Below are 57,671 nucleotides of genomic sequence, written 5' to 3'. Positions count from 1 at the left end.
CAACCAAAAGCAATTGATCGAATAAATACTGAAATCAATTTTCCTAACGAAAATAATTACAAACGCTTAAAACTAGTTAATCAAGAAGCTATTTTTATCACTCCAAATGAAACCATTTTTCCTTACGGAATTAGTTTGTCTTTTGTGTTAAATGAAGATTTCGATTCTTTAAAAAAAGATAACGAATATGAAATTTATTCTTTAAAAAATTCTAAACAAATTAATTATTCTGAACAACTTAACAATTTAATAAACGAATATAAGTTACTGAAAAATTTAGGTTTTGAAGAACAAATAAATGCAATAAAATTAAATAAAAATCTATTCTCAAATTTTGCTATTAAAGATGACTATTTCAAAATTTTAGACACACCTTTTTTGTGGAATAACCCAACAAGACAATTTTTTATAAATAATATTTCGAACAACGAATTTATTCTAGATTGTCTTTACGATCATCTTTTTCATTATCAATATTTTAATTATGTTCAGTTTTTAGAAAAGAATTGTCCGAAAGAAATTGAAAAAAATATTTATGCAATGCTGCATGGTCAGGGAGGTTTATTATTTGTTGGTTATCATCCAGAAAATTTAACCGAAAGTATTATGAGCGATGTCGAATTGATTAATTATTACAATTTACTTGATGCAAATTTTTCTCAGGACGAATATTTATATAAAAACATTAATTTACAGATATTTAGTTTCAATGATTTTCCAGTTTTAGCAATTACGGTTTTTCCATTAAATGAAGAATCGAAAAAGAATCATGCCTATAACCCTGACAAAATATTTGTGCTACAAAATAATCGATTCATTAAAATGAAAGATAGTTAAAAAACAATACTATATTTTCAAAAAAACATAATTACACAAAAGACATCTACAGATGTCTTTTTTTATTTCACAAAATATTCTATTTTAGACCTAATTTGTAAAATTTATCACACGAAATTACTTTAATTATGAAATTGATTAACACATTAACCTACTCTACAATTGTATTATCGTCTATTGCGGTACATGCGCAAGCACAAGAAAAATTAGACCCAACTGTACAAAGTTTTGTAACCGAAATTCAAAATAATTCGCAGTTGAAGAAAATTTCGCACGAATTATTAGACGGAATCGGACCTCGTTTAGTAGGAACTCCACAAATGGATCAAGCAGGAGAATGGGCAATTAAAACGTTGAAATCTTGGGGAATTGATGCCCGCCGTGAAGATTATGGAACATGGAAAGCATGGGAGCGCGGAATAACGCATGTTGATATGACGTATCCAAGAGCAAAATCTATCGAAGCTACTCAATTAGCATGGTCACCAGCAACTAAAAAAGCTGTGAATGCAGATGCTATCGCAATGCCTGTTTTCAAAACAAAAGCTGAATTTGACGCATGGTTACCTTCTGTAAAAGGAAAAGTTGTTTTGATGTCACAAAACCAATCATATGGACGTTCTGATTATCAATACAAAGATTTTGGTTTAGAGGATTTGTATAAAAAAGTTACTGAAACAAGAAAAGCTGAAGCCGAAGCTTGGGCAAATTCTATAAAAGTGACAGGTTACAACAACAATACACTTCCAGAAGTTTTTGAGAAAAATGGAGCTGCAGCGGTTGCAATTTCTTATTGGACAGGAATTATGGGAGCAAATAGAATTTTTGGTGCAAAAACGAAAACTATCCCAATGTTAGATATTTCGAATGAAGATTACGGAATGTTATATCGTTTAGCTGAAAATGGAACTGCTCCAAAATTGACTGTTAATGCACAATCTAAACACAATGGAGTTGCGAAAACATTCAATATTATTGGAGAAATTAAAGGAAAAGAAAAACCAAACGAGTACATTATTCTTTCTGCTCACTTCGATTCTTGGGATGGAGCGCAAGGAGCAACAGATAACGGAACTGGAACTATCACAATGATGGAAACAATTCGTACAATCAAAAAATTATACCCAAATAACAAACGTACAATTTTGATTTGTTTATGGGGAAGTGAAGAACAAGGATTGAATGGTTCTCGTGCTTTTGTAGAAGATCATCCAGAAATTATTAAAAACACTCAAGCTGTATTTAACCAAGATAATGGAACAGGACGTGTAGTAAACATCAATGGATCTGGTTTTGAAAAATCATATGAATACATGACGCGCTGGTTACAAGCTGTTCCTAATTTTATTACGAAAGAAATCAAGACAGATTTCCCTGGAATGCCAAGTGGTGGAGGATCGGATCATGCATCTTTTATCGCTGCAGGAGCGCCAGCTTTCGGACTTAGTTCATTAAATTGGGGTTACGGTACGTATACTTGGCACACAAACAAAGATACGTATGATAAAATCGTTTTTGAAGAAGTACAAACGAATGCAATTTTGAGTGCTACTTTAACGATGATGGCAGATCAAGAAAAAGATTTAGTAAGTCGTGAGCGTCGTATTTTACCTAATGGTAGAGACGGAAAACAGCAAGAATGGCCAGAGGTTAAAAGCCCGGCAAGAAATTCTGATACTTATTTAAAATAAGATATTTTCAAATAAAAAGTCCACTTTCAGTGGACTTTTTATTTCATATATTTAACTTTCTCTATAATCAACAAACGTAATTGGTTTTCTACTTTCTGGCTTGAAAACAATTGATTGTAATTCTTCAAAAGTTTCAAATTTTATAGAAGGCGTTACGCGTAATTTTGCTCTGAAATAATCTTTTATTTTTGCTAAAAAATCATCGGTTTCGTCTGTTGAAACTAATCGAATTAAAATTTCATCTGTTCCAAATTCGTTCGAATAAATTTCGATTAAATGTAATTTGATTTCATCAAAATGATTCAAAATATCATGTAAAGCTGGCGGATACAAGGTTGTTCCTTTGTACTTTATCATATGTTGCTTTCTACCTTCAACTGGTCCTAATCGATACGAATTACTCCCGCATTTACATTTATCGGAATGTTTGCGTACTAAATCACCTGTTTTAAAACGCAATAAAGGCATTCCTTCTATTCCTAATGTTGTAATTGTCAATTCACCTAATTCACCATCTTGTACAACTTCATTATTCTCGTCTAAAATTTCTGTGATAATCAAATCTGGCTGATGATGTCCTCCAACCGATTCATTACATTCTGTAAACGCTGTTCCCATCTCAGTTGAAGCATAAGTCGAAAAAAGTTGAATATCCCATTTCGAATTTATTTTTTGCGCCAACAAAGACGAATTCAAATCTTTATCACGCAACGACTCTCCAATACACAAAACCGATTTTACGGATGAATTTTGATAATCGATGTTATTTTTCTCTGCATAATCTAACATTTTCAATAAAAAAGATGGAACAGCAACCAAAAATTTGGGTTGATATTTTAAAATAGAATCCCATTGCAATTGCGGAACTCCAGCACCAACACGAATAACGCCCGCGCCTATTTTTCTCAAACCAAGAAAATACGCCAAACCAGCCATAAAACGACGATCAATCGTTGTCATCAATTGTACAACATCACCTTTTTGAACCCCAATTCGTTGAAAAGAATTCATTTCATTTGCTGCCAGACGATCTAAATCTTTATCCGTCAAACCAAATGTTACAGGATCACCTAAAGTTCCAGAAGTTGTTGAGTAATCAATAATTTCAGTTAATGGAACACATAAAAAATCAAAATTATATTGTTGCAAATCATTCTTCGTTGTAACAGGAATTAATTTTAAATCTTCCGTTGTTTGAATAGATTTCCAATCAATTTGATATTTTTTGAATAAATCTTGATAAAATTTGGAATGCGTCGCAAGATACTTTATCTGTTCTTGAAGTTTCTGATTTTGAAATTCTTTAATCTCTTCTAAAGATTGAAGTTCTAAGGATGTTAACGCGTTTTTCGAGAACATTTGGATAATTTTTTCTGAATTTTATTTCGGTCAGGAACTGTAGTCACCTCCTTTGTCAATGCTAATTTATAATAAAAACTCGCTTGTTGATAATCTTTCTGCTGAAAATAATAATCACCAACTTTGTCATAAACCAACCAAAAATCAGGATTATTTTGAATGTAACTTGTTAAAAAAGTTTCATCAATTTTCTTATTTTCTTTTATCAACTTACTTATTTGGTGTGTTTGTTCACGATATTTTTCATAATTAGAATAATCAGCAGATAAGACAAACTTGTCTTTTTCTATTCTCAAACTATCTACATTTAACATATAATTTGAAATAGAATCATTAAAAATTTTATTCAAATCATAAGCTGTAAACTCACCTAATTGATATGGATTTGACGAAACCCAAACCAATCGTTTATCTGGTTGAAAAACAACTGCGTGATGCGCCAATAGTTGATTCAAAGCCTTTTCATTTCCGTAACCTAATTTAGTGTTTTTCAAACCATTTGTATCACGCAATAATTCAACCATTTTAGTGGGATTTAGCTTATTTTCATTCGAAAGATGTTCTTCAATTTTTTCAAAACGATAAACCGAATGACTTTCCTCTTTTTGAATATTATTTCGCTTATCATCCAAATAAACATCACTCTGAAAATGGTTAGTACATGCTAAATAAGGTTGATTTTGAACTTCATAAACACCAAACTTTTTAGGAGAAATTTCTATCAACACCACACGATGATCTTTTGAACTACCAATCATAATACTCTCAGAAACGAAAACCTTTTTAGTCTTTGCTAATTCAATTGCTTGATCAATCGTTGAGGCATATTGTAAAATTTCTAAAGCAACGAGAGAAATAGGCGTTTTTGCTTTAAGTGGAATAGAAGATTTTCCCGCATTTATCGTTACTGTAAGCCCTTCCAGATTCATTCCAGACGAAACACCAATCATTCCACCCCAAGTCACCGACATATAGGGATAACCAGAATTTGGCTTGACAAACGAAACTATTTTATTCTTCGCAAAATCATCATTTGCATAAAAGTCAAAATTGCGACCAATCAACAAACCTCCATCTTCAGATTTATTATCCAAAACAGCCAAAGATGAACAACCAACCAACATCAAATCATGCATAGCATGTCCTATATCGTGCGCCCCATGTAAAAAAAGGTTACGATTATATTTGTCTATTAACGAATCATAGTGGCTATTTGCAGACTCAGAAAGTCCATAAATTTGTGCTTTATATTCGTTGTTGACATATTTATGTAAATCTCGATTATAATATTTGAGTACTTTGAAAAGAAATTTTCTGCGCTTTTCAGAAGGAATAAAATCAGTTATCAAATTCATGAAAGATTGCTCTTGAAAAGCATATAATTCTTTCGTTAAAACACCTGTTTTTTGACCAATTTCTAACGGATCTCCCGAAACAAAAAGTTCCCAATTTTGTGTTTTATTTTTCTTAAAAAAATTATTTTCAATATAAAAAAGTGAGTCATTGATCTCATTTCTACTATATTGTTTTGATTGAAAAGTAGACAAATCAGGACGATTTTCTAAACTTTTTCTAATGCCACAAGATATAAACGTAAAAAAAATAAACGTAAAAAAGTAAATAGTTTTATTCATTCGCATTTAGTTTTATTTCACGATGAACTTTATTCATTAAATAGTCAGCACCAAGGATTTCGCAACATGTTACAAATGCACCAACCGTTACACCCAAAACTCCATGAACACGGACATTTTGACCAGTAAAAAACACATTTTTTACTTTTGATCTTGGTGAAATAAATGTTTTCATCGGATGATTACTATCTTTCAAATACCCATACATATTTCCTTTTTCAGAACCTATAAAATCGCGATAAGATAGAGGCGTAGAAGTATGAATTGAAGAAATTTTTTCTCTAAAATCAGGAAATTTTCTCTCTAATTTACGAATGATTAATTCCGTTTTCTGACGTTTAAATTCTTCATATTCTTTTCCTCGATTACCATAATTATCATTAATATCAACATTATACGATTCTTCCCATTTTTGTACTTCATCAAACGTCATATACGTCATAACCGTCATACTTTCCGAATATTCTTCATCTTTTTGATCCATACTAAATGTTGCAATGTATGTATTTGGCCAATCATTTGTAGGTTTATCGTAACTATCCCACACATCATTTATTGAGTTAAAATGATAAATATTATGATTAATATAGGAAAAACTTTTTGGCTTAAAAACAATATAAATAGTAAATGCAGACGGCGTTACTTCCAAGCTTTTGACACGTCGAGAAAATGGTTTACCAAACTTACGCTCTCCTAACATGTCTATTGTTTTTTTAATGTCAATATTCGAAATGAATAAATCGCCAAAGAAACGTTTTCCTTTTGTTGTTTCACAACCAATTACTTCTTCATTTTCGTTCTGAACAAATGATTTTATTTCTTGATATTTATAAATTTCTCCGCCATATTTCTTCAATTCTTTGATCAAAAGTTTTGCAATTTGACTTCCTCCATTTACACATCGCCAAGCCGAATGTATATAAGAGTTAACTGAAAGCGCGTGTATGTACAAAGGCTTTCTCTGCTTGTCCTACATAAAGAAAATTATTTCCTACTAAAACCGCTTTCAAACGCTTATTTGTGAAAACCGAATCGATGTATTCTTTCGCATTAATCGACAAAAAATCTTCTTCATCAGCAAAAGTTCCGATATTCAAATTATACATAGGAAAAGCAGAACAAATTTCCTCTAATTTTTTGCTGTATTTGATTAAATTTTCTCGCTCTTCAGGAAAAAAAACAGCTAATTGATCAACAAAATTCTGATACGTTTGCGCAATTGGATATTCCTGAGAATCATCATCAAACGAAATCATATCAAAACCATTTTTATTCAACTTGCGCAATTTCAATTTGTCGGATATATTCAAATAACTGAAATAGTTATACAAATTTTCTCCTTTATCTAAACCTCCAATATAATGAACGCCTGTATCAAAAATTGTTTTATTTCGAACAAAAGTTTGTAAGTTTCCTCCAAACTGATTGTTCTTTTCCAACACCACAACTTTTTTGCCTTCTTTTGCCAAAATAAGTGCAGAAACAAGTCCACCCAAACCGCTACCAATCACTACTACATCGTAATGAGGTTCAGAATTATTTTGTGTAAACTGTGTATTCATTTGTTTCGGTTTGTTGGGCAAAACTTGTAAAAAGTGATTCGTCAATATTTCTATTCTTTAAAACAACAATTTTCTCAAATTGATTTATTGTTTCTTGATAAATATTTTCAATATCAGTAGAAATTAAAAGCGTCTTATAATCATCTATAACATCAAGATCAGAACGATATTCTAACGAACGAATTTTTGTAATGTAATTTGTTGCTGCAATCTCTCGCTTTTCTTCCTCTTTTACAAACGTTATTATTTTTCGGTTTGCTTGTTGCATCAATAATAAAAAATCAATTTGTCCAAAATCATTCGAAAAATGAACTATTTTTTCATCTTTTGTAAATGCATTATTTAATTGATGATAAACAGATTTATTCAAACTAAAATCCTTTTTTACAACTTGAATAATTTCAGATTCTTTGTACAAAAAACTTAAAAATAATTTCTGTTTCCAATAGTTTTTATCTTCATATTTATCTCGAATTTCTTGAAAATTATTTTTAAATTCCTTACTGATTCTTTTAGTTCGTTCTGAATAATTCAAACCATAGTTTTCATCATTCCAAGCAATTCTTTTACCTATTATTGAATAAATATGTCCATCAAAAATTAAAAAATCTCCTTTTGGAATAATCTCTGAATTTCCATGAATATAAATTGGTAAAATATCAAGTTTCAATTTCTCCGCCAAATAAAATGCACCTTTATGAAAACGATTAATATTATTCGTTCGAGAACGTGTTCCTTCAGGGAAAATCATCAACGAAAACTCATTCCCAATTCGAGTTTTAATCTCTTCAATATTATTTTCAACACCGTTTGAAACAGGATAAAAACCTGCCATTTTCACAGCTCGACCAAAAATCGGCGATTTATAAACCCAATCGTTCACTAAGAACACAATTTTAGGCGTACACATTCCAATCGCCAACGTATCCAAGAACGAAGTGTGATTCGCAATTATGATTGACTGTTTCTTGAAGTCTTCTTGATTTGGATTAATAATTTTCTTGACAACAGTTGGCTTTAACATCAACACAGATTTCATAAAAGTTGACATTCCCCATCCAAAAAGTGCATATTTTCTTTCTTTCGAAATTGGTAAAATAAGCATCAAAAATCGAAGAATTAATGAAGTTACCGTACCAAATAATCCAAAATAAATGAAGAAAATTCCACTTTGAATTGCTAACCACAACGTCATTGGACTTTTACCTTTTTTAGGACGATTTGAGATGAAAAATCGAAATAAAATTGGGTAGAAAATAAATGTAATCACTAGCGCTGCCACAACTCCAACTAACGAAACTGATGCGATTGATTTTAACGCTGGATGTTTGGCAAAAATTAACGCTCCAATTGCTAAAATTGTCGTGATAACTGCTAACAAAATCGAAGTTCGATAAGTAGGCATTTCATCTTTTCCAGTCGTATATTCTTTTTGTAAAGCACTCGTCATAAAAATACTAAAATCTACTCCATGACCAAAAACTAATGTACAAACAATACTACTAAAAATATTGAATTTAATATCAAAAAGTCCCATCAATCCAGCTGTAACCAAACCTGATAATGCGATAGGAATCGCGCTAATAATAACCAATTCTATACGTCGAAAGAAATACCACAATATTAATAAAACAGCAATAAACGAATAATTGACAAGGTTATTAAAATCAGTAACTAAATTTCCTAAAAAGTTTTCGTTTAACTGTTTGCGATCAATTACAATTGTTTCTTTATTATGATATTGTTTGATGAAATTTTCTCGGCTTTCTTCCTTTAATTTGACTAAAGTAGAAATCGTATAAAAACCATTTTTTTGCGAAACAAATTCTTCAAAAAGCGATGGATTAAACGCGCGATAATCTTCTAATTTTAAAGGTTGATATGCTTTATCAAAAATTGAGAAAAATTGATTATAAATTTCTTCTTTGAAACCATATTTTTTTCCATCCTTGATAAATTCATTCTTTACAAAATTCACTTTTTCTAAATTCCAGAAATTTTCCCAATCTTTTATTTTTTCTTGTTGAACAGAAGTTGGTAAAACCAATGATTGAATCGAATTATAACTTAAAATCTCATCCTTATTTTCTGCTTGCTCAAGCTTATTTGTTAACGCAATATTTTGATTTAAAACATCTTCTACATTATTTCCATAATTAACTACATACAACGATTTTGAGATAGAATTAGACGAAGTCTCTAACTTTTGTTCCGCTATTTTTTGATCGGTTGGAACGTAATTTAATTTAGATAAATCTTTGTCAAAATTGACATTATTAAACGTAAAACAACTCACTATAATCAAAAGAACACAAGCACCAATCAATATCTTGTTATTATGAAATGAAAAGAACGCTAACTTCTCTATTATTGAAGAATTATTTTCAACAGCATCTTCTTTCGGATGATACAAATGTGGAATAATCAATAAAGAAAAAACACCAGAAACAATAACTGTTATTCCAGCAAAAATTCCTAAATCTTTCAACACATCCGATTTCACAAAAAGTAAACACAAAAATGCAATCGCTGTAGTTGTACAGCTCATGATAAGCGGTTTTGTAATCTCCTTAAACAATGTTTTAGAATCGCTATTGTGCTTATAATGCGTCATGATATGCAACGAATAATCAATCGTTATTCCTAATAAAACTGCTCCAATACTCAAAGAAATTGCAGAAATTGTACCTTGAATAAAATACAAAAGTGCCAAAGCAAAGAAAAAACCAAAAACGGAAGGAATAAAAATAATTATCGGAATGTAAATTTTTCGATAAAATACAATTAAAATGACCATTAATGTAATCATCGAAATCAAAACAGTTGTAATAATATCTTGTTTAATTTGCTCTGCATTTGCTACCGCAATAAAACTTGAACCGAAATAACTTAATGTTGATTTTCCGCTATATTCAGGATTTAAATGCTGTTGAATTTCCTCTAATCGATTGACAAATTCGGTATTATGTTCTGTTTCACTTCCTGAAAATTTAGGATTGATAAAAAGAAATAATTTCGAATGATCTTTCGTCACAATAAATCCATTGTAAACTTCGAAATCATCCGTCAAATTCTTTTCTTTTAAACGATTTAATGCAACAAAAGTCAACCCAAGCGGATCTTTCAACATAAATTCTTTCGAAACAATTCCAGTCGGCGTAATTAAGCTTTTGTAATTACTTTCAACAATAGAAGCTATCGAATCTTTAGACAATTTTTGCTCTAACGTTTTATAATCTTCTTTCTCTAAAAAAAGCGGTAAATTTTGATGAACAAAATCAAAAGTCGAAGCAAAATTATCTAAATCATATTGCCCTTGAATATCATTATAATAGTTATTTAACGGTTGGATACTATCTAAAAAATCAGTTGCCTGTGCCGTCATATCATCAAGCGTTCCTACTTTATCTTTTTCGATAATCACCGCAACTTTATCCGTAAATTTTAATTGAGCAATAACCTTTGCCATTGCATCATTTTTCTCATCTTTCGGAATGATTCGCGTAATATCTTCTTCAAATTTTAGTCGATTTGCAAAAAATGCACAACCAACTAAAAAGAGAACAAAAAAGAATACACTCAACCATTTATTCGCTTTGATTTGTAAAAATATGTTATAGAAAAATTTATGCATTCTTAACCTTCTTTTGACTGAAATAAGTTAATAAAAAATAACTTACAATTCCACTAACAATACTACAAAAAGTTGCTAAAACAAAGCTTCCGACAATATAACGAAGCAGATTTTTTTTGATAATTTCGAAAGAAACCAAACTCAAATCTAAATGAAAATTGTCCTGCAAAATAAATCCACCTGTCAGCAAAGAAAGATAAATAATTATCGGAATCATTGGCGGAATACTAATATTGGAACAAAAGAAACAAATCACTTTATTAAGACGAAACATTGACGCTAAAAAAATAGATAAAAAAGTTTGAAAGCCCCAAAATGGAGCGATTCCAAGGAAAATTCCCAAAGCAATTGAAAGCGCTTTTACTTTATTGCTATCATTACTTCCTAGGATATCTTCTTTAATGAATGTTCGTATATTTTTTTTTTGAAACTGAAGAAAAAATTACGTGGTTTAATGTAAAAAATCGTCAAAAAAACCAGAAAAGTATTCAAAATACTAATTCGCGTAAAATCTTGAAATGGACGAAAATGAGATACGCGTTCGTTTGGATCGTACAAAATATCAATTGGAATATTCGTCACCTCAATTCCTTTCCAAGCTGTTCGCACAATGATTTCAATTTCGAATTCGAATTTATTTGTCCAGAACTTTTTCGGAATGAATTTCAACGGATACAAACGATAACCAGATTGCGTATCATTCAGTTTAATTCCTGTCTCGAACCAAAACCAAAAGTTAGAAAACTTATTTCCAAAACTACTATTCTTCGGAATTCCATCTTGCTCCATTTGACGACTTCCAATAATTAAAACAGGCTTATTTTTTTGCTCTAATTCTGTAATAAAATTTGGAATATCATGTGGAAAATGCTGACCATCCGAATCGATTGTTAAGGCATAATGGTAGCCTTTTTCTCGCGCAGTTTTGAAACCAATACGTAGTGCATTTCCTTTTCCTTTGTTCTCTGGAAGTTCAATTACAATAAGTTGATTCTGATAATCTTTTAAAATTTCAGAAGTAGAATCCGTCGATCCGTCATTTATAACAATAATTTGATTCGTGTATTCCAAAACTCCGTCAATCACACGTTTCAATGTTTTATGATTGTTATAAGTCGGAATAAGTACACAAACTTTTTGTTCGTCTATTTTATGTCGAATAATCGAAAAATCCATTGATTAATTTAGTTTTTTCAGCTGCTGTGCTGTAAAAGTATTGTATTTTTTAGCGTAAGATTTCACCAAAGTTTTTACTTCTTTTGACGCAGAACTATAATTTTCGACAATGAATGTTTTATCTTCTTGTATATTTTGATTGTACTTGATAAATTTTGGAATATTCTCTTGCACAATCAATCGAATTAAACGATTTTCAACATCTTTCGAGTCTTTTTTTATCGAATTATTGATCAAAGTTGCACCATCTGTAAAATATTGTTTCTTCGTTTCCTTATCTTTTATATACCTTGCTTTCAGAATTTTAGACGCACCTTTATATGCAATAATTGTTTGATTATCACCTGAATAATTATCTAATTTATTATACAAAACAGATACATTATTCGATGATTTTGAAGCGTTTTCAAAATCTGTTCTCAATTCGGATAAGGTTAATCCAAAGAAAAATGAAACCGACAAAAAGATAGATAATAGAGTTTTCATTAATCTAAAACTTTATAAATTGCACTAAATTTCAACGCATTTGTCGTTTCAAAAAATGAAGAATTTTTCACTTTCACTTCATTATTTTCACAAACAACATTCAAACTCAAATCCAAAATAGGATTGATAAACGGATTTATTGTCGCCATAAATTTCACATTCGAAACTTTAGACAAAAACAAATCTTTCGAAACAAAACCTTCTGTTATCTCCTTTATTATCTGCATCATGCAAACACCAGGTGTAATTGGGTTATTTGGAAAATGACCTTCGAAAACTTGATGATTTGGATTTAATTCAATTTGAACTTTAAAATTATTTTCATCAATTTTCTCAGTATTTTTAATGATATATAGATTAGGAATAAGCATTTGTAATAGTTTTGAGTTACAAATATAATCTAAAAAAAGATGATTTGTACGTTAGTTTACTCTTCCTCTAATTGTATATTTACTTTTGTAAGTGTGATACTTAAATTGAAGTGATTATGTTTGATTAAAATCTGATCAGGAAAATCTGTTTGATCTCCTGAAAATTGATTAATCGTTTTTATTTTATTCTTCTTTAAATGAACCAATTCTTTAAAATAATTTGATTCATTCTTAGCAAAAATTAAACTCACTTCTTTTGATTTTAAAATCGTTTGATCTGTCGTTTTTATATGCTCATCAACTTGAAAATCATTCTTAAAAATAGCTTGTAAATCTTCTGCAAGAGTTTTTACAACCACTTTTTTTTTCAAATCTGGCATTACATAATTCAATGTATAATCGTGGTCTGTAACTGACAAATCGAATAACGTATTCCCAAAATCAGACGTCATTACCACACGATGCGAGTTGTAACCCAATTTTTTCACAACAAAATTACCTTTCATTTCCTTTTTCATGAACGTAATCTTGAAACGATAACTATACTCTTTATCAGTTGAACTAAAATATGGGTTCAAAAACTCCCTTTCATCCTTTTGTTGTTCTTGTATATCAGCAATTTTGTAAGTCGTTCCACAAGAGGTTAAAATGAAAAAACTAAGGATTAAAAACAGACGCATTTATTGTTTTATTTAAAGATTTGTTGGTAAATAAAATTTTCGTGTAATCATCCGAAGGTTCAATTAATTTGACTTCTGTAACCGTTGATTGACCTGAATAAAACGTCAACTGAATTTCTTTGATGTACTTTTTTACATCCTTTATTTTTGGTTGTAATTTTGCAATTCGAGATTTATCAGTTTTCGCAAAAGTTATGATAAAATCGTTTGTATCAAACAAATTTCCACTTACACTTCCGACAATTAATTGATTTAATTTTTCAAATTTTTTATTTCCTTGTAAATCTACACTCGATTTTTTCCCTTCATCATTAATGTAAATTTTTCCATTGTTAAAAATCACATTATAATCAATTGGTTGTGTATAATTCCAACGCATCGCTTTAGGATTTTGCAAGTACAATTTTCCTTTCGAAACAATTGGTTTATCCAAGAAACTCATCACTTTATATTGTGTAAAATCAGCCGTCAACGTTTGTATTTTCTTAGAATCAGCTATAATATCTTTTTTGAAATTCTCAATTTCAGCATTACTCATTTTACTTTCTTGCGCAAAAATTGTCAAGTGAAAAAAAGCTAATAAAATGAAGATTTTAGTTTTCATATACATCAATTTTCAAGAGTTCATTTAATGGAACTACTTTATAATTTTCCTTTTGTAAAAATACGAATAATTGCTCTAAAACATTCGCCGTTTTGTCCGAAGTATCATGCATCAAAATAATCGAACCAGGCTTTATTTGACCAGTAATTCGGTTCAATAATTTTTTTTCATCATTAATAACTGTATCCAAAGAACGAATATTCCAACCAATTACATCATGTTGTGTTTTATTTAAAGCCTTTGATATATGTGGATTCGTTACACCAAAAGGTGGTCTAAAAATTTTCGTCGTAACGTTTATTTTTTCTTTAATAAGTTGATTGGTAGAAAAGATTTCATCAATGATTTTTTCAGCAGAATAAAAACCATTTTTAGAAGAATGATGAAATGTATGATTCCCTATCAAATGATCTGACTGATGAGTTTTTTGAAGAATTTCAGGATACTTTTCGATTTGTTTTCCAATGCAAAAAAAAGTTGCTTTTGCATTATTTTTTTCTAAAATCTCAAGAATTCTTGGCGTGAATTCAGTTGGTCCATCATCAAAAGTTAGAGAAATTATTTTCTCAGTATGATTATTTCCTCTATGATAAGCTTTCAAAAAATAGTTGAATCGAATTTCAAAAGCGCCAAAAATTGTCAATGTTAACCAAACAAAAAAAGGTATCAATAAATAAAAAAAAGACAAATCTTTTGTAAAACAACCAATTGATAAACAGATTAGTATAATTACAAAAAGGATTGTAGCAAATCTGAATTTCATATCGATTGAAGCAATACTAAACTTAAATCCTTGCCTTTATGCTCATTCACCAAAAGTACATTTTTATAACTTTCAGCTTTTACATCATTCACTTTGAATTGATTTGGTAAAGTTTGATTTTTCAGCAATTCACATCCTAACACAAATCCGAAAGCAGAAGAAGTTCCAAATTCTCCAATAAAATCTTTGTATTCAAATAACTCGATTTTATTTAACTCATTAATATTCAATAAATTTTTACCAGAAATAATCCCATCAATCTCGGTTAAAATCATGTCATTCAATTGAATAAATTTTAAAATTTCAGAATTCAAATCTTCATATTGATTTAAAATAGAAACATCTAAAACTTTCGCGTAAGAGTTTTCGTTTCTATTGTTAGATAAAACACAAAAATGTGCGCCTTCACTATATTTAATTCCTTGATTATCTTTTGATTCAATCTCACCAATTAATTGTAACAATTGATATGTTCTTTCTCCAATTTCATCAATTCCTCCAACCAAAACGCTGTTTAGTTCCTGATTTTCAACTTGTAAAAAACCATCTAAAAGTGCATTTTCAAAGGAATTAAAACCATTTGTATATGTAAAATTGTATGCATTACAACCAAGATGCAGAGCAATTTGAGAGCCAACCGTATTATGTGTAGATTGAATAAAAGCCGTTGGTGTTAAAAACTCTTCTTTATTTTGAATAATATTCGTCAAAAACTTTTCAGAATCAACCAAACAACCTAAAGCAGTTCCTGTAATTATTGCCTCTGGTTGTTCAATTCCTGCTTCATTCATAGCTTTTAGAGAAGAATAAATTCCCATTTTAACTCCCGAAGCCATTCTACGACTCATCGCTGGCGAAATCATATCTTTAAGAGAAGGAGATTTTGCCTTTGTTATTGAAGTTTCTAAAGGAAGAAAATCATTCGTAATTTCATCTATAAATTGTGCATTTACAAAACCTAATCCGTTTACAAATACTTCTTTCATGATTTAGAAAAAATTAAAGTTGAACAATTCCCTCCAAAACCAAACGAATTTGATAACACATATTCAACATTTTTCTTTTCCAATTTTGTGATTGGAAAGATATTCAACTCTTCTATCGGAGATTGAAAATTAAGATTTGGATAAACAAGATTATGTTGAAGACTTAACAAGCTAAAAACCGCTTCAACACTCGCAGCAGCAGCCAACGTATGGCCTGTGAATGGTTTTGTAGAACTAAAATTAGGAACATTTTCTGTAAAAATTCTCTTCAGCGCTCGACCTTCTGTTATATCATTATTGTTTGTTGCTGTTCCGTGGACATTAATATAATCAATTTCGGTTGGTTGAATAGTGGAAGTTTCAAATGCTTTTTTCATTGCCAAATACGCTCCTTCTCCATTATCAGACGAAGCCGTTTGATGAAACGCATCATTCGAATTTCCTGCACCAATCAAATAACCAAGAACTTTTTTATTTGATTTTCGAATAGATTCTTCCGACTCTAAAACCAAATAAGCAGCGGCTTCACCAAGATTCAAACCTTTTCTATTTTCATCAAATGGCTGATTAAACTCATCACTCAGAATCATCAAACTTTTGAATCCATTAATGGTAAATTTTGACAATGCATCCGTTCCACCAACAATCACTCGATCCAATTTTCCTGAATTAATCAAGCGCGCGCCATACATAATCGCATTCGCAGCCGAAGAACAAGCCGTACTAATTGTTGAAACAAAGCCTTTCAAACCGATCTCTTTTGCAATTTGATTGGAAGAAGCGCCAGCATCATGACTCGAAATGTACTTTTGTTTATTAGGCAGATTTTCGTAATCCAAAAAGTAATTTTCTGTCATATCCATTCCTCCCACACTTGTCGAAGAAATCAATCCAGTTCTGACTTCATTTACATTTTCGATTCCTGCATTATGCAGAGCTTCTTTCACAGTAATTAGTCCTAACATCGCTGTTCGAGAGAAATTATTATCCGGAGATAAATTTAAAAAAGTTGCTAATTCATCGTTCGATAATTTAATTTCTCCTACAAAAATTTCGTTTTTATGAATAGATTCAAAATTTTCGAGTCGTGATAAACCATGCTTTTGATGAATTAATGAATCGAAATTCTCTTCGACATTTTTACCAATTGCCGAAATGATTCCCATTCCTGTTATCGCAACTTTTTTAGCCATTATTTTGTTCTATTTTTCTCAATATAATCTGCCATTACTTCAACCGATTGAAAGATCGTTTTTCCTTCTTTTGGATCAGTAATTTTAATTCCATATTCTTTATCCAATAAAACAATCAACTCCAAAGCATCGATCGAATCTAATCCCAAACCATCACCAAATAAAGGATCATCATTTTTGATATCCTCTACTAATACATCTTCAAGATTTAAAATTTCAATGATTTTAACTTTCAAATTGTTAATTAAATTTTCCATAGTATTTTTTATTGTTAACTAATATTGTTTTTAATCTATTAAGTACATTTTCGCTTCGTAATCACCTTGTAAATAATCTATCCAAGCCAAAACAACTTTCTTTGCTTTATTTTTTTGAATTAAATAATTCGCATACTTTTTTAATTGTTCTTCATTGAAATTTTCCGAAATAAAAAAAGCATTTTCTGTCTTCAATCGATGACGAATACTCACTTCACCCAAACAAATATTTGCTAATGTGTAAACAAAAACTGCTGGACTCGGAAAAATTTCATCCGTAGATTGAATACTTTGTTGATGTTTCAAATCAGATTCTAAGCTCGAATTTCGATTTGCAAAAACCAATGCAATATCTTGATTTTCGTTAAATGTATTTTCATCTTTCAATAAAATTTCGGCAGCTAAAAAAGCTAATTTACTCTGATGATCCATTTTATAAAATTTTGGACAATCAATCTGGAAAGATTTGAAGAAATTTTTCGAAAATATACCAAAATCTCCTGAAGAATCTTCAAAATAAAGTTCATCATTCAACCAAATTTGTTCGTTTTTAATCTCAACTTTAGTCATACTGAACTTTTTTTAAAATAATTACAGCATTACTTCCTCCAAAACCTGAAGAAGTTTTCAAAATAATATTGACTTCTTTTTGAAGATTTTCTTTCAAAATATTTAATGGAACTGAAACTCCTAATTCATCAAAATTATGACTTTTCAAAAGCAAATTTTTTTCTGCTTGTTTCATCGAAATAATCAATTCTAACAATCCAGAAGCACCCAATGTATGTCCATAAAAAGCTTTTAAACTATTTGTCGGAATCGATTCCATTTGCAAACGATTAAAAGCGATTGCTTCCATTTCATCGTTATACAATGTTGCCGTTCCATGAGCCGAAATATAATCTATTTCATTTGAATAAATATTCGCTTCTTTCATCGCCGACTCTATACTTAAAACTAAGCCTTCACCCGTTCGAGATGGTCCAGAAATATGATTTGCATCGTTGATTGAAGCTTCACCCAAAATCTGAAAACTATTCTTTTCTTGATTTTTAGAAAGATAAACGCAAGCCGCAGCTTCGCCTAAATTTACACCTTTTCTATCTTTGTCAAATAGTTTACACAACTCAAAATCCATTGCTTGAAATGAATTGAAACCTGTCAAAACAAAATTTGTCAACTCATCCAAAGCCAAAACATATGCATCATCAAACTCATCCATTTCGATGAAACGTTTTGCTATATTAACTGCTAAAACTCCAGAAACGCAAGCATTTGAAATGATAATTGGTTCAGTTTTAAATCTAAAATAGTTTGCAATTTTCTTGGCAAAATTTGTAATTGAAGCTTTTTCTAACGAATCAGAAAGTTGATCAATATTGCCTTTTGTTGTTGAAATTACAAAAGCTGTTCGTTTTGAAATTTTCGATTTATCAATAATAGATTGAAGAGCTAAAATACCAAATAATTCTAATCGAGTATAAATCTGATTATCTTCAACTTGACCTTTTAAATTTAAGAAAATTTCATCATCAATTTTTCCAGCATAAAAATTCTTTAAATGTCCAAAAGAATCAATTTTATAAACAGCAGAATTTCCTTTCACTAATTCATTCCAATTCGCTTGAATAGAATTTCCGAAAGGCGTTAAAATATTCGCACGATTAATGTAAACTTTTTCCATTACAACAATCCTACTTTTTTCTTCCATTCTTCAAAAAATGGTGGTAATGTTAACATTAAATCTCCTTCGTTGTCTAAAAAAACTTGAATCGTTTCACCAATACAAACTAACTTTTCATCTTGATTAAAAATTTTGAATTTGTATATCATTTTAGCCGCCAAAGTATCTTCAAAAGTCGTTTCTATTCTACATATATCACCATATTTCAACGGAAATTTGTGTTCACAAACCGACTTAATAATTGGTGTTACAAATCCACTTTTCTGAATATCCAAATAACTAATCCCAAAATGACGTCCAAAAGCTTCCCTTCCATCTTCAAAATACGTGATGTAATTCCCATGCCACACAATTCCCAACGGATCGGTTTCATTGAATCGTACTGCGAAATTAGAATTATGTACTAATGTTTTAATCTTCTCTTCTGAACTTATCATAATATATAGCGGCAAACAAGGTAATAATATAGAACAAAGTTAACAAAATAATATTCGGAACAATCTGAAGAAAAGATTGATTTCTCAGGATTAAACTATAATAGCCATCGAGTGCCCAATTCATCGGTGATATTTTCGCGAAATGTTGCATAAAATCTGACATCGCAAAAACTGGAATCCAAACACCGCCAATTGCGGCTAAAATCACGACCAAAGTCGCTCCAAAAGGTGCAGATTGTTCTTGGGTTTTCGCAATTGTACCAATTAAAAGTCCTAATCCAATTGCTGCTAAAGAAGCGAATACAGTAAATCCGTAAATCGAAAATAATATACCATCCGTTTTGAAACCTGGTAAATCAATCAATGGAAAAACTAATTTAGCGACACATAAAATCATAGTAAATTGCAGTAAACTTATGATTAAATACGTGATTGTTTTTCCAATAATTTGAACAAAATAAAGCATGGGACTTGTTAATAATCGAATATGTGTACCTAAACTTTTCTCTTTTACAATATTGATTGACAGCGGAACTACGATAAAAAATATCGCAAATAATGTCCATGCAGGCACATTATGTTGTGTTACATTTGGTTTCAAAACTGATTTAGAGTCCTCAGGAACAATTTCTTGAAAATGAATAAACTTCTCATTTTGAAAGCCTAAATCATCAGATCCCATTTCTTGTTGAAATGCTTTGTAAATACTTTTATTCTCGGTATCAGTAATTAATTTATCCAAAACATTCGATACATTTTCTTTGAAAGCCAGCGAAGTAGCAGGATCAAAGTATAATTTAATCGTTTTTGGATTGACCTGTTGATTATATTTCACTTGTGTGCTATCAAAAGCAAATTCGTTCAGAATTTTCTCAACATTTTGATTGATTTTATAATTCAAATCTTTTGACAATCGCGCTGGTATTACAATTCCTACTTGATATTTACCTTTAAAAACTTCGGATTTCAGTTTATCTTCCGTTAATTTTTTTCCATTTAATTCATTTACAATTTTTAAATTTCCAGAATGTGAAATATGTTTTTTTACAATTGCTGAAATACTATCTTGATCATGATCAATAAATAGCAACGGAATAATCGCTTCGGCAAAAGAATCGTAGGTACTTTTCTGAATTTTAGTCACCGTAATAACCAAAATCAAGGGCATAATAAAAAGAATCACCAATCCGCCAATATCACGAATAAGTAATAAAATTTCTTTCTTAATACATGCTAAAAGTTGGCTCAACATATCACGATATTTTAGTTAGATTAACAAAAGCTTCCTCCAAATTATACGCATTCACTTGCTTGATTAATTCTTTCGGTTCGGCTGTTACAATCGATTTTCCTTGATTCATAATTGTAACTTGCGTACAAAAATCTTCGGCTTCTGCCATGTGATGCGACGTGTAAACAATCGACATTCCCTGCTGATGCAATTCTTGTAAATAATCCAATAACGCAATTTTTGATTGTATATCAACGCCCACGGTTGGCTCATCTAAAAAAAGGATTTCTGGCTGATGAAGAATTCCTGCCAATAAATTAATACGACGTTTCATTCCGCCCGAAAATGAATCAATTTTTTTATCCAAAAAATTATTCATTCCTACTTTTTCAGTCAAAAGCTGAATCTTTTCGTGTAATTCTTTTGAAGGAACTTTATAAATTTTTCCAAAAAATTCTAAATTTTCTCTCGCCGTCAAAGTTGGATACAATGCATACTCTTGTGGTACAATTCCAATGATTTTCTGAATCTTTTTTAAATCTGTTTTTTAATTTAAATTTTGAATCACAACATTACCAGAAGTTGGTTTAATCAATCCAGAAAGTATCGACATCAAGGTTGTTTTCCCTGCTCCATTTGGACCAAGTAAACCGTGAATTTCGTTCTGTTTTATCATCAAAGATAAAATTCCCGAATTACTCAAAAATTTCACTTATCCTGATCTAGGTTTAAAATATTTTGAACGTTTGCCTACACTATTTTTTGGAGGAAGTGAAGCTAAAGTTTTGATGCATTATGATGTCGATATGACGGATTTCATTCATTTTCAGTTCCAAGGTGATAAACGAATTTTGTTGTTTGATCCAAAACAATCCAAAGCTTTATATAAAGTTCCACTTTCGGTACATACAATTTACGAAATTGATTATGATCATCCCGATTACGAAAAATTCCCAGCTTTGAAACACGCAAAAGGTTTTGATTTTGTCATGAATCATGGCGATGCTTTATTTATCCCACGCGGTTATTGGCATTATAATCGTTATTTAGAAGCAGGATTTTCAATGTCTTTACGCACCTTTCCTAATGAGTTTTTTCAAGTGATGAATACCATTTATCATGTATTTATTATGCGCTATACCGATAAATTGATGCGCAAGATTTTTCAACTAAAATGGATTCATTTTAAACAAAAATGGGCTATAAAGAAAAGTCATGGATATTATGGAATTAAGAAATAGGTTTTAAATATTACTCAATTTTATAATCCATAGGAACCATGTTTGCTATTTTTTCCCAGCTCCAATATCCTTCAACAACCAAATTAGCAGGATGGTAATATGTACCATTTTCTTCAATTTTTAATAAATCGCTTTTTATAGCGAAAATAGAAAGTTGGTTCGAAATATATTTTGCACCATTCTGTTTTGCATAGTCCAAATCCTCTTTTTCATTTTTGTATTCAACTGAATATAATCCTTTAAAATTAAGATACTGATTATTATTATCAACGATTTTCAAACTATCAGATGGAACTTTTTGATTAACTAAGTAAGTAATTATTTTTGGAGGAACTTTACCTTCAATTCTACCTCCTAACAAAGTTTCTTCTTTAAATTTTATGTATTCAGGATTATCCTTGCGAATCAATCGTTTTATATCATATCCTTCTTCCTCAATTTTATTCTCATAAACTGCTTTCATAAAATGAGTAATACTTCCTAAATAAGATTTACGACGATTTTCTTGCCATTTTTTTTCTTTAGAAGCTGATGATTTTAACTCAGTAAAAAGTGCTGTTCCAAGAGTTAAGACATAATTTGACTTAAAATCAACATTAAAATCAACCAAGTCATACTCGATTTTATAACCTAAGTAATTGTTTGTAATGATTAAAGGATTTCTAGAAGTAGCAGATAATTGTCGTGTATTTTTATCATATTTAAACCTTAAGTCTTTCGAATTTTCTATTTTGCATTTTTTTGCAGCTTCATTACTTCCCAAAAACAATTTCAAAAAAGTCTGATAATAATACAACCAATCTTCTTTAGATATTGCTTGAACAACTGTTTCTTGCAACGCTACCACTTCAGGTTCTAAAACTACTTTATAAAATGTAATTTGATTTGTATTAACATTCAAAATATAATTTTCAAACAAACTTGCACGAACAATTAAGTTATATTGTCCATTAGGAAGACTTAGTTCAAATTCACCTTTTTCGTTCGTTTTTGATTTAATCGTAGAATTATCGACATAGATTTCAGCATTAATAATTGGAAGCGATTTTTCATCAATCACTTTTCCTTTAATTGTATTTTGTGCAAATAGATTACTACTAATTAAGAAAAAACCTAAAATAATAATTTGTTTAAAATTCATTGACTAAATTTTAAAACAAGATAATAAAAAAACCGCTATAAAGCGGTTTTGAATTTATTTGAAGAAATATGTAATTCCTAAAGTTAAAAATGATGAACGATTTGTTCCATTATCCCAACGTTTATAGTCGTAAGTATCTATTAAACCATATTGATAGCGTAAATTAATTTCGTATTTTCTATCAATAGAATATCCACCACCAATATTAAATGCTAAATCAAACGATTTTGGAACATTATTTTCTCTTTCAGGTTCATTTTCATCAAATTTTTCTGATACTTTGAAACCTAATTGAGGACCACCTTCAACGAAGAAATCTTTTCCTTGATCATCAAAATAGTATTTATACATAATTGGAATATTGATATAATTTAAGAAAGCTTTGTATTTCTCTCCACCTTCTTTATATAACGAATATTCACCTTGAGTAGTATATAAAACTTCGGCTTGTAAATAATGATTTTCGTTTCGAGTAGTTAATTGATATTTTGCAACTCCTCCAACTAAAAATCCAACTCTCTCTTTAGAAACTCCATGAACAATAGTTGTGTTACTAAGTCCAACACCTCCTTTAACTCCAAATTCGATTTGAGCAAAAGAAAAAGTAGATAAACTTAAAAGAAATAAACTTAATAGATTGGTTTTTAAATTTTCATAAGTTATTGTATAATTTTAACAAAATTAAAGCTTTTTTTAATACAAACTTCATTTCATAAAAAAAGCTCTCCAAATGAAGAACTTTCTATATTATTTTCGAAAATTTATTTTTTTGGTTGAGGAGGAAATTTAGCAAGAATTTCTTCAATTGCTTTCGGGATTCTTTCCGCTTTAGCACTGATATTACTCAAATTAAGATCAGAACCAACACCTTGCCAAACCAATATATTACGTTTATCATCAATAATGTCTATTACAATTGTTCCTGCTTGATAAGAAGAAACGCTATTTCCGCCGTAATATCCGCCATAGTAACCATAAGGACCGTAGCCCCAATTGTTATTATTTACAGAAACTTGTTCTTTAGAACTTGTCAATAAATTAATGACTAAGTCTGCATCAGAACTTACTTTTGTAAATCCTTTTGTAGCCATTTGTGCATCAATTGCTTTAATTAGTCGATTCTTATCCAAATCGTTAACCTTTAACTTATCTAATCCTTTTTGGTGAAAAGTATAAGTTTTATATGAAGCAAAATTTGTTGATCTGTCGTAATCTGTACTTACTTGAACTGTTCCACAGCTTGTTACAAATAATGACAACAAAATTATAAAAGTAAAGTGTATAATTTTCATGACCTTGATTTTTTATTTAAAACTACAATTATTATTCCTAAATGTAAAGGTAAATCAAAAAAAAAAGAAGCTCAAAATACATGAACTTCTTTTTAACTAATATTTACAATTTTATTTTGCTAATTCTAACTCTTGAATTTTCACTTCAACAATTCCATTGTGATTGATTCTAACCAAATCTACAATTTGCGTTTCGTTGACTAATTCAGGATTAAAATCTGTCTGAACTTTTACATAATTTTCTGTAAAACCAAACATTTTCCCGTCTTTATTATCATGTTCCCAAAGCACTTTTTGAGTAGAATTTAATTGAGACTGATAAAAAGCTTGACGTTTTTTCTCTGATAAAATTCGTAACATTTTATTACGACGTTTACGTTCTCCTTGATCTACAACTCCTTCAAATTCGATCGCTTCTGTATTATCACGCTCCGAATAAGTAAATACATGTAAATAGCTAATTGGTAATTCGTTTAAGAAATTATATGTTTCCATAAACAATTCTTCTGTTTCTCCTGGAAAACCAACAATTACATCTACACCAATACACGCATTTGGCATCACTTCGCGAATTTTTGTTACACGATCTAAATAAAGATTAGATAAATAACGACGTTTCATTTTCTTCAAAATCTCATCGCTACCAGATTGTAATGGAATATGGAAATGCGGAACAAATCGATTACTTTTTGAAACAAAATCAATTGTTTCATTTTTTAATAAATTTGGTTCAATCGAAGAAATTCTGATTCGTTCTATCGCATCAACTTGATCTAATTCTTGTACCAATTCCAAGAAAGTATGTTCGTGTTTTTTATTCCCGAATTCACCTTTACCGTAATCACCAATATTTACACCCGTTAATACAATTTCTTTGATTCCTTTTTGTGCAATTTCATTCGCATTTTTGATAACATTTTCAACTGTATCTGAACGCGAAATTCCACGAGCCAAAGGAATTGTACAATATGTACATTTATAATCGCAACCATCTTGCACTTTCAAAAAAGCACGCGTACGATCGCCAATTGAATAAGAACCAACGTAAAAATCGGCTTCTTCAATCTCACAAGAATGTACAATTGTTTCTTCTTTTTTATTGATATCGTCTAAATATTCAGCAATATTAAATTTTTCTGCAGCTCCTAAAACCAAATCAACACCTTCCATTTCCGCAATTTCTTGCGGTTTCAACTGCGCATAACAACCTACAACGACAACAAAACCTTCTGGATTTGCTTTCATTGCATTTTTCACAATCGTTCTGCACTCTTTGTCTGCATTTGCGGTTACCGAACATGTATTGATTACGTACACATTCGCAGAATCTGTAAACTCAACCTTCTGATATCCATTATCTTTCAAGTTTCTTGCGATCGTCGAAGTTTCAGAAAAATTAAGTTTACATCCCAATGTATGAAATGCAACTGTTTTAGTTTGATTATTCATAGCTGCAAATTTAAGAAATTATCCATAGTTTTGAAACATAAATAAATCAGCTATTCAAAATGACTAAATACTTTATCTACATTATGTTATTCGTTTCAATATTTTCGTGTTCTAAGAAAATTGAAATCGATGAAAACAAAGTATTTAAACTAAATCGTTACGATAATATTTCTTCTTTAGATCCGATTAATGCAAGAACGCAAGCCAATAACTGGGCGTGTAATTTGATGTACAACAGTTTAGTGAAAATTGATAATCAATTAGAAATTCAGCCCGATATTGCAAAATCTTGGTCAATTTCAGAAGATGGAAAAACGTATTCTTTTACTTTGAGAAATGATGTTTTTTTTCATAAACATGAAGCTTTCGGAAAAGATTCGACTCGAATTGTAACGGCTTCAGATTTCGAGTATAGTTTTAATCGTTTAAAAGATCCGAAAGCTGGAGGTTCTGGAGGTTGGATTATGAATAATATTGATTCATATAAAGCGATAAATGATACACTTTTTGAAATTAAATTAAAAGAGGCTTATCCTGCATTTTTGGGATTAATTTCGATGAAATATGCTTCGGTTGTTCCGAAAGAATTATTCAAAAATGGAAACGATGAATTCTTGAAACATCCAATTGGTACAGGCCCTTTTCAATTTAAGATTTGGGAAGATAATGTGAAAATGGTTTTTAGAAAAAATCCAAAGTATTTCGAGTTTGATGAAAAAGGACAACGTTTACCATATTTAGAAGCGGTTAATTTATCATTTTTACCAGAGAAAAATTCAGAATTTTTAGAATTAATCAAAGGTAATTTGGATATGATGGCAGATTTGGATCCTTCTTATAAAGATGAAATTTTAAATCCAATCGGAGATTTGAATCCAAAATATTCAAATATTTTAACGATTCAAAAAGTTCCTTATTTAAGTACCGTTTATTTATGTTTTTATCTTGATGCGCCCAATGCAGTTGATTTGAAATTGCGTCAAGCATTAAATTATGGAGTTGATAAAAACAAAATCATCAAATATATGATGAAAGGTCAAGCTTTTGAAGCAGATGGAGGTTTCATTCCGAAAGGTTTACCAGGTTATTCGCCAGAAAGTGGTTACAAATATTCTCCCGAAAAAGCACGTGAATTAATCAATAGCTATAAAAAAACGAACGAAAAAATTACGCCAATCGAGCTGACAACAGTACAAGAATATGTAGATGTTTGCGAATATATTGCGGCAGAAATGGCAAAATTAGGTTTACCAATAAAAGTGAATGTTGTACCTGGACCAACGATGCGTGATGGAAAAGCAACAGGAAAATTTACATTGTTCCGTGCAAATTGGGGAGCAGATTATCCAGATGCCGAAAACTTTTTATCCTTATATTATTCGAAAAACTTTGCGCCAGAAGGTCCAAATTATTCACATTACAAAAATGGTGAATTTGATAAAATGTATGAACAAGCATTTTTGACCAATAATCCTGAAGAGCGCGCCAAAATTTATCAAAAAATGGATGCATTGATGATGCAAAACGCTCCAATTTTGCCATTATTCTATGATCAAACAACGTTATTTTTGAATAAAAAAGTTAAGAATTTTTCGATGGGACCAATCAAATTATTGGATTTAACGAGAGTTTACAAAGAATAATTCTTTTGACATTTCTCAAAAAGTTTGAACATCTTTTAAAAAAATCTAAATAATATTTCATTTTATTTCACGACATTAGATAATTGTTAACTTATTTGAAATAATCAGTTTTCTCTAACGTTTGAAATCAATATTTTAAAAGAAATAATTTCAGAATTAAAGGCGTTAAACCGAGTTTTTTTAGATATATTTGACACCAAATTTTTAATCAAAATCATTTAAATTTTTACTTATGAAAGTAAGACAACTTTTCGTAGTAGGATCTATCATTACTCTTGTTGCAATTGGAGTAATCTCTTATTTTTGGCCAGGTATCTTATGGTCTTTAATAATTATTCTTCCTTTGATTGCCTTAGGAATTGCTGATATCTCGCAAACAAAGCACGCTATCAGAAGAAACTTTCCTATTGTAGGACATGGTCGTTATTTATTAGAAAGTATTCGTCCAGAAATCATGCAATACTTTGTTGAAACGGATACTGAAGGGAAACCTATTGACCGTTTAATGCGTAGTATGGTGTATCGTCGTGCAAAAAATGTAATTGACACAGTTCCTTTTGGGACACAATTAGATGTTTATGAACCAGGATATGAGTGGTTAAATCATTCGATGTATGCTGGAAAAATCAAACATGCTGATGATCCACGTGTAAAAGTTGGTGGAAGTGAATGTAAACAACCTTATTTAGCAAGTTTATTAAATATTTCTGCAATGTCTTTTGGTTCGTTAAGTGAGAATGCTGTATTAGCGATGAACAAAGGAGCCAAATTAGGAAACTTTGCACACAATACTGGTGAAGGGGGAATTTCTCCATATCACTTACAGCCAGGTGGAGATTTAATTTGGCAAATTGGTACCGGATATTTTGGTTGTCGTGCTACTGATGGTGGTTTCGACCCAGATAAGTATGTAGAACGCGCTACTTTACCAAATGTAAAAATGATTGAGTTAAAAATTTCTCAAGGTGCAAAACCAGGTCACGGAGGAATTTTACCAGCAAATAAAAATACGCCAGAAATCGCTAAGATTCGTGCTGTAGAACCATATACAACTGTTGATTCTCCTCCATCTCATTCAGCTTTCTCTGATGCAGAAGGAATGTTACATTTCATCAAACAATTAAGAGAATTATCAGGTGGAAAACCAGTTGGTTTCAAATTGTGTATAGGGATTAAACGTGAGTTTATCGAAATTTGTGAAGCAATGATTAAAACGGGTATCAAACCAGATTATATAGCAATTGACGGTGGTGAAGGAGGAACAGGAGCTGCTCCTGTAGAGTTCTCAAACTCATTGGGTATGCCTTTATTAGATGGTTTAGCTTTCGCAGTTGATACGTTACGCGGTTATGGTCTTAAAAAAGATATTCGTGTTGTAGCTTCTGGAAAAATTATTTCTTCTTTCCACATTGCTCGTGCAATGGCGATTGGTGCAGATTTAGTTTATTCGGCTCGTGCTATGATGATGGCTGTAGGATGTATCCAAGCTTTACAATGTAATACAAATACATGTCCAGTTGGTGTTGCGACACAAGATCGTGAATTGATGAAAGGTTTAGACGTAGAAGATAAAGCGACTCGTATGTATAATTTCCACAAGAAAACAATGCATATTTTATCTGAATTAATTTCTGCAACAGGTGTTAAATCTCACAGAGATTTCAATCGTTCTCACGTAAATTTACGTATCGACAATACACGTATTATGTCTTATGATCAATTGTATCCAATTGTAGAAGAAGGTGCTTATTTAGGAATGTCTGTAGAAGATGTTTTACAAGAAATTAGAGTTCGTACATTAAGTAAAGTGAATTAATCAATTTCATATAATAATAAAAAAAGCAATCCAATTGGATTGCTTTTTTTATTCAAGAATATTCCGTAAATATTGAGACGGACGAAAACCTGTATGTTCCAAAAAAGCATCTGAAAAAGTCTTTCTCGAATTAAAACCTGTTTCTTCTGCCAACGCATCAATTGTGTATTTTTTGAGATTTGGCTCATTTTCAATTCGTTTCAAAAGATGATTAATTCTCAATTCATTGATATATTGGTTAAAATTTTTCGATCTCGAACGATTAATATAATTTGACACAATTGTTCGATTGGCGTTCAATTCTAGAACCAAATCATTCAACGAAAATTTTGGATTTAGAAATAACTTTTGTTCTTCAAATAATTGCAAACTTTGTTCGAAATCTTCATCAATTTCAACTTCGAATTTTGTTTTTTCTAATTGATTTTCTTCCTTAATATCTAACTCAAGTATTGTTATTTCATCAAGACATTTTTGTAAATAATTCTTCTTTTTTTGATGTTTTTGATTCATTTTATAAAAAACAATTCCACCAAAAATTAGAATTACTACTAAACCAAAAAATGAAGATCTTTTGAAGTTTTGATTCTTTTCTTTCAATAAATTTCGTTCAGTTTTCAGGAATGTATTTTCATATTTCTCGAGATTTGGTTTCAAAACAGTATGATCAGCCACATAAAATAAACTATCAAAAGACAATAAATTATTTACAGATAATAATTTATCTCGACTATTTCCATATTTCTCGTTGTATTCAACTACTCGTTCATAAGAAAGTCGCAGTTCTTCATCAAGAATTTTATATTGTTTTGAGAATTCCACAACATTTTCAAAATATTGGATTGCTTCTCTATTTCGCTTTTGTTGATATAAAATTTCACCTAAAAATTGCTCCGAAATCACATACCATTTGATATCATTTTGCTTCCAGAAAGCTTGTTGTGCTTTTTTCAATGTATTAAATGCCGAATTATAATCTTTTTTGTAGAAATCAATAATTCCTTTATTCTTCAAAGCATATTGATAATTTACCGTATCAACCGTTTCAGATAATTCAATTTTGTTGTAATAATCACTTTTGTTCAGATGATTTGTTTTGCTATATAAATAAGACAATTTCCCAAGAATGGAAAGATAAATGCTGAACGATTTTGGTTGCTGTTTATGCTTTTCGAAATATGATAAAGAAGTTTCGTATAACACTATAGATTCCTTGATTTCATGTAAGTTTTCTTTTGTTTTCGCAATTCCAACAAGCGAAGAATAAAATGTAAAATCATCTTTTATTTCAGTTGATAGTTGTTTCGAAATGGTGAAATTTTTCAATGCATTATTGTAATTACGTTGCTCCAAAAAATAATTTCCTTTTTCGATATAAGCTTCACTCAACACAACTTTATCATTCAATCGATAAGCTGTTGAAATCGTTGAATCAATAATTCGAAGATTTTCTTCAACCAAATCATTATTTTTTTGACGCAAAAATTCAGCTTTATCTTTTTGTGTTTTTCCAAACATATTTACTGAACTGAATATGAATAGAATAACTATAATAAATTTAAGAAACCTATTTCCCGAAATCATAAAACGTAACATATTGTATTTCTTTAATTTAAATAATATTGTAAACAATTATCATTTGACACCAAGTTGATAAAAAACATTTAAAAATATAAATTAAAATTGTTCAAACAAAAATTTTACTTCCTCTAAATGTAAGTAAAACAATAATCAACACAATTTTATTATGAAGTTTCTACAATTAATTCTCATTTTGATTAGCTCTTTTGCTTTTGCACAAGAAAAATATTCGATTACAGGCTATATTTCATCAGAAAAAGAGTCAAAAACAATTCACGCAAAAGTTATTTTATACGATGAATTTCAAAATGTTATTCAAACAATTGAAACTGAAAATTCTAAATTTAACTTTGAAAATTTAGAACCTAAAATCTATTTAATTTCTGTTATTTATGACAATAATATTCAAGATGAAGAACCTTTTTATTTAAACGAAAATAAAACATTTCACTTAAATATTGATGAAACTGTACAAATTGATGAAGTTATAATCAATGGAAAAAAAGAAACTTTCAAAATAGAAAATGGCAATTATAATATTGATGTCGCCAATTCAAATTTTAATAAACTTGCTACAACTAAAGAATTATTTTCAAAATTACCAAGCGTCATGTTAGGCGCAGATCAAGAAACATTGACGATTATTGGAAAAGGAAATCCTTTGTTGTATTTGGACGATCAACAAGTTGATTTTTCTACCATTTCGAGTTTAGCAATTGAGGACATAAAATCGATTGAAATTATCAAAAACCCTTCTGCTAAATATGAAGCAAATGGAAAATCTATCGTAAAAATTAATCTAAAGAAAAGTAAAAAAGAAGGTTTAAAATTGACTTTGCAAGAAACATTATCTTTCAAAAGAAAGTTTAATAATTATTTCAATTCGACTTTTCAAATTCGTAAAAATAAAAGCGAATTTAAACTGAACGCATCTTATAATCAACTAAATCCGTGGGAAGGAAATGGATTCGATTATCGCATAAAAGACAAAAATATTCAGTCCAATTATTTCATAAAATCGCAAACTAAACGTCCACATTTTATTGTAAACACAAGCTTTTTTCAGGAATTAAATGAATCTGGAGATTATTTTTCGTTTGCTATTAATTCAAATTTTAGAAAAGATAAAGGTTTGCTTGATACCAAAACAGAATATACCGAAAACAATGAAAATCAATCTATTTTAACGTTAAATGATAATGAAAATCATCGAAATTTTGTGAATACTTTGGTGAATTACAATAAAAATATTCAATCAATTGACGCAAGTATTTTAACAGGATTACAATACACGATTTATAACACAGGAACAATATATTATTTTTACAATAAGATTAATGAGAATAATATCAAATACAATCAATCGCGCTATCAAAAATATCGTCTTAAGGTTTTTGCAGGAAAATTTGATGTAGAGAAAAAGTTTGAATCTGATCAAAAAATTGAATTTGGAGGACGTTTTACGCATGCAAAATCTGAGACGAATAATGAAACATTTTTTCCTCAACAATCATCAGAAGAATTTCTTTATAATTTCAAAGAACTGAATCTTTCCGCCTATTTGCAATACACTAAAAATTATGAAAAATGGAATTATAAAGCTGGATTAAGAACAGAAACGACTAATTCTAAAGGTTTTGATGAAATAAAACAACTTTCGGATATTGATAAAAAATACATCGATTGGTTTCCGAATGCAGAAATTAATTACACTTTTGATAATAAAAATGCGTTAACAATTTACTATAAACGTACAATTGATAGACCGAATTACAGCAATCTTTCTTCTGGGAATTTGTACGGAAGTCCTTATATCGAATACAGTGGAAATTTTAATATTTTACCTACTTACACCGACACATTTTCAGCGAATTATTCATTAAAAAAATGGAACATGAATGTGACGTATTATCAAAGTAAAAATCCGATGAATTATACATTAATTTATAATGATGTGAGAAATATTTCAACATTTACAACGATTAATTTCGAAAAAGAAAAAAACATTTCTGTTGCTTTGGATGTTCCATTCGAATATAAATTTTGGTCAACACAAATTAGTTTAGCTATAATTTATAGTAAAATAATTGATGAAAAAGCTGTGTTAAAAAAATCGATTCCGTATATCTATTTATACTCTAATCACAATTTCAAATTGGGAAAAGATTTCAACTTTATGGTTGATGGATATTGGTTAAGCAAACGAACTGAAGGAATTTATGATCGAAATTCTCAAGTTATCGTTAATCTTGGATTGACAAAATCATACAAAAACTTTGATTTTTCTATTCGTTTCAATGATTTATTCAAACAAATGAAATTTAGCGAAACACTGAATTATGATAAAATAAGTTCTAAAAATCTATTTTTAGTCGATTATCAAGAACTATCAGTTAGTGTTAAATATAATTTTGGCCGATTGAATAAAACCATCTCGAAAGAGAATAAAGTAAATGAAGAGGAAGGGAGAATTAGGTAATCTCAACTTATAAACCAAAAAAGCCATTCTTTCGAATGGCTTTCAATTTATGGATTGTTAGAATGTTTTATGTATTACAATTCTAAAGCTCTTTTAGCGTCACCTCCCATTAATACGTTTAATGGATCTTCTACCGCTTCTTTAACAGCAACTAAGAATCCTACAGATTCGCGTCCGTCGATGATACGGTGGTCATAAGATAAAGCAACATACATCATTGGAGCGATAACAATTTGTCCGTTTTTAACAACTGGACGCTCAACGATATTGTGCATTCCTAAGATACCTGATTGAGGTGGGTTGATGATTGGTGTAGACATCATAGATCCAAATACACCACCATTAGTGATTGTAAATGTACCTCCTGTCATTTCATCAACAGAAATTTTTCCGTCACGTACTTTGATTGCTAAATCTTTGATAGATTGCTCAACACCACGGAAAGTTAAGTTTTCTGCATTACGTACAACTGGCACCATTAAACCTTTTGGTCCTGATACTGCAACAGAAACGTCAGCAAAGTCAAATTTTACTTGGTAGTCACCGTCAATCATAGAGTTTACGTCTGGGTATAACTCTAATGCGCGTGTAACTGCTTTTGTAAAGAAAGACATGAATCCTAAACCAACACCGTGTTTAGCTTTGAATTCGTCTTTATATTGGTTACGTAAAGCAAAAATTGCAGACATATCAACTTCGTTGAATGTAGTTAACATTGCAGTTTCATTTTTAACAGAAACTAAACGTTGTGCAATTTTACGACGTAATGATGATAATTTTTTCTCTGATTGAGCACGAGTTCCTTGAGTAGAAGTTCCCATTGCTGGTGTAAAACGAGCTGCATCATCTTGAGTGATACGTCCGTCACGTCCTGAACCTTTTACTTGAGAAGCATCGATACCTTTTTCGTCTAAAACTTTTTTAGCCGCTGGAGATGGAGTTCCCGTAGCGTAAGTTGCAGCTGGAGCAGCAGGTGCTGGCGTAGCAACTGGAGCTGGAGCAGCTTTTACTTCTTCTTTAACCTCAGCTTTTGGTGCTTCTGCAGCTGGAGCGCTTCCTCCTTCTGGTTTAGCAGCTGATGTATCAATAAGACAAACAACTTGTCCTACTTCTACAACATCACCTTCTTCCGCTTTCAAAGTGATAATTCCACTTTCTTCTGCTGGTAATTCTAATGTTGCTTTATCTGAGTCAACCTCAGCAATTGCTTGGTCTTTTTCTACGTAATCACCGTCTTTTACTAACCACGTAGCGATCTCTACTTCTGTGATTGATTCCCCTGGTGATGGGACTTTCATTTCTAACATATCTATTAGCTTTATTTTTTAATTGAATACTTTATTAATTACCTCTTCGTAAATTGCAGCCCAACGTTTACTTGAACCTGGTGCTGTTGCAGCACTTTCTGCTGGAGAAACTACGTCGAATGGATATTTTCTTAACTTACGTAAGATATACATCCAAGCTCCCATATTTTCTGGTTCTTCTTGTGCCCAAACCAATTTAGCATTACCAAATTTAGAGATGATAGCATCTACTTTTTCTTCATTTAAAGGATATAATTGCTCTAAACGAATAATTGCAGTTTCTTTATCACCTAATTCTTGGCGTTTTTTGTCTAAATCGTAGTAGATTTTTCCTGAACAGAAAACTACTTTTTTCACTTTTTTCGCATCTACTGTTACATCTTCGATGATTTCTTGGAAACCTCCATTTGCGAAATCTGCTAATGATGATACTGCTGATGGATGACGTAATAATGATTTTGGTGACATTACAACCAATGGTTTGCGGTAATCTGTTACAACCTGTCTTCTTAATGCGTGGAAGAAGTTAGCTGGAGTTGTGATATTTGCAACAAACATATTGTTACCAGCACACATTTGTAAGAAACGCTCTAAACGTGCTGAAGAGTGCTCTGCTCCTTGCCCTTCATATCCATGAGGCAATAACATTACTAAACCATTTTGTAATTTCCATTTATCTTCTGCTGCAGAAATATATTGGTCGATTACGATTTGCGCTCCATTCACGAAATCTCCAAATTGAGCTTCCCAAATAGTTAACGCTTTAGGATTTGCCATTGCATATCCATAATCAAAACCTAAAACTGCATACTCAGATAATAATGAATTATAGATTCTTAATTGACCTTGTTCATTATTGATATGGTTTAATAAGATAATTTCTTCTTCTGTGTCTTCAGTTTTTACAACCGCATGACGGTGAGAGAAAGTTCCACGTTCTACATCTTCCCCAGAAACACGCACGTTACGTCCGTCTGTTAAGATAGAACCGAAAGCTAAAGCTTCTCCTAATCCCCAGTCAATTTTATCTTCCTCAATCATTTTTCCACGTCCTTCAATTAAACGAGAAACTTTTTTGATTAATTTTTTACCTTCAGGAACTGTAGAAACAGCTTTTGCAATTTCTTTTAATTTTGCTTCGTCGTAAGAAGTATTTGCTTGTTCAAAAACTTTTGCATCATCAGCTATTTCAAATCCTTCCCACTCTTCTGGCATGAAAGGGAAAATGTGATTACGCTCAATTTCTTTAGAAGCTTCGAAATTCGTTTCTAATAAAGCTTTAAATTCTGCTTCTTTTTGTTTAACGATTTCTTCTCCTATTACACCTTCTTTTAATAATTTATCCTTGTAAATTTCACGAGGATTTGGGTGTTTAGCGATTAAGTTATATAATTTAGGTTGAGTGAATTTTGGTTCATCACCTTCGTTATGTCCATATTTACGGTATCCTAATAAATCGATGAATACATCAGAACCGAATTCTGCACGATAATCTGCTGCAAAACGGAAAGCGTGAACTACCGCTTCTACATCATCAGAATTTACATGCATTACAGGAGACAATGTTACTTTTGCAACATCTGTACAATATGTAGATGTACGCGCATCTAAATAGTTTGTTGTAAACCCAATTTGGTTATTTACCACAACGTGTACTGTTCCACCTGTTTTGTATCCGTCTAATCCTGCCATTTGAACAACCTCGTAAACGATTCCTTGTCCAGCTACAGCAGCATCACCATGAATTAAGATTGGAATAATTTTAGAATAATCATCTTTATAATCTTCCTCAACTTTTGCACGTGTAATACCTTCTACAACTGCATCTACAGTCTCTAAATGAGATGGATTTGGTGCTAAATTGATTCGGATATCTTTTCCATTCAATGCTTTGATTTGATTTGATGATCCCATGTGATATTTAACATCACCAGCCATTAAATCCGTATCAAAAGCTTTTCCTTCGAATTCTGAAAAGATTTGAGAATATGATTTTCCAAAAATGTTAGCCAAAACATTCAAACGGCCACGGTGAGCCATCCCTACGATAACCTCTTGTACGCCGTGTTCTGCAGAACGATTAATCAATGTATCCAAAGCAGGAATCAAAGATTCATTTCCTTCTACCGAGAAACGTTTTTGTCCAACATATTTCGTGTGCATAAAGTTTTCAAAAGCAGTTGCTTCATTCAACTTTTCTAAAACACGTTCTTTCTCCTCTTTAGATAATTTTGGTTGATTCAAGTTTTGGTTTAACCAATTCTGAATCCAATTAATTCTTTGAGGTTCTCTTACATACATATACTCGATTCCGATAGATTCGCAGTACATGTTTTCTAAGTGTCCAATGATTTCACGTAAAGTGATTGGTCCACCGATACCTAAAATTTCACCAGCGTTGAATGTTAAATCTAAGTCAGCATCAGATAAACCAAAGTTTTTGATGTCTAAAGTAGGTTCAAAAGTTCTACGCGCTCTAACCGGGTTAGTCTTTGTAAATAAGTGTCCACGCGTACGGTAAGCATCAATCAAATTGATTACTTTAAATTCTTTCTGTACGTTGTCTGGAACTTGAGATACTACTGCAGGATTAACTACTGCTTGCGTTGTTTGACTAGCTTTGTTAGGAGCTGTTTGTGTTGCTGGTGCAAATAATGGCTCTCCATCATATGTTGCATTCGCAAAGTCATACCCTTGGAAAAAAGCTTTCCAACTTGGTTCAATACTATCCGGATATTGGACGTATTGATCATATAAGTCGCCTATAAACTCTAAATGAGCGGCATTTAAAAACGAAAAACGATCCATAAATTTTACTCTCTATGAGATTTAGCTACAAAAATAAACTATTTAAGGCTTTAAAAAAAATTACTTTCATCATATTTATCTTATCTCGCCATAAAAATATATTATAATCAAATAATCATTACATTTGATATAAATTTAAGAAAGATTTTACATTTAGATGAGAAATTTTCTAACAAAAAAAATAAACAAACGTTGGATTGGCTTCTTTATAATATTTGTGATTTTCGCTATTACAATATGGTCGAGTAACAAAATTGTACAAGAGCTAAAACGTGAAGAACACAAACGTGTAGAGAATTATGCGCGATCGCTAGAGTTGATAAGCTCATCAGAATTTTTAGACCCGAAAACGCAAGATTTTCTATTCAAATTAATTGAAGACAACAAATCAATCCCTGTTGCACTTGTAGACGAAAAAGGCATTATTGTAGACACCAAAAATATTGATGAATCCATCGTAAAAGATTCGGTTCAATTAAAAAAATATGTCAACAAAATGAAATCGTCGGAACAAACAATTGATGTTGAATTAATCGGAACTAAAAATTATGTTTATTTCAAAAATTCAAAACTTCTCAATCAATTACAATATTATCCACTCATCATTATTTTATTGATTTTACTGTTTTTTGGATTTTCGTACTGGTATTTCAAAACAGTTCGTGACACCGAAAAAAGTTATTTATGGGCTGGAATGGCAAAAGAAACGGCACATCAAATTGGTACACCACTTTCTTCGTTGATGGGTTGGGTCGAATTATTGAAATTGGAAGAAATCGATCAAACTTCAGTCATAGAAATTGAAAAAGATGTGGATCGATTGAAACATATTGCCGAACGTTTCTCGAAAATTGGTTCAACTTCTGAACTCAAACAAACTGATATTATTTCAACTTCCAAACAAACAGTGGATTATATTTCGCAACGCATTTCGAAAGGAATTGAATTAAACTTTACTACCGATGTCGATGAATTTAACATCAATCTTAATTCTTCTTTATATAGTTGGGTTATCGAAAATTTGATGAAAAATGCCGCTGATGCAATGCAAAATAAAGGCGTTTTGGATATCGATATAAAAACGAAAGGTAAATTTGTCGAAATTTCTATTGCTGATACAGGTTCTGGAATTCCGACCAAATTACAGAAAAAAATTTTTCAACCTGGCTTTACAACAAAAAAACGTGGTTGGGGATTGGGATTATCATTAGCCAAACGAATTATCGAAGATTATCACAAAGGAAAAATATTTGTTGCCAAATCATCCAAAGAAATCGGAACTGAGTTTAAGATTTTATTGAAAAAATAATCAGAAATATTACACAAAATCTTGATTATATAATAAGGTATACTTTTTGTAACTTTGTTAGAACGACAACTGTTTTGTAAAATTAATAATTATGAATGCAACGACTATTGAACAAGTGAATTCTAAATTGAAACAACTTCCTGAATCACTTTTGGAAGAAGTTGAGCGTTATATTGATTTTTTAACTTATAAACATAATCAAGAAACTGAATTTGAGTTAACGGAAGAACAAAAGGAAATTTTGGATAATCGACTTAACGAGCCAAAAGAAAATTTTTTGAATGCAAAAGATGTATTGAAAGAATTGCACGGAAAATATGATTTATAAGATTAGAATTTCTTCCGAAGCTGCCCAAGATATTGAACAAGCTATTTCTTATTATTCAAACTTTTCTACATCTGCTGCAAAATCATATTTAGCTGAATTGACAAAAGTTTTGGAAGCTTTGGAAATAAATCCTTTTTATCAAGTAAAATATAGAAATTTGCGTGCAAAACCTTTTAAATCTTTTCCTTATTTGGTTTTATTTGAAACTAATGAAGAAGAAAAAACTGTATTTATTTATGCAGTTTTTAATACACATAGAAATCCTACAAAATATCCAAAATAAAAAATGAGCTGAAAGTAAAACTTCAACTCATTTTTTAAATATCATTTTCTAATATCTAAATTCTAGTATCTCAGTACTAATTACTATTCTTTCACACCAATATAAATCTCAATTTCTGCATCAGCAGGATTTTGAGCTTTTTCGGTGTACAATTCGTAATCATATTTATACGTGCGATTTAGATTTGCATCATCATTCCAAATTTCTGCCCAAGTTTTTCCAACTGCTTCATGTAATTCTCCTTTGGCAATATATTTTTTGAATGTTTGTGGCTCAAATTCTCGCCCAACCATCCCTTCTGGAATTTCATCTAAAGAAGAAACTCCTAAACCAATAATCGTCGTATATTTTCCTGTAAAATCACTTTCGTAATCTGTGTAAACAGAATAAATATTAGAACTAATTGCATTTGGAATTTTAGTCATTATATTCTCACCAAAAAATTGATTCCACAATTTTCCTAAATCTTCAATCGCTTGACTATCATTATTAGACGTTTGAGTTGCTATTCCTATAATTTTTAACTTATTCATTTTTAAAGTTTTTAAAATCCTAAAATCATTTTCGCAATCGAAAAGTAAATCAACAAACCAAAAATATCATTACTTGTTGTGATAAATGGACCTGTTGCAATCGCAGGATCAACACCATATTTATGCAACATAATTGGAATAAATGTCCCAATCAAACTTGCTAAAATCATCACAATAACTAAAGCTAATACAATGGTTGAGGAAATTTCGTAACTCGTACTCATTAAGAAATGTGTCGCCAATAAAAGCACAAAAGCTAATAATGTACTATTTAATAAAGCCAATAACATTTCTTTTCCTAATCTTTTCCAAATAGAACCCGAAATATTACTATTCGCCAAACCTTGCACAATAATAGCAGAAGATTGCACACCAACATTTCCTGCCATGGCAGCAACCAGCGGCGTAAAAAAGAATAATTGCGGATACAAATTCATCGCATCACTAAAACTTTGCGACACATTAACAGCTACAAAACTACCTACCAAAGCCAATAAAAGCCAGGGCAAACGAGCGCGAGTTAATTTTAAGATATTATCATCAGAATCGACATTTTGAGTAATCCCGGCTGCTAATTGATAATTTTCTTCAGCTTCTTCACGAATCACATCAATCACATCATCCACCGTAATTACACCAACCAAACGCATTAATTCGTCTACAACAGGCACTTCGTACAAATCATATTTTTCGATTACTTTCGCAACCTCCATATCTTTTGTATAGGTCTTTACATATTGGATCTTTTCATTGTAAACATCTGCCACTTTTGTATTCGCAGAAGTCGTCAACAAACGCTTCAAACTCAATGTTCCAAGTAATTTTTCATCTTCATCAACCACATAAATTGAGAAAACCTCTTCTAAATCCTCAGCTTGTTTTCGCATTTGTTTTACTGCTGTGATTACCGACCAATCTTTGTTGACTTTTATCAACTCTTTTCCCATCAAACCTCCAGCCGTATCTTCGTCATAACGTAAAAGATCTACAATTTCACGGGCATGTTCTTGGTCTTCTAATTGCGCAATTACCTCATCTTTCTTTTCATCCGAAAGCTCATTAATGACGTCAACCGCATCATCGGTATCCATCTCATTAATGACATCTTCAGCAATTTCTTTTGCAGTAAGCGTTTTCAGAAATTTACGTCGATCATCTTCCTCTAATTCAAGAAGGATATCTGCAGAAATTTCATTATCGAGTAAATCAATTACAAAAGATTGTTCTTTGGTCGAAAGCTCATCAAACAATTCAGCAATATCGGCGGGGTGCAAATCTTGCAACATCTCCTTAACCGCTTTAGCATTTTGCTGATTAATACTTTCGTTTAAATGTTCAATAAAATCTTTTGTAATTTTTACCTCCATAATCTATTTCATTCTTTTCGTTAACTCAATAAAATCTTCGACAGATAATTGTTCTGCGCGCATGTTCAAAAACTCGTGATCGTTTAAATCCTCAGGAATCCCCAAAGCTTTCAACGAATTACGAAGCGTTTTTCTTCTTTGTCCAAAACCAGCTTTTACCACTTGAAAAAATCGTTTTTGTTCGACTCCTTCTATTTCTGTTCGGTAGCGTTTCATAATAATAACGCCCGATTTTACTTTTGGTGGTGGTGTAAAAACGTGCTCCGGAACTGTGAACAAATACTCGCAATGATAATAAGCTTGCGCTAATACAGAAAGTATACCATAATCTTTTGTTCCTTTTTTAGAAGCGATACGTTCGGCTACTTCTTTCTGAAACATTCCACAAACTTCGGGAACGGTGTATCGCTCTTCTAAAGCTTTAAAAATAATTTGCGAAGATATATTATACGGAAAATTTCCTAAAATAGCAATTTGTTCATCAAACTTTGATGAAAAGTCCATTTTCAAGAAATCTTCGGAATGAATTTTAAATCCTGGATAAAATGGTTGATAATATTCTTTTAAATATTCGACTGATTCTGTATCAATCTCCACAACCTCTATATTTTTCTTTGCTTGTAAAATATATTTTGTCAACACGCCCATTCCTGGACCAATTTCTAAGACACGATCATAGCCTTCCCAAGTTAATCCTTCGGCAATGTCTCGTGCAATATTTTCGTCATTCAAAAAATGCTGACCTAAATGTTTTTTAGCTTTTACTTTCAAAAATTCTAAATTTTAAGTTTTCTTTAACCAACTTACCGTAGAATATATACGGAATATCTTTCTTGCGAAATAAGTTTTTTTTATCTTAGCCCCAAAATTAACCCAAATGTCAAAAACGAACGATAAATTTGAGAAAAAAAGACTGCGATCTTCAAACATCACTGTTGTGATTAGTATTTCGCTTGTTTTATTTCTATTAGGTATTTTCGGCTTAATTGTCATTAATGCACAAAGTTACGCAGAACATCTAAAAAGAGAGTTAAAAATCGAGGCATATTTTAAAGATGTCGAAGATCCAAAATTAAAAGATAAGGAGCTTGATTTACAGAAATCTTATATCGATTCGTTGAAAGTGAAGTATCCTTTTGTTGAAGCTACACAGTATATCAGCAAAGAGGATGCAGCTAAAATTGCGAAAAAAGATTTGGGTACGGATGGTAGTGATTTCTTCGAAGAAAGTATTTTCCCTGCATCAGTTCAAATCACATTGAACCCTGCATTAATACAATCAGTTGAACAAATTGATTCTATTAATAAGGTATTGGCAAAAAATCCAATTGTAGACGAAGTAAAAAGTGACAAAGAAGCGATGGTAACGATTTACCACAGCATCAACAAAATTACTTTCTGGATTATGATTTTTGCTGTTATTTTCTTAGTGATTGTAGTCGTTTTAATTAACAACTCTATTCGTCTGAAAATTTATGCAAAACGTTTCAGCATCAAAACAATGCAATTAGTTGGTGCGCGTAGACGTTTTATTGTAAAACCTTTCTTGATAGAAGCCGCAGTTTTAGGTTTCTTAGCAGCATTTATTGCAGCGGTAGGATTAGGTTTCTTATGGTACATTTTAGCAACAAAAGTTGGTTTAGTACTTTGGAATCCAAGCTTTACTCCACTTATCCTTATTTTAATTGGAATTGGAGTTGTTATTGCCGTTTTCAGTACATTGTTTGCTGCATGGCGTTATTTAAGATTAAAAACTGATCAACTTTATTAATGAAATCAAATTCTATCGATACAACAAAAAAATCAGCATCTACAAATGATGCTGGTTTTACTTTTTTATTTGGAAAAAGAAATTACATTTTCATGGCAATTGGTGTTGCGCTAATTGGTCTTGGATTTTTATTAATGACAGGACACGACGCCAACACAAGGCCAGATGGAACGTGGGATGCAAATTATTGGAACGATGAAATCTATTCTTTTCGTAGAATTAGATTAGCGCCATTTTTAGTTGTCGTAGGTTTCATAGTCGAGATTTATGCCATTTTAATCAATCCGAATAAAGAAAAATAATGAATACTTTACAAGCAATTATCATTGCTATTATAGAAGGTCTTACCGAATATTTACCAATTTCTTCTACAGCACACATGGGATTCACAGCAGCTTTGATGGGAATGCCAGAAAGTGAATTCTTAAAAATGTTTCAAGTTTCTATACAATTTGGAGCAATTTTATCAATCGTCGTTTTATATTGGAAAAAATTCTTTGACTTCAAAAATTTCAATTTCAATTTTTACATCAAATTAGCTTGTGCTGTTATTCCTGCCCTTATATTAGGAAAATTATTTGATGATAAAATCGAAGCTGTTTTAGGAAATCAAGTTGCTATTTCTGGAATGTTAGTTTTCGGAGGTATCATTTTATTATTTGTAGACAAATGGTTCAAAAATCCTAAAATTAATGATGAAAAAGATATTACATTAAAACAAGCAATTATTATCGGTTTTTGGCAATGTTTAGCGATGATGCCTGGAACTTCTCGTTCTGCCGCTTCTATTATTGGTGGTATGACGCAAGGTTTATCGCGTAAAGCAGCTGCTGAATTTTCTTTCTTTTTAGCGGTTCCGACAATGTTAGCGGTTACAGTTTATTCTGTTTTTGTGAAAACATGGGGAGAAGATACTGCAACACCAATGAGAGGTTACGAAATGATTTTGCAAGATCAAAACCATATTATATTATTTGTAATTGGAAATGTTGTCGCATTTATTGTGGCGTTAATCGCAGTAAAAACATTTATCGCAGTTTTAACAAAATACGGTTTCAAATTTTGGGGTTGGTACAGAATTATCATCGGTATTATTTTACTGATTTATTTCTCTTACAATTCTCCAACACAAGCAGAAAAAGATAATGCCGCTTCAGTAGAAACTACAATGATTCAGCACAAATAAGATGAATGTAGAAAAAATACAAGAAGGTCACGTTTTTTTGATTGATAAACCACTTGATTGGACATCTTTTGATGTCGTGAACAAGATTCGTTGGAATATTAGAAAAGCATATAATTTAAAGAAAATAAAAGTTGGGCACGCTGGAACTTTAGATCCTAAAGCGACTGGACTTTTATTGGTTTGTACAGGAAAATGGACAAAACGCATTGATGAATTTCAGGCGCAAGAAAAGACCTATACAGGTACAATTAAATTAGGTGTTACAACGCCTACATATGATTTGGAATCGGAAGAAGATCAAACTTTTCCTACGGAACATATTACAGAAGAAATCATTCACGAAGCAACGAAACAATTTATTGGAGAAATTGAACAATTTCCACCAATGCATTCAGCTGTAAAAGTGGATGGAAAACGTTTGTATGAATTGGCTCGTGAAGGTCAAGAAATAGAACGTAAAGCACGTAAAATAACGATTCACGATTTTAAAATTACGAATATCAATTTACCTTTTGTTGATTTTGAAGTAAATTGTAGCAAAGGAACCTACATTCGTTCTTTGGCTTTTGATTTTGGAAAAGCAGTCAATTCTGGAGGATATTTAACAGCACTTCGTCGTACAAAAATTGGCGAATTTGATGTAATTAACGCCGAAAATTTCGCTTTAGAAAAAAGTTATTTCGAAGAAGAAAATACAACAGAAGAAGTATAAAATTAGAAAAGCTTGAACAAATGTTCAAGCTTTTTTAATTATAAAGTGATTAATACTTTATTTATTTCGTCACTCACTAATTTTGGCTTTTGCATCACCATAATATGTGTTCCGCCTTCTATTTGTATTGCATCTTTGATATATTCAATCGGAAAAACAATATCTTTTGTACCATGAATATGTGTAATATTTTCTTCATGATAAGCTGTAGAATGTTCCCAGTTTACAATCTTATGAATCGACCAACTTAAATATTCTTTGTTTCGAAACTCAAAAATATCGTCAATATTATCTTTTTCTCGATCAGTATAATATAATTTTCGCATCATCATGTACGAAAATGTCCGATCCGAAGTTAAGAAACTCATCGGAATTATTTTATGTGCATTAATAGAAGCCGAGAATCGAAATAACTTCGGAAGCTCTGCCCTATTCTTCACTGTCGAAATCAGAAATGTATGTTTTGGATTAATAAAACGATTCATTTCCTGCACAATTATTCCACCAAAAGATAATCCCATCAAAAGAAAATCTTCTGTGGGATTTATTTTATCTAATAATCTTTCGGTATAATGAGCCAAAGTTTCATCTTTCTCTGGATCTAACCAAGGAATATAAACTTGCTCAAAATCTTGTTCCAAGCGTAGATTTCGAAAAGCATTTGCATTTGCACCTAATCCACTTACTTGATAAATTTTCATACCTTAATTTATAATATATCTTTTTTCTTTGAGTAATCTGTTGGACGAACTCCAATTACTTTTTGGAATGTATTACTAAACGTTGGCAAACTATTGTAACCAACCATTGTCGAAATTTCGCTGATTGAATACGTATTATCAATTAATAATTGTAAAGCGCGTAGCATTCTCAAAATCGTGAAATATTGGACAAATGTCATATTCAAATCTTTTTGAAATAATCGTGATAATGATCGTTCAGAGAAACCGAATTCGGCCGTAATTTTCTTCATTGTAATCGAAGAATCCATATTATCATCTAAGAATTGAACGATTTTTTTCAGACGTTCGTCGTGAGGAAGTGGTAAAGCCAATCGTAAACTACTTTTACTTACTTTAGGTAATATTTCTTTGAAAGCTTGCGCGATTACATATTCGCTTCTATTTTCTGGAACAATATCTCCTTTCCATTGGTTAGAAAATAATAAAAGTTCTAACAATAATCCATCAGCAGGATAGATTCCTACTTTTTTATAAAACGAATTATCACTTTCATTAATAGGGAAATATAAATTTCTCATAATCACCTCTGGTGTATTTGGGTGTATACTATGTTCCACATGAGGCGGTATCCACATATAGTGTCTTGCAGGTAAATAAAAGGTATCTTTTCCTATTTTTACATAAACTATTCCTCCCTCACAATAAAGAAATTGCGCTTTGTTATGTTTATGTTCTACCACGTATGCTTCCGAAATTTCCTTATGGTAACAGAAAATTGAGGTTGGTAATTTGTCAATTTCGGTTAGGTAATATCGTGTTTCGAACTTATTATCCAAATGTATATTCATAGTTTCTTTAATTGTGAACTAATATAATAATTTATTTGATATAATGTATAATGTACACAAATAAAAGTGTCCGAAATGAATAATTATTTGACTATTTTTGATATTAACTTTTTATTAATTAATCCAATATTTGTAATTCCCTCCGTTCAGAAGGGAACAATTATTGAATAGTATTAGAAAGAAAAAGTTGCATTATGTTGGAAAGAATAAAATTAACTGACTTACAGTCAAAAGTAATGACAGCAGAGGAGTCTGCCAAATTTTTTGAAGATGGAATGACTGTTGGTTCTAGTGGTTTTACAAGAGGAGGCGATACAAAAGTTGTATTAAAAGCTGTTGCGGAGCGTGCCAAATCTGAAAATTTAAAAATCACTTTAGTAACAGGAGCTTCATTAGGACATGGTACAGACGCGGCTTTAGTAGAAAGTGGAGCATTAAAAAAACGTTTACCATTCCAAGTAGACACTGTAATGCGTAAAAATATAAATGCAGGTAATGTTTTATTTATCGATCAGCATTTAGGAGAAACTGCCGAACATATTTTAGATGGACAATTTAAAATTAATTTAGGTGTTTTAGAAGTTGCTGAAATTTTAGAAGATGGTTCTTTAGTACCTACTACTTCTATCGGTAATAATGCAGAAATCGCTGCAAATGCAGACAAATTAATCATCGAGATTAACACGTCTATTCCTACAAATATTAAAGGTATTCACGATATTTATAGTGTAGAAGAATATGGAAAACGTACTCCAATTAACATCACTGCTTGTGATACAAAAATTGGAACAGAAACAATAAAAGTAGATCCTTCTAAAATTGTTGGAATTGTTTTTCACGACATTCAAGATGCTCCTGGAGACATTCAACCAGCTGATGAAGCGACTGCTGCAATCGCTCAAAACATTGTAAAATTCTTCGAAAATGAAGTTGAAGAAGGTCGTCTTACAAAATCATTAATGCCATTGCAATGTGGAATTGGTAAAGTTGCGAATGCTGTTTTAGGTGGTTTAGAACATTCTGATTTTGAAGATTTAGTCATGTATTCAGAAGTTTTACAAGATTCTACATTTGACTTAATCGATTCTGGAAAAATGAAATTTGCTTCAGCATCTTCTATGACAGTTTCACAAGAATGTTACGATCGTGTAATTGGAAATATCGACAATTATAAAGATAAAATTGTTTTACGTCCACAATCTATTTCTAACTCTGCCGAAGTTATTCGTCGTTTAGGAATTATCGGAATCAATACTTCTTTAGAGTGTGATATTTATGGTAACGTAAACTCAACTCACGTTTCTGGTACACACATGATGAACGGTATTGGAGGTTCTGGAGATTTTGCTCGTAATGCATTTATCTCAATCTTCGTTACAGCTTCTATCGCAAAAGGTGGTAATATTTCGTCTATCGTTCCTATGGTTTCTCACACTGATCACACAGAACATGATGTAGATATTATTGTAACAGAGCAAGGTTTAGCTGATTTGAGAGGTTTAGCGCCACGCGAAAGAGCCATCGAAATCATTAACAACTGTGTTCACCCAGATTATAAAGCAGAATTATTATCTTACTTCGAAAGAGCTTGTGCAGAAAGAGGTGGTCAAACGCCACACATCTTAGAAGAAGCATTTTCTTGGCACACAAGATTGAAACAAACAGGTTCTATGAAAAAAGAAGAATTATTAGTTTTAAATCATTAGAATAATAAATAATAAAACTATACTTTTTCAAAAAGCATAATTCAGAATTTCTGGATTGTGCTTTTTTTGTGAAATAATGTAACTTTGTTAGAAGTCTAAGAAACATGAAAAAAATACTTTTAATAACACTACCATTGACAACTTTTTTTGCGTGTCAATCTAATCAAAACGAAAATCAGAATTTAGAACAAATTGATAAAAAATCGGCTCGCGAAGTTGTTTTAACAACCGAAACAAAAGGCGATTCTGTTTTACATATTACCAAACAAAAAATTTGGTCAAATGATTTGATGATTGCAGAAAAAGTAGATACATTGATTACGCACAAACAATATACACCTACCGATTCTACCAAAATTCCTATTTACGTAACCATTCAATAATCTATCATGAATAAAAGAGAAAAAAGAGCAAGTAAAGTCGTGACTTTGGTGTTAATTTCTTCGGTTCTTAGTTCGTGTATGAATCGTGAAGAAGCGCCCGTTACAAACAATGCGCAAAAGGTATATATGCGTGCAGATTCTACTGCGCCTTACACAGATGTAACGTCAAATTATGCATCGCATTCGGGTGGTTCGCATCACGGTGGAATGGGAAGTTCGTTGCTGTGGTTTATGGCTTTTCGTAGCTTAACTGGTGGCGGAATGGGCTATGCAAGTCAAGGTTTGCATCAACAATCTAATGTCGGAACAAACGCAGCAAAAGCGCAAGCGTATAAAAGTCAAACTGTTCGCGGTGGATTCGGAAAATCTGCTTCTTCTCGTTCAGTTTCATCTTAAACAAATTTTATGCAATTAAAAAGAATAAAAGCGGACGAAAACTGGCAAGAAAGGTTAGAAAATATCGGCTTTGGTTATCATACAGACGAAAATAAACAAACCTATTGGGTAGAAGATTATTATTATTCGATTTCGGAAAAAGAAGCGGATAAAATTTTTGAAGCGACAAACGAATTATGGGAAATGTGCTTGAATGCTGTCGAACATGTGATTCAAAATAATCGTTTGGACGAATTTAAAATTCCAAAATTTATCCAACCTTATTTGATTGATACATGGGAAAATGATGCGCCAAGTATTTATGGACGTTTTGATTTTGCTTATGATAATGATCAATTAAAAATGTTAGAATTCAATGCTGATACACCAACTTCTTTGTTCGAATGTGGTGTTGTACAATGGCTTTGGATGGAAAATTATTTTGGAGAAACGAAAGATCAATTCAATTCTGTTCATGATAAATTAATTGAAACATGGAAAATGTTAAAACCTTATTTGAAAGGTGAAACATTGCATTTTTCTTGCGTGAGAGAATCGTTAGAAGATTTGACGAATATCGAATATATCAGAGATTGTGCGATACAAGCCGGAATTAATACCAAATTAATTTACGTTGACGAAATCGGTTGGAATAATGTCAATTTTGTTGATTTAGAAGAAAAACCAATTACAGATATTTTCAAGCTTTATCCGTGGGAATGGATGATGAACGAGTTGTTTGCATACAACATCAAAAATGATGAAATCAACGCAAATTGGATAGAACCTGCTTGGAAAATGATTCTTTCGAACAAAGCTATTTTACCAATTTTATGGGAATTGTATCCAGATCATCCATTATTATTAGAAGCTTATACAGATTCACCAAAAGAGATGAAGAATTATGTCAAAAAACCATTGTTATCACGTGAAGGCGCAAATATAGAAGTTGTAAAAAACGGAACTATTTCGGAGCAAACTTCAGGAGAATATGGTGAAGAAGGTTTTATTTATCAAGCTTTGGCTAATTTACATCATGAAGAAACAGGTTATACCATTATCGGAAGTTGGATTATTGGACAAGAATCATGTGGAATTACGTTCCGCGAAAGTGACCAATTTATTACAACCGATAAAAGTCGTTTTGTTCCGCATATTATTGAGTAAAATATTTAAAACCAAAAAGTCTAATTCCACTTCGAATTAGACTTTTTTTAGTTTAAACAAAATCAAACAATTACCTTAAAAATTGTAAATAGTTTAAAAATTAATAGGTTTCATCATATTTTATTTATAAATTATAAAAAGATTTTATTAAAATGTTTTATCAATTAAAGGTTTAAGAAATAAAACGTTAGATAATTTTTTACGAATCAAAACCAACTAAATACAAACTAAAAAGTAGAAATATGGATTTTTTAGATGATTTGTTTAACTCTTCAACCCTTCCCTCAGAGCGCATTTCGCGTATGCTCGAAGAAGATTTGTTTTGGCAAATTATAGAAAATTCTTTGCTCAATGCCAATAATTTGCAAGATCAAGAAAAGGCTTTGGAACAAGAATTAGAAGATCTAACTGCCGAGGATATTATTGGTTTTCAACTTCGATTAGAGTTCTACTCCTATTCATTACATTCGCCTGAAATATGGTGTGCAGCTTGTATTATGAATGATGATACAGATCCAACACATTTCTATTATTTCAAAAATTGGATTATTTCGCAAGGACAAGAATTGTTTGAAAAGGCAATTTTGAATCCTGATAATTTAGCTGATTATTTTAACGAAGGCTTCAACGAAGATGATTTATATGAATTTGAAGATTTTCATTTAATCGCTGATGATGTTTTCTATGAAAAATTCGAACACAAGATTATTGACTTTGTAAACAAAGAATGTTTTAAATTTTATACAGAAAAATCTCCAAAACCTGAGTTTGATTGGGATGATGAAAATTTAACCAATTTGCAAATCATTTGTCCAAGATTATTCAAAGTTTTTATCGAAGATTATTCTCCAGATGATGACGAAATGGAGGATGATTTTGATGATGAAGACGAGTTTTTATAATGATAATATTTAATACCCATTTTATTCCTTCAAGGGAAGATAGTGCTCTAAGGAAAATTGTCACATTAATTTCAGTAGTTGCCTATTTCTTTTTTATATTAATTGGATATAGCGCATTCAATTATTTTTTAATTTCTGGACATATTATAGTTCAACTTTATTTTATAATTAGTAATAGTAAAGAGTCTTATGAGTTTAATAACAACAAACTTATTTATACTAATTTAGTATATAAGAAAGCGATAGATTTCACAAGCTATAGTATTACAAACGGTGAATATAAAGATTCTTATAAAAAGAAATCTAATGGACAATTAATTCAATTGTATGCTGATAATAAAATAGTTTGTCGTATTAAAGAAGTTCATAATAAATATGTGTTTGATGAGAGATTCTATCTTATTTAAAAACTAATTATCCTGAAATAAAAAAGAATGAAGATTTTGAAATAAGTTTTGTAGAAAAAGAATATATTATAATTACATCATTGATTTTCTCCTCTTTAATAATATTTATTTTATCTTTTAGCATAGAAAATTATCAGCCTGATAAAATACAAGAATACAAAACCATTAAAGGTCATATGGCTTATCAGCCAGAAATAGATTTTAGTGGAAAAAGGAAAAATCGAAAAGAATATTTAATCTTTAAATTAAAAGAATATCCTCAAATAAATTTCAATTTACAATATGAAAATTTCAATAAAATTAATGGATATGAATTTGTTAAAACAAATCATCAAAATAATTTGATTGAATTCGAAATTTTTAAAGAGGATAATGATTACAAAATCAAAAAACTGGCACAACCTTATTTTTATTCTCATTTAAATAATAAGAAAATAATATCAATACAAGCTTTAAAATATCAAAATAAAGAGTTAATACAAATCGATTTTTCAAATAAATTTCAAGGGCGATTTGATTTATTACTAATGTGTTTAGGAGTATTATTGATTGTATTGATTACATATAATATTTATTGCATAACAAGAATTTTAAAATAAAAAAAGGAACTCAAATTTGAGTTCCTTTACTATTTTGATTAAGAATATTCTTATCCTAAAACTTTTGCAACTGTAGCTCCAATATCAGCAGGAGATGCAACAACGTGGATTCCACATTCTTCCATAATTGCCATTTTAGCTTGTGCTGTATCATCAGCTCCACCAACGATAGCTCCAGCGTGTCCCATTGTACGACCTTTTGGTGCAGTTTGTCCTGCAATAAATCCTACAACTGGTTTAGTTCCATTTACTTTAATCCAACGAGCAGCCTCAGCTTCTAATTGTCCACCAATTTCACCAATCATTACGATACACTCAGTTTCTGGGTCATTCATAAATAATTCAACAGCTTCTTTCGTTGTAGTTCCAATAATTGGGTCTCCTCCAATTCCGATTGCTGTAGAAATTCCGTAACCAGCTTTTACAACTTGGTCAGCAGCTTCGTAAGTTAAAGTTCCTGATTTAGAAACGATACCAACTTTACCTTTTTTGAAAATGAAACCTGGCATAATACCAACTTTTGCTTCCTCAGAAGTGATAACACCAGGACAGTTAGGCCCGATTAATGTTACATCTCTTTGATCAACATACGCTTGTACTTTTACCATATCTTCTACTGGAATACCTTCTGTAATACAGATAATTACTTTGATACCTGCTTCTGCAGCTTCCATTACAGCGTCAGCAGCGAATGCTGGTGGAACGAAAATAATAGAAACGTCTGCTCCTGCTTGATCAACAGCATCTTTTACTGTGTTAAAAATTGGTAACCCTAAGTGAGTTTGTCCTCCTTTCCCTGGAGTTACACCACCTACTACTTGTGTTCCATATTCAATCATTTGCTCAGCATGAAAAGTTCCTTCTTTCCCTGTGAAACCTTGAACGATTATTTTTGAATCTTTGTTTACTAATACAGACATTGTGATTTTTAATTTACACAAATATAAAAGGAGTTTTGCATTTTAAAAAATATTCAATGTAAAAAATACACTAAATCTTTATTGGAACAGGACAAAAAAGGATAAGATATTTATCATAAAAAAAGCCGACCAAACGGTCGGCTATAAAATATTTTCTATAGATAATTTTATTTTCTCTTGTAATCGCGAACCATTATCTCTGTGACAGCCATTTTTTTATACAATCCTCGAGCCTCTTCAGCTGGATAACCAAAATATGTTTTTCCTCCTTCCAGAGATTTACTAACTCCTGCTTGTGCTAATAATACCGCTTTTGTACCGATTGTTACACCACTTGTAATCCCAACTTGTCCCCAAATAGAAACTTCGTCTTCTACATTTACACAACCAGCAATTCCAACTTGCGAAGCAATCAAACATTTTTTACCAATAATTGTATCGTGACCAATCTGAATTAAATTATCCATTATTGTTCCTTCACCAATAATTGTAGAAGCAGAAACTCCTCTATCTATCGTACAATTCGCACCAATTTCTACATTATTTTCGATGATAACATTTCCGACAGATTTTAAACGATCAAAACCTGTTTCACGGTTTTTGTAGTAAAATGCATCAGCTCCTAAAACTGTTCCCGAACGAATAATTACATTATCTCCGATAATTGCATAATCATTGATTGAAACATTAGAATGAATCACACAATTTTTTCCAATTTTGACATGATTTCCTATAAATGCGCCTGGCTGAATAATTGTTCCTTCACCTATTTCTGCAGAATCAGAAATTTGTTTTGTAGCAGCTTCAAACGCCATAAAATGTTGTCCAATTTTGACAAAATCACGGAAAGGATCATCAGAAATCAACAAAGCTTTTCCTTCTGGACAATCAACTTCTTTGTTAATCAAAACAATTGTAGCATTCGATTGTAGCGCTTTATCATAATATTTTGGATGATCAACAAAAACAATATCTCCCGCTTCTACACGGTGAATTTCATTGATTCCTTCTACTGGAAAATTTTCGTCTCCAATAAATTTCGCATCGATAATTGATGCTATATCTTTTAATTGATGTGTTTGTGGAAATTTCATCTTTCTCTCCTTTTAAAAAGTCTACAAATATAAAAATAAAAAAGCTGTCAAAAAATGACAGCTTTAATGATTTATGAATTGAATTTCATTATTTTTTCTTGAAAACCATTGTTTTAACATCATTTGCAAACAAAACTAATTTTCCGTCTACAATTTCGTATTTGTTTACATTGTTAAAACGCTCTCCAAAAGCATCAGAATCTACTCCTTGACAAGCCATACGCGTAGTTGCGATGTTTTTTACAGTCAATGAATTGCCAACCGCTACATAAGCTCCTGTCAAATTATTACATCCATCATTACCAGAAACTTTGTTATTTTGGAATGTTAATGTAGGTTTTTGATTTGGAAAACGATCATCTAATGATTTTGCACTTCTATCTTTACCAATAAATTCTTCTAATTCCCAAGAACCTGCTAAAGTACCAGGACGAACAAAAGTCATGATGACAATATCTCCTTGAATTAATAATAATTTATTATCTGAAATAGAGTATTTTAATTTTCCGTTTAATTTTGAACTGAAATTAGAATCTTCTACATTTTGACAAGCTTTCATCGTAGACATCATATTACCAAATGTAATTTCATTTCCAGAAATTGTAACTCCTCCATTCAAAGTGTTACAACCATCCGAAACATTTAACATACTATTCGAAATAAAATTAAGGTAAGGAGTTCCCATTGGATAAGCTTCTGCAATAGAACCTGCCTTCATAAAATTGATTTGGCTCAACTCCCATTTTCCTAAAATAGAGTTGTTATTTGTGTTTTCAGTATTACCTATCACGTTATTAACAGTAGAACAAGATGTTAAAAATCCTGTTGCTAAAATTGCTGCAAAAGATATTTTTAAAATTGTTGATTTCATAAAATTTAATTTCAAGTTTCAGTCTAATAAACGAATATCATACAAAATCTCAAAAATGTTAAAATTCGTTTCTACAAAGGTTTTGAAAAGATGAAGCCAAGTAAAGAATTTGTTTTAATTTTGAGAAATAATTTGTTTACATAATTCTAAAAAATAATTCAATTTGATTTCTCAAAGAACGATAGATATAATTTTCGAAACAGCTCGTGTAGAAGAAGTTGTTGGTGATTTTGTTACCTTAAAACGTGCAGGTTCTAGCTTAAAAGGACTCTCGCCTTTTGGTAATGAAAAGACACCTTCTTTTGTTGTTTCGCCTGCCAAACAAATCTGGAAAGATTTTTCTTCTGGAAGAGGTGGAAATGTTGTGACTTTTTTGATGGAAGTTGAACAATTTACTTATCCAGAAGCGTTGCGATGGCTGGCAAAACGTTATAACATCGAGATTGAAGAAGATGGTGAATATACTTTTGAGCAACAACAAGAAGAAAAAGACCGAGAAAGTTTATATATCTTGACTGATTTTGCGAAGAAATTCTTCACTAATCAATTGCATAATTCGGAAGAAGGAAATTTAATTGGTCTGAGTTATTTCCGTGAACGTGGTTTCACCAAAGAAACTATCGATAAATTTGAACTTGGTTATTCGCCAAAACAATGGGATGCTTTTGCTGAATATGCTTTAAAAAATGGTTATTCGAAAGAATTAATTGAAGAAGCTGGTTTAGCAACTTTCAAAGAAGATAATAAGAAATATGATAAGTTTCGCGAACGTGTTATGTTTCCTATTTATAGTTTTTCTGGTAGAACATTAGGTTTTGGTGGACGAATTTTGCGAAATGATGCCAAAGCTGCTAAATATTTAAACTCTCCCGAAAATAAAATTTATCATAAAAGTAAAACGCTTTACGGATTATTTCAGGCAAAGCAACACATTACAAAAGCCGATCAATGTTTTTTGGTTGAAGGTTATACAGATGTTTTGTCTCTGCATCAAGCTGGAATACAAAATGTGGTGGCGAGTTCTGGAACAGCACTTACAAATGAGCAAATTCGTTTGATAAAACGTTTGACAGAGAACATCATTGTGATGTACGATGGCGATAATGCTGGTATCAAAGCTTCTTTCCGCGGAATTGATATGATTTTGGAACAAGAAATGAATGTCAAAATTCTATTGTTACCAGAGGGCGAAGATCCGGATTCGTTTGCGAAAAAACATTCGACAACAGAAATCGAAGCGTATATAAAAGAAAATGCCTCCGATTTCATTCGTTTTAAGGCAAATGTTTTGTTGGAAGATGCGAAGAATGATCCTATCAAAAAAGCTGAATTAATCAGAGAAATTGTAAAATCGATTTCACTTATTCCGAATATTATCAAACAAGAAGTTTACATTTCAGAAACTTCTAAAATTATGGAAATTCGAGAAGAAGTTTTGTTCAAAGAGTTAGCTCAATTGCAAAATTCTGGAGATAAATCGACTTCTTCGTCTTCTCATATTACCGATAATGCACGAACGAAAAAAACTGCTATTTCGGTTGTTCCGCCTACAAAAGAAGTCATCAATGTTCAGCAAACTGTAGAAAATGAAATCATTAAGTTGATTATGCAATTTGGTGATTTAGAAGTTGATTTGAAGAACGAGAACAACGAGCTATATAAAACAACAGTTAACCAAGAAATCATTTCTCAATTTGATGAAAACGAGTTAAGTTTGAGTAATCCACTTTATCAATCTATTTTAGAAGAAGTGAAAGTTGGTTTGGGAAATGATGAATTGCGAACAGGAACTTATTTTTCTCGATTAACCAATCCAGAAATTGTACAGCTTGCTTCGGAAATGATGTTAGAAAAACATAGTTTAAGCGAAAACTGGACAGTAAAGCAAGGCATCAACATTAAGAAAAAAGAAGAATTTGTGCACAAAGATTTATTTGATGTTTTACTTCGCTTCAAAATTATTTACATAGATAATGTGATTAAAGAATTGATGCATCAAACAAAAAATCCTGAATTATCAATCGAAGAAACGAGTCAAATTCTTCAACAAATTATGCATTTTACTGGATTAAAAAATATCTTAAATCAACATCTTAATCGCGTCATTTAATTTAACATTTACTGATTAAAATCACAACTCACTGACTAATAAATATTTACATAAAAATTACAAATAGTTCTTAAAAATTTTAATAAGTGACTATATTTTTAACTTATTGTTAACAATTCTTTATAAAGCTACTAAACATAGACATTTAGGTCTCTTTTATTTTCTAAAAAAACATTAGAAAAAACTATGCATGTACAAACAAAATCTATTATGCTTATTTTAGATAAAGATTCAGAAAGAACTAAAGAATGACAAAGAATATTTTAACATTATTAGTAATGCTGATGATTATCCCAATGGCTCAAGCTAAAGGAAAATCAAACTTTTCAATAGAAAATCCGTTACCAGTTACTATAACTAAAAATTTGAAACTTAATATAATCAATAAATTTTCAGATTTTAATAAAACAGATAACACTGCGATTTCGGAAATTGTTGAAAAAGCTGGAAAAAAAGTAAGTGGAATTGTATCATGGTATGCTGATAAATTTCACGGTAAAAAAACTTCTAGTGGCGAGTTATATAACAAAAATAACTTAACTGCAGCCCACAAAACTTTACCATTCGGTACAAAAGTCAAAGTAACCAATACAAATAACGGAAAATCTGTTGTTGTAAAAATAAACGATAGAGGACCACATACAAAATCTCGTTTATTGGATTTGAGTAAAGCAGCGTTTACTTCTATAGGTTCTATTAATTCGGGAACATTAAACGTAGAAATGGAAGTTGTAGAGTAAAACAATTTTTAGATATTAAAAAAGAAAAGGATTGA

52 protein-coding genes and 3 pseudogenes (1 of these 55 running past the window's edge) are annotated in these 57,671 nt (G+C 30.9%); 22 read left to right on the top strand and 33 right to left on the bottom strand.

Annotation, left to right across the window (positions count from 1 at the left end; translation table 11 throughout):
* Window positions 1-837, top strand: the 3' portion of a protein-coding gene (locus tag B4J88_RS13270) for a hypothetical protein (protein ID WP_219034300.1). 195 nt of this gene lie to the left of the window's left edge; 837 of the gene's 1,032 nt are visible here — the last part of the coding sequence; its start codon lies beyond the left edge, outside the window; the stop codon is at window positions 835-837.
* Window positions 838-965: 128 nt separating this feature from the next.
* Window positions 966-2,528, top strand: coding sequence for a M20/M25/M40 family metallo-hydrolase (locus B4J88_RS13265; RefSeq protein WP_125350368.1), 1,563 nt, complete (start codon window positions 966-968; stop codon window positions 2,526-2,528).
* A gap of 51 nt (window positions 2,529-2,579) precedes the next feature.
* Here B4J88_RS13265 and B4J88_RS13260 read toward each other — a convergent pair whose 3' ends face one another.
* The 18 genes and pseudogenes from B4J88_RS13260 to B4J88_RS13175 all read right to left on the bottom strand — a co-directional run bounded on the left by B4J88_RS13260 (window position 2,580) and on the right by B4J88_RS13175 (window position 21,261).
* Complete coding sequence (locus B4J88_RS13260) at window positions 2,580-3,887, bottom strand: phenylacetate--CoA ligase family protein (RefSeq protein ID WP_280037047.1); 1,308 nt, start codon at window positions 3,885-3,887, stop codon at window positions 2,580-2,582.
* The gene (locus tag B4J88_RS13255) at window positions 3,866-5,527 is read right to left on the bottom strand and encodes a C45 family autoproteolytic acyltransferase/hydolase (protein WP_291067823.1); all 1,662 of its coding nucleotides are present in this window, start codon (window positions 5,525-5,527) and stop codon (window positions 3,866-3,868) included. The genes B4J88_RS13260 and B4J88_RS13255 overlap by 22 nt, the downstream gene beginning before the upstream one ends.
* Window positions 5,514-7,083 (bottom strand): annotated as a pseudogene (locus B4J88_RS13250) (phytoene desaturase family protein). The gene B4J88_RS13255 and the pseudogene B4J88_RS13250 overlap by 14 nt, the downstream one beginning before the upstream one ends.
* On the bottom strand, window positions 7,058-10,717 hold the full coding sequence (locus tag B4J88_RS13245; RefSeq protein ID WP_291067822.1) for an MMPL family transporter: 3,660 nt from the start codon (window positions 10,715-10,717) through the stop codon (window positions 7,058-7,060). The pseudogene B4J88_RS13250 and the gene B4J88_RS13245 overlap by 26 nt, the downstream one beginning before the upstream one ends.
* Window positions 10,710-11,893, bottom strand: a pseudogene (locus tag B4J88_RS13240) (DUF2062 domain-containing protein). The gene B4J88_RS13245 and the pseudogene B4J88_RS13240 overlap by 8 nt, the downstream one beginning before the upstream one ends.
* 3 nt (window positions 11,894-11,896) lie before the next feature.
* The gene (locus B4J88_RS13235) at window positions 11,897-12,379 is read right to left on the bottom strand and encodes a hypothetical protein (protein WP_291067821.1); all 483 of its coding nucleotides are present in this window, start codon (window positions 12,377-12,379) and stop codon (window positions 11,897-11,899) included.
* Window positions 12,379-12,750 carry a 3-hydroxyacyl-ACP dehydratase gene (locus B4J88_RS13230; protein ID WP_125350372.1) on the bottom strand — a complete coding sequence of 124 codons (372 nt, stop codon included), beginning with the start codon at window positions 12,748-12,750 and terminating at the stop codon, window positions 12,379-12,381. The genes B4J88_RS13235 and B4J88_RS13230 overlap by 1 nt, the downstream gene beginning before the upstream one ends.
* A 56-nt stretch (window positions 12,751-12,806) precedes the next feature.
* The gene (locus B4J88_RS13225) at window positions 12,807-13,430 is read right to left on the bottom strand and encodes a hypothetical protein (RefSeq protein WP_125350373.1); all 624 of its coding nucleotides are present in this window, start codon (window positions 13,428-13,430) and stop codon (window positions 12,807-12,809) included.
* Entirely contained in the window at window positions 13,408-14,034 is a 627-nt protein-coding gene (locus B4J88_RS13220) for a LolA family protein (RefSeq protein ID WP_409410633.1), read from the bottom strand. The genes B4J88_RS13225 and B4J88_RS13220 overlap by 23 nt, the downstream gene beginning before the upstream one ends.
* Window positions 14,024-14,797 carry a polysaccharide deacetylase family protein gene (locus tag B4J88_RS13215; RefSeq protein WP_291067820.1) on the bottom strand — a complete coding sequence of 258 codons (774 nt, stop codon included), beginning with the start codon at window positions 14,795-14,797 and terminating at the stop codon, window positions 14,024-14,026. Before B4J88_RS13215 ends, B4J88_RS13220 begins: the two co-directional genes overlap by 11 nt.
* Window positions 14,794-15,783, bottom strand: a complete 990-nt coding sequence (locus B4J88_RS13210) for a beta-ketoacyl synthase chain length factor (RefSeq protein WP_291067819.1) — start codon at window positions 15,781-15,783, stop codon at window positions 14,794-14,796. Before B4J88_RS13210 ends, B4J88_RS13215 begins: the two co-directional genes overlap by 4 nt.
* Complete coding sequence (locus tag B4J88_RS13205; protein ID WP_291067818.1) at window positions 15,780-16,976, bottom strand: beta-ketoacyl-[acyl-carrier-protein] synthase family protein; 1,197 nt, start codon at window positions 16,974-16,976, stop codon at window positions 15,780-15,782. The genes B4J88_RS13210 and B4J88_RS13205 overlap by 4 nt, the downstream gene beginning before the upstream one ends.
* Window positions 16,976-17,233, bottom strand: coding sequence for a phosphopantetheine-binding protein (locus B4J88_RS13200; RefSeq protein WP_291067817.1), 258 nt, complete (start codon window positions 17,231-17,233; stop codon window positions 16,976-16,978). The genes B4J88_RS13205 and B4J88_RS13200 overlap by 1 nt, the downstream gene beginning before the upstream one ends.
* 30 nt (window positions 17,234-17,263) lie before the next feature.
* A complete protein-coding gene (locus B4J88_RS13195; RefSeq protein WP_291067816.1) occupies window positions 17,264-17,803 on the bottom strand; it encodes a 3-oxoacyl-ACP synthase in 540 nt (179 codons plus the stop codon).
* Window positions 17,796-18,944 carry a beta-ketoacyl-[acyl-carrier-protein] synthase family protein gene (locus B4J88_RS13190; protein ID WP_291067815.1) on the bottom strand — a complete coding sequence of 383 codons (1,149 nt, stop codon included), beginning with the start codon at window positions 18,942-18,944 and terminating at the stop codon, window positions 17,796-17,798. The genes B4J88_RS13195 and B4J88_RS13190 overlap by 8 nt, the downstream gene beginning before the upstream one ends.
* On the bottom strand, window positions 18,917-19,354 hold the full coding sequence (locus B4J88_RS13185) for an acyl-CoA thioesterase (RefSeq protein WP_038332275.1): 438 nt from the start codon (window positions 19,352-19,354) through the stop codon (window positions 18,917-18,919). Before B4J88_RS13185 ends, B4J88_RS13190 begins: the two co-directional genes overlap by 28 nt.
* Complete coding sequence (locus tag B4J88_RS13180; protein WP_291067814.1) at window positions 19,329-20,606, bottom strand: ABC transporter permease; 1,278 nt, start codon at window positions 20,604-20,606, stop codon at window positions 19,329-19,331. The genes B4J88_RS13185 and B4J88_RS13180 overlap by 26 nt, the downstream gene beginning before the upstream one ends.
* Window position 20,607: 1 nt before the next feature.
* A pseudogene (locus B4J88_RS13175) lies at window positions 20,608-21,261 on the bottom strand (ABC transporter ATP-binding protein).
* Between B4J88_RS13175 and B4J88_RS13170 the strand changes: the two are divergent.
* The gene (locus B4J88_RS13170; RefSeq protein WP_414646644.1) at window positions 21,242-21,826 is read left to right on the top strand and encodes a cupin-like domain-containing protein; all 585 of its coding nucleotides are present in this window, start codon (window positions 21,242-21,244) and stop codon (window positions 21,824-21,826) included. The pseudogene B4J88_RS13175 and the gene B4J88_RS13170 overlap by 20 nt on opposite strands.
* Window positions 21,827-21,836: 10 nt before the next feature.
* Here the strand turns inward: B4J88_RS13170 and B4J88_RS13165 are convergent, their stop codons facing one another.
* From B4J88_RS13165 to mtaB, 4 genes are all read right to left on the bottom strand, one after another.
* The gene (locus B4J88_RS13165; protein WP_280049813.1) at window positions 21,837-22,967 is read right to left on the bottom strand and encodes a carboxypeptidase-like regulatory domain-containing protein; all 1,131 of its coding nucleotides are present in this window, start codon (window positions 22,965-22,967) and stop codon (window positions 21,837-21,839) included.
* 54 nt (window positions 22,968-23,021) lie between these two features.
* Window positions 23,022-23,630, bottom strand: coding sequence for a porin family protein (locus B4J88_RS13160; RefSeq protein ID WP_221855012.1), 609 nt, complete (start codon window positions 23,628-23,630; stop codon window positions 23,022-23,024).
* Window positions 23,631-23,728: 98 nt separating this feature from the next.
* On the bottom strand, window positions 23,729-24,259 hold the full coding sequence (locus B4J88_RS13155) for a DUF4136 domain-containing protein (RefSeq protein ID WP_114999525.1): 531 nt from the start codon (window positions 24,257-24,259) through the stop codon (window positions 23,729-23,731).
* 111 nt (window positions 24,260-24,370) lie between these two features.
* Window positions 24,371-25,708: a tRNA (N(6)-L-threonylcarbamoyladenosine(37)-C(2))-methylthiotransferase MtaB gene (gene mtaB / locus B4J88_RS13150; protein WP_038332401.1), complete on the bottom strand. Its 1,338-nt coding sequence runs from the start codon at window positions 25,706-25,708 to the stop codon at window positions 24,371-24,373.
* Window positions 25,709-25,767: 59 nt separating this feature from the next.
* Here mtaB and B4J88_RS13145 point away from each other — a divergent pair, with 59 nt between their 5' ends.
* Window positions 25,768-27,351, top strand: a complete 1,584-nt coding sequence (locus B4J88_RS13145; protein WP_291067813.1) for an ABC transporter substrate-binding protein — start codon at window positions 25,768-25,770, stop codon at window positions 27,349-27,351.
* Between the two features lie 232 nt (window positions 27,352-27,583).
* Complete coding sequence (locus tag B4J88_RS13140) at window positions 27,584-29,167, top strand: FMN-binding glutamate synthase family protein (RefSeq protein WP_291067812.1); 1,584 nt, start codon at window positions 27,584-27,586, stop codon at window positions 29,165-29,167.
* 48 nt (window positions 29,168-29,215) lie between these two features.
* Here B4J88_RS13140 and B4J88_RS13135 read toward each other — a convergent pair whose 3' ends face one another.
* The gene (locus B4J88_RS13135; protein ID WP_291059101.1) at window positions 29,216-30,685 is read right to left on the bottom strand and encodes a helix-turn-helix domain-containing protein; all 1,470 of its coding nucleotides are present in this window, start codon (window positions 30,683-30,685) and stop codon (window positions 29,216-29,218) included.
* Between the two features lie 229 nt (window positions 30,686-30,914).
* Here B4J88_RS13135 and B4J88_RS13130 point away from each other — a divergent pair, with 229 nt between their 5' ends.
* Window positions 30,915-33,227, top strand: a complete 2,313-nt coding sequence (locus B4J88_RS13130; RefSeq protein WP_291067811.1) for an outer membrane beta-barrel family protein — start codon at window positions 30,915-30,917, stop codon at window positions 33,225-33,227.
* Window positions 33,228-33,301: 74 nt separating this feature from the next.
* Here B4J88_RS13130 and odhB read toward each other — a convergent pair whose 3' ends face one another.
* On the bottom strand, window positions 33,302-34,534 hold the full coding sequence (gene odhB, locus B4J88_RS13125; RefSeq protein WP_185096030.1) for a 2-oxoglutarate dehydrogenase complex dihydrolipoyllysine-residue succinyltransferase: 1,233 nt from the start codon (window positions 34,532-34,534) through the stop codon (window positions 33,302-33,304).
* Window positions 34,535-34,552: 18 nt separating this feature from the next.
* Window positions 34,553-37,342: a 2-oxoglutarate dehydrogenase E1 component gene (locus tag B4J88_RS13120; protein WP_291067810.1), complete on the bottom strand. Its 2,790-nt coding sequence runs from the start codon at window positions 37,340-37,342 to the stop codon at window positions 34,553-34,555.
* 157 nt (window positions 37,343-37,499) lie between these two features.
* Between B4J88_RS13120 and B4J88_RS13115 the strand changes: the two genes are divergently transcribed.
* The 3 genes from B4J88_RS13115 (at window position 37,500) to B4J88_RS13105 (ending at window position 39,262) form a co-directional block, all read left to right on the top strand.
* A complete protein-coding gene (locus B4J88_RS13115) occupies window positions 37,500-38,651 on the top strand; it encodes a sensor histidine kinase (protein ID WP_291067809.1) in 1,152 nt (383 codons plus the stop codon).
* Window positions 38,652-38,742: 91 nt separating this feature from the next.
* Window positions 38,743-38,979: a DUF2281 domain-containing protein gene (locus B4J88_RS13110; RefSeq protein ID WP_114999511.1), complete on the top strand. Its 237-nt coding sequence runs from the start codon at window positions 38,743-38,745 to the stop codon at window positions 38,977-38,979.
* Window positions 38,969-39,262: a type II toxin-antitoxin system RelE/ParE family toxin gene (locus B4J88_RS13105; protein ID WP_114999509.1), complete on the top strand. Its 294-nt coding sequence runs from the start codon at window positions 38,969-38,971 to the stop codon at window positions 39,260-39,262. The genes B4J88_RS13110 and B4J88_RS13105 overlap by 11 nt, the downstream gene beginning before the upstream one ends.
* Before the next feature lie 83 nt (window positions 39,263-39,345).
* Here B4J88_RS13105 and B4J88_RS13100 read toward each other — a convergent pair whose 3' ends face one another.
* Genes B4J88_RS13100 through rsmA form a run of 3 tightly spaced genes read right to left on the bottom strand, consistent with a single transcriptional unit; the run spans window position 39,346 to window position 41,933 of the window.
* A complete protein-coding gene (locus B4J88_RS13100; protein WP_114999507.1) occupies window positions 39,346-39,795 on the bottom strand; it encodes a GyrI-like domain-containing protein in 450 nt (149 codons plus the stop codon).
* An 11-nt stretch (window positions 39,796-39,806) separates the two neighbouring features.
* Window positions 39,807-41,162: a magnesium transporter gene (gene mgtE / locus B4J88_RS13095; RefSeq protein WP_038332427.1), complete on the bottom strand. Its 1,356-nt coding sequence runs from the start codon at window positions 41,160-41,162 to the stop codon at window positions 39,807-39,809.
* Between the two features lie 3 nt (window positions 41,163-41,165).
* Complete coding sequence (gene rsmA, locus B4J88_RS13090) at window positions 41,166-41,933, bottom strand: 16S rRNA (adenine(1518)-N(6)/adenine(1519)-N(6))-dimethyltransferase RsmA (RefSeq protein ID WP_038332430.1); 768 nt, start codon at window positions 41,931-41,933, stop codon at window positions 41,166-41,168.
* A 106-nt stretch (window positions 41,934-42,039) separates the two neighbouring features.
* Here rsmA and B4J88_RS13085 point away from each other — a divergent pair, with 106 nt between their 5' ends.
* Genes B4J88_RS13085 through truB form a run of 4 tightly spaced genes read left to right on the top strand, consistent with a single transcriptional unit; the run spans window position 42,040 to window position 44,831 of the window.
* On the top strand, window positions 42,040-42,933 hold the full coding sequence (locus B4J88_RS13085; RefSeq protein WP_114999502.1) for a cell division protein FtsX: 894 nt from the start codon (window positions 42,040-42,042) through the stop codon (window positions 42,931-42,933).
* On the top strand, window positions 42,933-43,235 hold the full coding sequence (locus B4J88_RS13080; RefSeq protein ID WP_052217597.1) for a DUF3098 domain-containing protein: 303 nt from the start codon (window positions 42,933-42,935) through the stop codon (window positions 43,233-43,235). Before B4J88_RS13085 ends, B4J88_RS13080 begins: the two co-directional genes overlap by 1 nt.
* Window positions 43,235-44,119: an undecaprenyl-diphosphate phosphatase gene (locus B4J88_RS13075; RefSeq protein WP_291067808.1), complete on the top strand. Its 885-nt coding sequence runs from the start codon at window positions 43,235-43,237 to the stop codon at window positions 44,117-44,119. Before B4J88_RS13080 ends, B4J88_RS13075 begins: the two co-directional genes overlap by 1 nt.
* Before the next feature lies 1 nt (window position 44,120).
* Window positions 44,121-44,831, top strand: a complete 711-nt coding sequence (gene truB / locus B4J88_RS13070; RefSeq protein ID WP_291067807.1) for a tRNA pseudouridine(55) synthase TruB — start codon at window positions 44,121-44,123, stop codon at window positions 44,829-44,831.
* Between the two features lie 38 nt (window positions 44,832-44,869).
* Here the strand turns inward: truB and B4J88_RS13065 are convergent, their stop codons facing one another.
* Together B4J88_RS13065 and B4J88_RS13060 are read right to left on the bottom strand one after the other, a co-directional pair.
* On the bottom strand, window positions 44,870-45,532 hold the full coding sequence (locus tag B4J88_RS13065) for an alpha/beta fold hydrolase (RefSeq protein WP_114999497.1): 663 nt from the start codon (window positions 45,530-45,532) through the stop codon (window positions 44,870-44,872).
* An 8-nt stretch (window positions 45,533-45,540) separates the two neighbouring features.
* Window positions 45,541-46,362 (bottom strand): AraC family transcriptional regulator, encoded by an 822-nt coding sequence (locus tag B4J88_RS13060; protein ID WP_180906175.1) that lies wholly within the window; start codon window positions 46,360-46,362, stop codon window positions 45,541-45,543.
* Window positions 46,363-46,556: 194 nt separating this feature from the next.
* On the opposite strand from B4J88_RS13060, the gene B4J88_RS13055 reads away from it, so the two are divergent.
* From B4J88_RS13055 to B4J88_RS13025, 7 genes are all read left to right on the top strand, one after another.
* Window positions 46,557-48,068, top strand: a complete 1,512-nt coding sequence (locus B4J88_RS13055) for a succinate CoA transferase (protein WP_286513982.1) — start codon at window positions 46,557-46,559, stop codon at window positions 48,066-48,068.
* Window positions 48,069-48,172: 104 nt separating this feature from the next.
* Window positions 48,173-48,451 carry a hypothetical protein gene (locus tag B4J88_RS13050; RefSeq protein WP_038337307.1) on the top strand — a complete coding sequence of 93 codons (279 nt, stop codon included), beginning with the start codon at window positions 48,173-48,175 and terminating at the stop codon, window positions 48,449-48,451.
* Window positions 48,452-48,457: 6 nt separating this feature from the next.
* The gene (locus B4J88_RS13045; RefSeq protein ID WP_221855306.1) at window positions 48,458-48,847 is read left to right on the top strand and encodes a hypothetical protein; all 390 of its coding nucleotides are present in this window, start codon (window positions 48,458-48,460) and stop codon (window positions 48,845-48,847) included.
* A 9-nt stretch (window positions 48,848-48,856) separates the two neighbouring features.
* Window positions 48,857-49,993, top strand: a complete 1,137-nt coding sequence (locus B4J88_RS13040) for a glutathionylspermidine synthase family protein (RefSeq protein WP_125349732.1) — start codon at window positions 48,857-48,859, stop codon at window positions 49,991-49,993.
* Between the two features lie 242 nt (window positions 49,994-50,235).
* A complete protein-coding gene (locus B4J88_RS13035) occupies window positions 50,236-50,895 on the top strand; it encodes a DUF4240 domain-containing protein (RefSeq protein WP_125349733.1) in 660 nt (219 codons plus the stop codon).
* The gene (locus tag B4J88_RS13030; RefSeq protein ID WP_125349734.1) at window positions 50,895-51,302 is read left to right on the top strand and encodes a hypothetical protein; all 408 of its coding nucleotides are present in this window, start codon (window positions 50,895-50,897) and stop codon (window positions 51,300-51,302) included. The genes B4J88_RS13035 and B4J88_RS13030 overlap by 1 nt, the downstream gene beginning before the upstream one ends.
* A gap of 176 nt (window positions 51,303-51,478) precedes the next feature.
* Window positions 51,479-51,901 (top strand): hypothetical protein, encoded by a 423-nt coding sequence (locus B4J88_RS13025; protein WP_280049580.1) that lies wholly within the window; start codon window positions 51,479-51,481, stop codon window positions 51,899-51,901.
* Between the two features lie 50 nt (window positions 51,902-51,951).
* On the opposite strand, the gene sucD is transcribed toward B4J88_RS13025, so the two are convergent.
* The 3 genes from sucD to B4J88_RS13010 form a co-directional block, all read right to left on the bottom strand.
* A complete protein-coding gene (gene sucD / locus B4J88_RS13020) occupies window positions 51,952-52,821 on the bottom strand; it encodes a succinate--CoA ligase subunit alpha (protein ID WP_280035736.1) in 870 nt (289 codons plus the stop codon).
* Between the two features lie 167 nt (window positions 52,822-52,988).
* Window positions 52,989-53,915, bottom strand: a complete 927-nt coding sequence (locus tag B4J88_RS13015; RefSeq protein ID WP_114999484.1) for a UDP-3-O-(3-hydroxymyristoyl)glucosamine N-acyltransferase — start codon at window positions 53,913-53,915, stop codon at window positions 52,989-52,991.
* An 88-nt stretch (window positions 53,916-54,003) separates the two neighbouring features.
* Window positions 54,004-54,786 (bottom strand): META domain-containing protein, encoded by a 783-nt coding sequence (locus tag B4J88_RS13010; protein WP_291067806.1) that lies wholly within the window; start codon window positions 54,784-54,786, stop codon window positions 54,004-54,006.
* Window positions 54,787-54,949: 163 nt separating this feature from the next.
* On the opposite strand from B4J88_RS13010, the gene dnaG reads away from it, so the two are divergent.
* A complete protein-coding gene (gene dnaG, locus B4J88_RS13005; RefSeq protein WP_291067805.1) occupies window positions 54,950-56,896 on the top strand; it encodes a DNA primase in 1,947 nt (648 codons plus the stop codon).
* A 248-nt stretch (window positions 56,897-57,144) separates the two neighbouring features.
* Window positions 57,145-57,636 carry a septal ring lytic transglycosylase RlpA family protein gene (locus B4J88_RS13000; protein ID WP_280049577.1) on the top strand — a complete coding sequence of 164 codons (492 nt, stop codon included), beginning with the start codon at window positions 57,145-57,147 and terminating at the stop codon, window positions 57,634-57,636.
* The last annotated feature ends 35 nt before the right edge of the window (window positions 57,637-57,671 follow it).

The sequence above is a fragment of the Empedobacter sp. UBA5036 genome (assembly GCF_002415215.1).
In the GTDB taxonomy this organism is placed as follows: Bacteria; Bacteroidota; Bacteroidia; order Flavobacteriales; family Weeksellaceae; genus Empedobacter; species Empedobacter falsenii_B.
The sequence above is the reverse complement of the archived record's forward strand: the minus strand, read 5'-3'. Positions and strand labels throughout refer to the sequence as shown.

Coding starts and splice junctions, on each gene's coding strand:
- B4J88_RS13190 (WP_291067815.1), bottom strand. CDS start 18,944: ATGGAAGAAAAAAGTAGGATTGTTGTAATGGAAAAAGTTTACATTAAT.
- B4J88_RS13115 (WP_291067809.1), top strand. CDS start 37,500: ATGAGAAATTTTCTAACAAAAAAAATAAACAAACGTTGGATTGGCTTC.
- B4J88_RS13260 (WP_280037047.1), bottom strand. CDS start 3,887: ATGTTCTCGAAAAACGCGTTAACATCCTTAGAACTTCAATCTTTAGAA.
- B4J88_RS13085 (WP_114999502.1), top strand. CDS start 42,040: ATGTCAAAAACGAACGATAAATTTGAGAAAAAAAGACTGCGATCTTCA.
- B4J88_RS13000 (WP_280049577.1), top strand. CDS start 57,145: ATGACAAAGAATATTTTAACATTATTAGTAATGCTGATGATTATCCCA.
- B4J88_RS13035 (WP_125349733.1), top strand. CDS start 50,236: ATGGATTTTTTAGATGATTTGTTTAACTCTTCAACCCTTCCCTCAGAG.
- odhB (WP_185096030.1), bottom strand. CDS start 34,534: ATGTTAGAAATGAAAGTCCCATCACCAGGGGAATCAATCACAGAAGTA.
- B4J88_RS13105 (WP_114999509.1), top strand. CDS start 38,969: ATGATTTATAAGATTAGAATTTCTTCCGAAGCTGCCCAAGATATTGAA.
- B4J88_RS13225 (WP_125350373.1), bottom strand. CDS start 13,430: ATGCGTCTGTTTTTAATCCTTAGTTTTTTCATTTTAACCTCTTGTGGA.
- B4J88_RS13210 (WP_291067819.1), bottom strand. CDS start 15,783: ATGAAAGAAGTATTTGTAAACGGATTAGGTTTTGTAAATGCACAATTT.
- mgtE (WP_038332427.1), bottom strand. CDS start 41,162: ATGGAGGTAAAAATTACAAAAGATTTTATTGAACATTTAAACGAAAGT.
- B4J88_RS13080 (WP_052217597.1), top strand. CDS start 42,933: ATGAAATCAAATTCTATCGATACAACAAAAAAATCAGCATCTACAAAT.
- B4J88_RS13195 (WP_291067816.1), bottom strand. CDS start 17,803: ATGACTAAAGTTGAGATTAAAAACGAACAAATTTGGTTGAATGATGAA.
- B4J88_RS13055 (WP_286513982.1), top strand. CDS start 46,557: ATGTTGGAAAGAATAAAATTAACTGACTTACAGTCAAAAGTAATGACA.
- B4J88_RS13135 (WP_291059101.1), bottom strand. CDS start 30,685: ATGTTTGGAAAAACACAAAAAGATAAAGCTGAATTTTTGCGTCAAAAA.
- B4J88_RS13255 (WP_291067823.1), bottom strand. CDS start 5,527: ATGCGAATGAATAAAACTATTTACTTTTTTACGTTTATTTTTTTTACG.
- B4J88_RS13230 (WP_125350372.1), bottom strand. CDS start 12,750: ATGCTTATTCCTAATCTATATATCATTAAAAATACTGAGAAAATTGAT.
- B4J88_RS13200 (WP_291067817.1), bottom strand. CDS start 17,233: ATGGAAAATTTAATTAACAATTTGAAAGTTAAAATCATTGAAATTTTA.
- B4J88_RS13185 (WP_038332275.1), bottom strand. CDS start 19,354: ATGATAAGTTCAGAAGAGAAGATTAAAACATTAGTACATAATTCTAAT.
- B4J88_RS13110 (WP_114999511.1), top strand. CDS start 38,743: ATGAATGCAACGACTATTGAACAAGTGAATTCTAAATTGAAACAACTT.
- B4J88_RS13180 (WP_291067814.1), bottom strand. CDS start 20,606: ATGTTGAGCCAACTTTTAGCATGTATTAAGAAAGAAATTTTATTACTT.
- B4J88_RS13060 (WP_180906175.1), bottom strand. CDS start 46,362: ATGAATATACATTTGGATAATAAGTTCGAAACACGATATTACCTAACC.
- B4J88_RS13015 (WP_114999484.1), bottom strand. CDS start 53,915: ATGAAATTTCCACAAACACATCAATTAAAAGATATAGCATCAATTATC.
- B4J88_RS13220 (WP_409410633.1), bottom strand. CDS start 14,034: ATGAAAACTAAAATCTTCATTTTATTAGCTTTTTTTCACTTGACAATT.
- B4J88_RS13030 (WP_125349734.1), top strand. CDS start 50,895: ATGATAATATTTAATACCCATTTTATTCCTTCAAGGGAAGATAGTGCT.
- B4J88_RS13155 (WP_114999525.1), bottom strand. CDS start 24,259: ATGAAAATTATACACTTTACTTTTATAATTTTGTTGTCATTATTTGTA.
- B4J88_RS13215 (WP_291067820.1), bottom strand. CDS start 14,797: ATGAAATTCAGATTTGCTACAATCCTTTTTGTAATTATACTAATCTGT.
- B4J88_RS13235 (WP_291067821.1), bottom strand. CDS start 12,379: ATGAAAACTCTATTATCTATCTTTTTGTCGGTTTCATTTTTCTTTGGA.
- B4J88_RS13130 (WP_291067811.1), top strand. CDS start 30,915: ATGAAGTTTCTACAATTAATTCTCATTTTGATTAGCTCTTTTGCTTTT.
- mtaB (WP_038332401.1), bottom strand. CDS start 25,708: ATGAATAATCAAACTAAAACAGTTGCATTTCATACATTGGGATGTAAA.
- B4J88_RS13040 (WP_125349732.1), top strand. CDS start 48,857: ATGCAATTAAAAAGAATAAAAGCGGACGAAAACTGGCAAGAAAGGTTA.
- B4J88_RS13245 (WP_291067822.1), bottom strand. CDS start 10,717: ATGCATAAATTTTTCTATAACATATTTTTACAAATCAAAGCGAATAAA.
- B4J88_RS13140 (WP_291067812.1), top strand. CDS start 27,584: ATGAAAGTAAGACAACTTTTCGTAGTAGGATCTATCATTACTCTTGTT.
- sucD (WP_280035736.1), bottom strand. CDS start 52,821: ATGTCTGTATTAGTAAACAAAGATTCAAAAATAATCGTTCAAGGTTTC.
- B4J88_RS13165 (WP_280049813.1), bottom strand. CDS start 22,967: ATGAATTTTAAACAAATTATTATTTTAGGTTTTTTCTTAATTAGTAGT.
- B4J88_RS13025 (WP_280049580.1), top strand. CDS start 51,479: ATGGCTTATCAGCCAGAAATAGATTTTAGTGGAAAAAGGAAAAATCGA.
- B4J88_RS13205 (WP_291067818.1), bottom strand. CDS start 16,976: ATGGCTAAAAAAGTTGCGATAACAGGAATGGGAATCATTTCGGCAATT.
- B4J88_RS13075 (WP_291067808.1), top strand. CDS start 43,235: ATGAATACTTTACAAGCAATTATCATTGCTATTATAGAAGGTCTTACC.
- B4J88_RS13050 (WP_038337307.1), top strand. CDS start 48,173: ATGAAAAAAATACTTTTAATAACACTACCATTGACAACTTTTTTTGCG.
- B4J88_RS13100 (WP_114999507.1), bottom strand. CDS start 39,795: ATGAATAAGTTAAAAATTATAGGAATAGCAACTCAAACGTCTAATAAT.
- B4J88_RS13145 (WP_291067813.1), top strand. CDS start 25,768: ATGACTAAATACTTTATCTACATTATGTTATTCGTTTCAATATTTTCG.
- B4J88_RS13065 (WP_114999497.1), bottom strand. CDS start 45,532: ATGAAAATTTATCAAGTAAGTGGATTAGGTGCAAATGCAAATGCTTTT.
- B4J88_RS13120 (WP_291067810.1), bottom strand. CDS start 37,342: ATGGATCGTTTTTCGTTTTTAAATGCCGCTCATTTAGAGTTTATAGGC.
- truB (WP_291067807.1), top strand. CDS start 44,121: ATGAATGTAGAAAAAATACAAGAAGGTCACGTTTTTTTGATTGATAAA.
- B4J88_RS13045 (WP_221855306.1), top strand. CDS start 48,458: ATGAATAAAAGAGAAAAAAGAGCAAGTAAAGTCGTGACTTTGGTGTTA.
- B4J88_RS13010 (WP_291067806.1), bottom strand. CDS start 54,786: ATGAAATCAACAATTTTAAAAATATCTTTTGCAGCAATTTTAGCAACA.
- B4J88_RS13265 (WP_125350368.1), top strand. CDS start 966: ATGAAATTGATTAACACATTAACCTACTCTACAATTGTATTATCGTCT.